This is a genomic window from Methylobacterium sp. J-092, from assembly GCF_022829325.1.
GTDB lineage: Bacteria > Pseudomonadota > Alphaproteobacteria > Rhizobiales > Beijerinckiaceae > Methylobacterium.
Map to the genome: position 1 here is coordinate 1 of NZ_JAKSXU010000115.1, position 55,226 is coordinate 55,226.

Consider the following 55,226-nt stretch of genomic DNA (forward strand, 5'->3'; position numbering starts at 1 on the left):
GGCATCGAGCAGGTGATGGGCGCCCTGCAGAACATCCGCCAGGCGAGCCAGCAGACCGCCGCCGGCACCCGCGAGGTCGAGGCGGCCTCGGCCAACCTCACCGAGCTCGCAGGAGCCCTCATGGCCCTCGCCGAACGCTACCGGCACTAGGCGTCGTCCGGCGCAGGCTCCGGTGGCCGGGCTGAGCCATCGGCTCGCCCCGACGCCATCTCGTCCCGCCGTCGCCGCCGGGGGGCATCGGGGTCTGCTCGAGTCCCGGGCGACGGGCCCTGCCGCGTCGACGACCGGTAGCGGAGCAAAGGTCGGCGCTTTCGCCGCCCCCGGCCCTCGGGAACCTCGCGTCGCCGCGACCGGTTTTTCGCCTGGATCCGGCACGCAGCGAGATCGGGAGGCGACGATGGCAGTCAAGACGACGACGCGGAAGACGGTTCGGGCCGTGCTGGCGGCAGGCCTCATAATCGGCTCGACCGGCGCCGTGCTCGCGCGCGGCGGCGGTGGAGGCGGTGGCAGCGACAGCGGCAGCGGCCTCTCGCCCTACGCGGCACTGAACGGCAACGACCGCTCGGCCGGCGTCAACAACGGCAACTACCGCGATCCGCGGCTCGATCCCTATCTCGGGGCGTACGGCGACGGCTATGGCCGTCCCGTCCTGGACCGCTACCGCCCGGTCCGCCGGCCGTATTACGGGACGCCCTACTGATCGGGCGGCGCAACCGTCTCACCCTAAGGTCGCCGTGACCTCGATCTCGAGCTTCATCTCGGGGCGCAGCAGGCCGGCGACGACGAGGAGCGTCGCGGCCGGCCGGACCTGGGCCAGCACGCGGCCGCAGACCGCGAGCACCGCCTCGGCATCCGCCCGATCGGTGACGTAGTAGGTCGCTCGCACGATGCGCTCCAGGCCGGATCCGGCCTCGGCGAGCACCGATGCGATGGTGCGCCAGCACGCCTCGGCCTGCGCCGCGGCCTCCTCCGGCATCGTCATCGTCGCGTCATCGTAGCCGGTGGTGCCGGCGACGAACACGAAGCCGCCCGTCACGACCGCGCGCGAATAGCCGTAGGCGGCCTCGAACGGCGAGCCCGAGCCGATCAGGCGCCGGCTCACCGGCGCAACGCTTCCAGCACCTTCGCGCCCGGACGGCCGGTCTGCGGCATGCCGAGGCTGCGCTCGATCTCCTTGATCGCGTCGCGGGTCTTGGCGCCGACCTTGCCGTCCGGCTCGCCGACGTCGTAGCCGCGCGCCGTCAGCCGGGCCTGGAGGTCGCGGCGCTCGGCCCGCGACAGCGGCGGGTCGTCGGTCGGCCACTCCGCCTGGATGCCGGGCCGGCCGCGCAGGCGGTCGGAGAGCACGGCGATGGCGAGCCCGTAGGATTCGGCGGCGTTGTAGGAGTAGATCGCGTCGAAGTTCCTGGTGACGAGGAAGGCGGGCCCCTCGATCCCGGCCGGGATCATGATGCCGACGGGACCCTCGGCCGAGAGCGGGCGCCCGTCGATGCGCTTGACGCCGAGCGCGGCCCAGTGGCCGACCGTCTTCTTGTTCTTCCGCCCCGCGGCACCGGCGTTGAAGCCGGCCGGCAGCTTGACCTCGTAGCCCCAGCCCTGGCCGTTCGACCACTTCGCGACGTGCAGGAAGTTCGCGGTCGAGCCGACGGCATCGGGCACCGAGTCGACCACGTCGCGGCGGCCGTCGCCGTCGAGGTCGACGGCGAGGCGCTGGTAGGTCGTCGGCATGAACTGGGTCTGGCCGAAGGCGCCGGCCCAGGAGCCGGTAAGGCGGCCGGGCTCGATGTCGCCGCGGTCGATGATCTTCAGCGTCGCCATCAGCTCGCCGCGGAAGAAGTCGCGGCGGCGGTTGCCGGAGCAGGCCAGCGTCGCCAGCGACTGCACCAGCGGCATCTTGCCGAGGTTCTTGCCGAAGTTCGATTCCACGCCCCAGACCGCGGCGATGGTGAAGCGGTCGACGCCGTAGCGGGCCTCGGCCTGCGCCAGGGCCTGCCCGTACTGGCGCATCGCCGCCTTGCCGTCGTCGACGCGCTCGTCGTCGACCAGGGCCGCCATGTAGTCCCAGATCGGCGTCTTGAACTCGGGCTGCGCCTGGGAGAGCTCGATCACCTTGTCGTCGAAGCTGATCCCGTCGGTGGCGCTGCGGAACGCCTGCGCCGACACGCCCTGCGCCGCCGCCTGCTGCTGCAGGCCGGCGAGGCAGGACTGGAAGTCGGCCCGCGCGCCGGTCGCCGTGAGGCAGGCGAGGGCGAGCCACGGCAGGATCGGCCTGCGGGAGGATCGCTGCCAGGAGTCTCGCCGCATCGTCGTAGCTCGCATGGTGTCCGGGGCGCCGGAGCCTGATGAGGGAACGGTTAACGCAGGCTTAAGGCCGGATCGCGGTGCGGACGCTCCCCCGCGGTCCGGCCGCGCTCACGCCCAGCCGCGCGCGGCCAGCTTGTCCTCGTAGGCGTCGATCTTCGGGGCGCGCTTGAGGGTCAGGCCGATCTCGTCGAGGCCGTTGAGCAGGCTCTCCTTGCGGCCGGGATCGATGTCGAAGTGCAGCGTGCCGCCGTCCGGGCCCCGGATGGTCTGCGCTTCGAGGTCGACCGAGAGGGTGGCGTTGGCGCCGCGCTCGGCATCCTCGAACAGCTTCTCGAGGTCTTCCGGAGAGACCACGATCGCCAGGATGCCGTTCTTGGCGCAGTTGTTGAAGAAGATGTCGGCGAAGCTCGTCGAGATCACGCAGCGGATGCCGAAATCGGTCAGCGCCCAGGGCGCGTGCTCGCGCGACGAGCCGCAGCCGAAATTGTCGCCCGCCACCAGGATCCTGGCGTTGCGGTAGGCCGGCTGGTTGAGCACGAAGTCCGGGTTCTCCGAGCCGTCGTCCCGGTAGCGCATCTCGGCGAACAGCCCCTTGCCGAGGCCGGTGCGCTTGATCGTCTTGAGGTACTGCTTCGGGATGATCCGGTCGGTGTCGACGTTGATGATCCGCATGGGCGCCGCGACGCCCTCCAGGGTGGTGAATTTTTCCATTGGTCTTGCCGTCTGTCGCGTTTCGCTCGGTGCCTGCCGACACCCTAGCAGCGGCGTGCCACGGCCGGAAGGTTCAGGGCAGGTCCCCGGCGCGGAGGGTGCCGTCATGGATCGCCGACGCGACCAGGGCGCCCGCGACCCCGGCGCGACGGAGCGCGACGAGGTCGTCCGGGCCGCGCACGCCGCCGGCGGCGTAGATCCGGCGGCCGGGGGCCAGGCGCGCGGCAGCTTCCAGCCCGGCGAGGTCCGGCCCCGATCCGACGCCGATGCGGGCAAGCGTCATCACGATCACCTCCGGCGGCCAGTGGCGGGCATCCGCATGCAGGCCGGGCGGCCCGAGCCGGCTCGCGCCGCGGCTGTCGAGCGAGAGCACGGCCCGGTCGCCGAGGCGGACGACGAGGCCCTCGTCGGCCTGGCTCTCGCTGCCGATCACGGGGCGGCCGAGCCCGGCGGCGAGGAAGGCCTCGACCGTCGCCGCCTCTGCGAAGCCCGCATCGACCCAGAGGCCGATGCCGGGGCAGGCCCGCGCGATCGCCGCCAGCGCCCCGAGGTCGGGCGGGGCACGATCGACGATCGCGTCGAGGTCGGCGACGTAGAGCGTCCGCGCCGGGACCGCGGCGAGGAGGCCGCGGGCGATGTCGGCCGGCGCCGAGCCCTTTGCCAACGGGGTCTCGATCGGGGCATAGCTCTGTCGCTCGCCGGCGCGTGCCCGCACCACCCGCCCGTGGCGCAGGTCGATCACCGGAATCACCGCGAACGGCGTCGTCGCGCCCTCGCCCTCTGCGTCGCCCATCAGTGAGATCGCCCTTGCCCGCCGCGCATCCGCTTCCCCGCCCTGCCAGGACGATCGGATGGGATCTCGGCGGGGTGCACGTCAAGGCGGCGCTGGTCGAGGGCGGCATCGTCCGCGCGGTGGTGCAGGCGCCGTGCCCGCTCTGGCGCGGGCTGCCCGCCCTCGACGCCACCTTCGCCGGGCTGCCCGACTGGGCGCGGGGGGAGGCGGCGCACGCCGTGACGATGACCGGCGAGCTCACCGACTGCTTCGCCGACCGGACGGACGGCGTCGCGCAGCTCGCGGGCTGGGCGGCGACGCACCTGGCCGGCGAGGTCGCAATCTATGCCGGGCGCGCCGGCTTCGTCGCGCCGCGGGATGCGGAGCCGAACGCCGCGGAGATCGCCTCGGCGAACTGGCACGCCACCGCGGCCCTGCTCGGGCGGCACGTGCCCGACGCGCTGCTCGTCGACGTCGGCTCGACCACCGCCGACCTGATCCCGATCGTCGGAGGCCGCGCCGCCGCCGCCGGCTACAGCGACGCCGAGCGGCTGGAGACGGGGGAGCTCGTCTATACCGGCGTCGTGCGCACGCCGCTGCTGGCGCTTTCCGACCATGCGCCGTTCCGGGGCCGCCGCACCCGGCTGATGTCCGAGACCTTCGCGCACGCGGCCGACGTCCACCGCATCACCGGCGACCTTCCCGAGGGCGCCGACCAGCAGGCGAGCGGCGACGGCAAGGGCAAGTCGGTGCCCGAAAGCGAGACGCGGCTCGCCCGGATGATCGGCCGCGACCGCGGGGAGGGGACGGACGAGGACTGGCGGGCGCTTGCCGGCCACTTCGCCGAGGCGCAGCTGCGCCTGCTCCACGACGCGGCCGCCACCCTGCTCTCGCGCCCCGACATCCCGGCCGCGGCCCCCGTGATCGCCTGCGGCGCGGGCGCCTTCCTGGCCGACGCCCTCGCCCGGCGCCTCGGCCGGCGCTGCCTGCCCTTCACCGAGGTGCTGGCGGATCGCATCGCCGGCCGGCCAGACTGGGCCTCCACCTGCGGCCCGGCGCTCGCCGTCGCGCTGCTCTCCGCCGACACGCTGGTTTCGAAGGAAGACCGATGAGCGCCCTGAAAATCCTCGCCCGCGTCCTCACCGCCCGGGTCGGCCCGCATATCGAGCTCGCGCTCGCCACCGAGGACGGCGAGACCGTCAAGGTGCTGGCGACGCCCGACCAGATCGACCGGCTGATCGACGAGCTGGAGGACATGCTGCACGCGCCGGAGGGCCCGGAGGACGGCGAGCCGCCCGAGGCGGCGTGATCGACCGCGGGACCACGCCCTCTTCCATGGGGAGAGGGTTGGGGTGAGGGGCGTGACCGCTTCGGAAAACGCACGCCCCTCATCCTGTCCTCCCCCTGGGGGAAGGGACCCGCGCCACGTCAGGCTTCCGCCCGGCGCGACGTCAGCGCAGAAAATCCCCGAACGCCCGCGGGCTGTCGTCGGTCTTGATCTCGCGGGTCACCGTCAGCGTCCGCGCGTCGATGACCGAGAGCGTGTTCGAGCCCCAGTTGGCGACGATCACCGAGCGCCCGTCAGCGGTGGCGGCGATGCCCTCGGGGTGGTCGCCGACTTCGATCCGGGCCACGGGGGCGAGGGTGGCAGGATCGAACACCGTGACGGTGCCGGAATACTGGTCGGTGACGAAGCCGCGCTCCCCCGTCAGGGCGATCACGTAGGGGCGCTGGCCGGTCTTCACTCGGCCGACCTCGCGCGCCGCGGCGAGGTCGATCACCGACACGTCGTCGCCGGTGACGTTGGCGGTGTAGGCGCGCTTGGCTTGCGCATCGAGGGTGATGCCGAAGGGATGATGGCCGACGGCGATCGTCCCGGTCTCGCGGCGGGTCGCGGCGTCGACCACCGAGACCGTGTCCGCCTCGCGGTTGGCCACCAGCAGCGTCGCGCCGTCCGGCGTCACCGCGATGCCCGACGGCGAGGCCCCGACCGCGATCTCGCCGTCGAGCCTGAGGCCCGCCTCACCCGGCACCAGCACGAACACCCGCTTGGCGTACCAGTCGGCGACGTAGACGGCGCCGCTCCTCGGATTCGCCGCGATGCCGAGCGGGCCGCCCGGAAGGGCCAGCACCTGCGCGACCTTGCGCGCGGTCAGGTCGACGACGGCGATGCCCGGCGCGTCGGGGCAGGTCACGTAGGCGGTCCTGCGATCGGGGGAGAGCGCGATGCCGGCGGGCGAGCCGGCGACGGGGATGCGCTGCAGGATCGTGCCGGCCTCGAGATCGATCACGTCGACGGCGTTGTCGCCCTGCACCGTGACCACCGCCTCGGCGGCGCGCGCGGCGAGCGGCACGAGCCACAGGGCGAGGGCGAGCGAGAGGCCGGCGCGCAGCCGGCCTCCGCGTCGCGATGTGATCGAACGGCTCAAGAGCCCTTCTCGACCTGCGCCTTCAGCGCGTCGAGACCGGTGCGGTAGAGGCCGCGCACGGCCTTCTGCGAGGCCTCGTCGTTCAGCTCGGGCGGCGGATCGTTGTTCATGTAGCCGCGGTAGAACGCGCCGTCCCACGACACCTTCGACTTGCCGTCGCCGTCCGCCTCTACCTTGAGCGTGGACGAGTAATCGTTCACCGGCAGGGTCTTCACGTCGACCTTGGTGATCCGGTACGAGTAGCTCATCTTTTCGGCGGAGTACTTGTACAGGCTCTCCTCGACGGTGGCGCCGCCCTTGAGCGTGAGGACGCGGGTGGCCTTGTCGGGGGTGTTGCCCTCCTTGCCCTCGGTCTTCTCGACCAGCGGCAGCCAGCTCATGTCCTGGAAGTTGCCGATCACCTTCCAGACCTTGTCCGGGCTGGCGTTGATCTCGACGGTCTCCTCGACCTTCTTGCGGGTCGGGCCGTGGGCCTGGGCCGTGGTCGCCGCCACCGCGGCGATCACCACGGCGCTCGTGAGGGCCAGTCTTCTCATCATGGGCAGCTCGATCCTCATGGGGGTGTCACTCCTGATCCGCCGTCTCGTGCGGCGGCGGTGTCGGCGAGGATGCGGCCGTCCGTCCCGAGATGGGCGGCGACCTTGTCCTCGATCCAGTCCCAGGCCTCCCGCTCGCGCGGGCCGGCCGTCTTGGATATCGCGATGGCGAGATAGCGCATCTCGGCCATGACCTTGTCGGGCGTCAGCATGTGGAGCCGCGTCGAGAGGATCGCCGCCTCCAGCACCGCGGCCTGCGCCCGGTTGTAGCCGATGAACGGGGCGTGCGCCGCCGCGTGGACCTGGCGCCCGCGGTAGCGCGGCCGAGTCGGGTCGGCCTCGACCGCCGCGACCTCGAACTCGGCGTGGCCGAAGCTGTCGGCGAGGCGCCGGCCCGGGATGCGGTCGCACGCCACCGTCGGCCAGTCCCGGCGCCCGGTGACCGCGCCGGCGATCACCCGCACGTCGCGCGGGCTCGAGGCGCAGAAGCAGGGGTTGGCCTCGAGGTTGAGGATCGTCGGCGAGGGCCGGAACGGCGCCAGCACGTAGTCGTCGCCCTCCGCGATCAGGCCGAAGGGCACGAGGTGCAGGGCGCCCTCTCGCGAGAGCGTCGTGACGATCGTCTCGAGGATCAGCGGCACCGGCTCAGGCCTCCCCGGCCGGCACGAGCTTGCCGCAGACGAGCTTTTGCGCGGGCGCCCGGGGCGTTTCCGACACCGACGCCTCGGCCGCGGCCGCGTCCGGCGCGATGGTGCGGGGCGCCGAGGCGCCGGCCTCGGCCGGAACCTGCGCGTCGCGCGCGCCCTGCGGCGCGTCCGGGCCGGAATGCTTGGTATGGCCGGCCTTCTTGAAGGCGGTGGTGTCCTCGACCTCGGCGTCGGCGGCGCAGGCCCAGTCGAGCGGCTCGTCCTGCACGTAGCGCTTGCCTAAGCGCCACGCGGTCTCGGCCTTGGTCAGCTCGCCCCCGAGGTAGAACGCGTGGGCGCCGTCGCTGGCGACGTCGAGGTCGGTGAAGAAGGCCATCGCGTCGGTGCCGACCTTGTGGACGTCGCGGTTGTAGAGGTGGATCCCGTCCTCGGCGACCGCGATCCGGTAGTTCGGGTCGCGGACCTGCGCCGCCAGGGCCGCGATCTCGTCGGGCGTTTGCACGAAGGGACGCTTGTCGTGAAGTGCCAGAAGTGCCCGGCCGTAGCCCTTCGGCAGCGCGGCGTCGGCCTTGGCCGCGAACATCACCCGCCTCGCGGCATCGTGTTCCTCGACCGTGCGGCGGGTGTGGTTCGAGACCTGCACGATCAGGACATTGCCGATCGACAGCTCCGAGCACATCCCGACGAGGAGCGCGGTGATCCCAAGGCTGTCGGCCTCCGTCAGCTCCGTGAGGTTGCCGGTGCCCATCATTATCGCGATGTCGGGCCAGCGCGCGCGGGTGGCGCGGTAGCGCGCGATCGAGTCGACGAAGCCGAAATGGATCGGCTCGAGGATCGGGTCGGCGATGAACGGGCGCCCCGCCTCCACCATCCGCGCGATCGCGCGGTCGAGGGAGGGCAGGTCGTCGGGCCGCATCGGCACCAGGATCGGCACCGCATCCGTCTCGAAGGCGAGGTCCAGCGTCTCCTCGTTGAGGCTGAGCAGGAAGTCGGCCCCGGCGGCCGCCCCCCGGCGCAGCTCGTCGATCGAGAAGGAATCGACGCTGACCTTGAGGCCCTGCGCCTTCAGCCCGCGCACGCAATCCTCGAGATGCGGGAAATCGGTGTCCGGCAGGCCGCCGAGGTCGATCACGTCGGCGCCCCGGCGCGCCAGGTCCAGGCCCTTGGCCACCACCTCGGCGGCCGTCATCTTCGAGGCGTCGACGATCTCGGAGAAGATGCGCAGGTCGTGGCGCGACAGGTCGACCTTGCGGCCGGCGAGCCCGAGATGGGCCGGCAGGTCGACGATCTCGTCGGGGCCGCGCTCGACCGGCAGGCCGAAATGCGCGGCCAAGGCCTCCGGGTTCGCCCGGCAGCGCCCGGGCAGGATGATGCGGGTGGCGCCCTCGGGCAGGGTGACGCGGCGCTTGATGATCTCCTCGGTCATCAGCGCGGCGACCTTCACCCCGGAATCGGCGATGCTCCAGGCGAACCGCTCCGGGGGCAGGGCGCTCGCGACCTTCTCCAGCCGCGCGCGGGCGAGCTTGCCGGTGACGAAGACCAGGTGCTCGGGCGCGGCGCTCATGCGGCGGCCCGCGCGTGGACCGGCCGCGCGCCGGCGGGGCCGAGGATCGAGACCGCGCCGCGGTAGCGGCCGGCGAAGGCCGGGAACGCGGCATCCACGAGGCCGATCCGGGCGAGGTCGCACGCGTCGGCGCCCGCCGGGGCGTCGGCGGACTTCACCAGGATGCAGCGGGCGGCCTCGATCCGCGTCGCCGCCCAGAGCGCGAGGCTGTCGGAGGTCACGTCCCAGGATTCCGGGATGTCCGGATGGCCGGCGCGGAGGGCGATGGGGTCCCAGATAGCCGATACGGCACTCTCCCTCCCCCCCTTGCGGGGGAGGGGGAAGGGAAGGAGGCGCGGCTCGATGGCGTGGAAATACCCCGCCATCCGGCTCATCGCATCGAGCGCGCGGCGATGCGCCTCCGCGTCGTCGAAGCCGAGACGCGCCTGGTCGAGCCGCACCGCGTCGGCGAAGGCGCCGCCGCCCGGCACGACGAGGCACGGGCCGAACGCGCCGTCGGCGAGTGCGGCGAGCAGCGCTTGCAGGCGCGCCGGGTCGGCGCGGAGGCTGCCGCCGACCTTGACGATGGTGTGCACGCTCACGCCGCGTCTCGCGCGGCCGGCCGGCGGAGCGCCCGCACGGCCTCGGCGATCCGCTGCGCGTCGAGGGCGTTGCGGCGGTCGCCGTCGCGGCAGAGGCCGCCGCGGAAGCCGAGATAGTCCGGGCGGTGGGCGGCGAGGCCGAGGATGTCGTCGACGCGCAGCGACCCGGCGAGCCCCGACAGCAGCCCGGCGGCACGGGCCGCGGCGGTGAAAGCGGCCAGGCGCGCCCCGTCGATCAGGCCGGGCAGGCGGCGCCCGTCCTTGACCGCCGTGTCGATCATCGCGCCGATGAAGCCCGCCGCCGCGAGCCGCGGCGCGCAGTCCGGCGCGGGGTCGTCCTCGGCGAACAGCACGGCGACGAGTCGGCCGGGCGCGGCCGCGCCGGCTGCGCGAAGGGAGGCGGGATCAGCGAGCCAGTCGGGGCGGACCGCGACCTTGACCCAGCCGACCCCGGTCTCCGCCATGGCGCGGATCGCGGCCTGCCGCTCCGCCGCCGCCGGCTCGCCGGCGACCGCGCTCGTGGCGGCGCGGCCGGCGGTGCGCGCGACGATGGCGCGGACGGTCTCCGGGGGGAGGGCGCCGAGCGCCCCGTTCTCCGGGTCCTTGGCGTCGATCAGGTCGGCCCCGGCGCGGATCGCGGCCTCGGCCTCGGCGGCGTCGCGGACGCTGACGAGGAGGCGGGGGAGGGGATTTGTCGGAAACGGAGGTGCGGACTCGGACACGGGCGACCTGAACGGGGACGGCTCGGGGGCGGCGCGGGCGCCGGACGACATCACGACTTGCCGGGCAGGGGCTCGGCGAGCAGGCGGTTCTTGACGATCCAGCGCATGGCATGCGTCCAGGTGTCGTCGGTGTCGGCCCGGATCACCACCTGCCCGCCGCGCACCACCTTGCCGGTGGCGGCGTCGGCGATGACGACGTTGAGGTTGAAGATCTGGCCCGACCCCTTCTCCACATAACCGGTCACGGCGAGATCCGCACCCAGGGCCTTGGCGATCGGGGCGGCGCAGCCGTCGCACTTGTAGAGCGGCCCCTGCTTGCTCACCTCGGCCGCCTGCGGCGCGGTGTCGACGGGCTCCAGGCCACCCTTGTCCTTGAGCGCGCCGCGCAGCTCGTCGGTGACCAGCGCGAGCTTGCGCGCCTCGTCGGGCCGGGCCTTGCGGCCGCCGACGACGCCCGGATCGAACAGCTCGACCGGGAAGACCGCGGCCTTCGACGGCTCGGCCGCCGCCGCGCCCGGAGGGCAGGCGGCGAGCGCGAGGGGAACCGCGAGGCGGCAGGCGCGAAGGGCGCCGTCGCGAAAGATCGTGCCGCGAAGGATCATGACGGAACTCCGGTCGGAGGCATCGGCGCCGGCCGCAACGCCGGCCGCATCCCGGCATAAGGTCGCGCGGCGGGGAATTTTGGCAATGATCGGCGCGCGCTTAACGTTTGAGTCCGCGCCCGGAATGCTGTTACGTCCCGCCCCCATGCACGCCTCCCTGCACGCCATCCTGCACGATCCTGCACGATCCCTCGGTGCTGCGGCGCTGCTCGCCCTGGCGCTGGCCGGCCCGGCGGCAGCCCAGGAGCCCGCCGCCGCGCCGGCCGCGCCCGCGGAACCGGCCGCCACCCATGTCGGCCTGATCTACCGGCCGCAGCCCGCGCCGTCCTCCTACGACGCGGAGGCCGCGCCCGAGGACGAGGGCCTGGCCGGCGCGAAGATGGCCATCGCCGACAACAACACCACCGGCCGCTTCATCAAGCAGAGCTACGCCCTCGACGAGATCGCGCTCACCGAGGGGGGCCCGAGCGCGGTCGACGCGGCGAAGGCGCTGCTCGGCAAGGGCATCCGCTTCCTCGTCCTGGCGCTGCCGGCCGACGAGGTGCTCGCCGTCTCGGAGGCGGCACGCGCCGACGGCAAGGGCGCCGTGGTGCTGAACGCGGCGGCCCCCGACGACCGCCTGCGCGGTGCCGATTGCCGCAGGAACGTGTTCCACGTCGCCCCGAGCCGGGCGATGCAGACCGACGCGCTGGCGCAGTACCTCACCGTGATGCGCTGGCGGAAGCTGTTCCTGATCGTCGGCCCGACCGACGCGGACAAGCTCTATGCCGACGCGATGCGCAACTCGGCCAGGAAGTTCGCTCTCAAGATCACGGCGGAGAAGCCCTGGACCTTCGGGCCGCTGGCCAAAGCGCGCGGCGACACGCCGACCCGCGCCGAGGCGATGGTCTTCACCCGCGGGCTCGACTACGACATGGCGATCGTGGCCGACGAGGAGGCCGACTGGGGCGACTACGTCCCCTATCGCACCGTCGACCCGCGGCCCGTCGGCGGCACGCAGGGGCTCGTCGCCACCACCTGGTCGCCGGTGCTGGAGACCTGGGGCGCCGCCCAGGCGCAGAACCGCTTCCGCCGCCTCTCCGGCCGGCTGATGCGTCCGCTGGACTACCAGGTCTGGGCCGCGATCCGCGTCGTCAGCAATGCCGAGACCGACCGCAAGACCGCCGACCCGGCGGTGCTGGCCGCCTACCTGAGCGACCCGGCCTTCGCCCTCTCCGCCTACAAGGGCGTGTCGCTGAGCTTCCGCCCCTGGGACCACCAGCTGCGCCAGCCGCTGATCGTGGTGCAGCCGAAGGCCCTGGTCTCGGTGGCGCCCGAGCAGGGCTTCCTGCACCAGCGCACGCCGCTCGACACCCTCGGGACCGACCTGCCCGAGACGACCTGCAAGTTCCAGTGAGCGCGCCGGGACGCACGAGGACGGCGTTCCGCCGCGTGAAGTCCGCAGCGCGGTTCCGTCGCCCTCGCCGCGGGCACGAAACGCACTACACTGTCGTCCGTCGGGATTTCGGCACCGCCAGAGTGCCAAGCTTGCCGCCAGGCCAGGGGGAGGATCGCGAATGGACCGCTGCGTGAGAGCAGGGTTGGGGCTCGCCGCGCTCGGCGCGGCGCTGCTCGGGTCGGTGCCGGCGCAGGCCTACACGGTCTACGTCTCCAACGAGAAGGGCAACTCGGTCAGCGTGATCGACACCGCGACGATGGCGGTGACGGCGACCTGGAAGGTCGGGCGCCGCCCCCGCGGCATCACCGTGAGCAAGGACGGCAAGGAGGTCTTCGTCTGCGCCAGCGACGACGACCGCATCGACGTGCTCGACACCGCCACCGGCAAGGTGGTGCGCTCGCTGCGCTCCGGCCCCGACCCCGAGCAGTTCATCCTCGATCGCAGCGGCAACCCGCTCTACGTCGCCAACGAGGACGACAGCCAGGTCACGATCATCGACATCGAGAAGAACAAGGTGCTCGCGGAGGTCCCCGTCGGCGTCGAGCCGGAGGGCATGGGCCTGTCGCCGGACGGCAAGATCCTGGTGAACACCTCCGAAACCACCAACATGGCCCACTTCATCGACACCAAGACCTTCCAGGTGATCGACAACGTGCTGGTCGACGCGCGCCCGCGCTTCGCCGAGTTCACGGCGGACGGCAAGTTCCTCTGGGTCTCGGCCGAGGTCGGCGGCACGGTCAGCGTGATCGACGTGGCGGCGCGGCGCGTGGTGAAGAAGATCACCTTCAAGATCCCGAGCGTGAACGACGAGGCGATCCAGCCGGTGGGCATCCGCATTACCCAGGACGGGACCAAGGCCTTCGTCGCCCTCGGGCCCGCCAACCGCATCGCGGTGATCGATGCCAAGACCTACGACGTGCAGAAGTACCTGCCGGTGGGCCAGCGGGTGTGGCAGCTCGCCTTCACGCCGGACCAGTCGCTGCTGTTCTCCACCAACGGCACCTCCAACGACGTCTCGGTGGTCGACGTCGCGGCCGAGAAGGTGGTCAAGAGCATCCCGGTCGGCCTGCTGCCCTGGGGCGTGGCGATCTCGCCGAACTGAGTTTTCGCAAGCACGACTGCCGCGAACGGCAGCGCGGGGGGGGGGAAACAGGATGACACGAGGTCTTCGATGGGCGGCGCTGGGGCTGGCGGCGATCCTGGCGGCCGGCCCGGCCGTCGCGCTCGATCTCACCAAGAAGCGCGAGCCCCTGCCCGACCTGGTCCTCGGCAACGAGGAGGGCAACGACTTCGTCGTCGAGAACAAGGACATCGAGCTCGAATCCGGCAAGGCCTACCGGCTGCGGATCATCGCCAAGGGCCATCAGGAGTACAAGGTCTACGCGACCGAGTTCTTCCGCTACATCTGGTGGAACCAGATCGTCATCGAGCACAAGGAGATCCACGGCGGCGGCCCGCCGGATCACCTCGAGTTCGACGATCCGGGCGAGATCGCGATCGAGTTCGTGGCGATCAAGCCGGGCAAGTACACCTGGGAGGCCCGCGGCCTGGAGTCGAAGGGCGTCGCCGGCACGATCACTGTGAAATGACGCACGGTGGAATGATGCGGACGCTTCTTCTCGCCAGCCTCCTCTTGAGCACGCCGGCGCTGGCCGACGACAAGGCCGCCTGCGCGGACGGCATCGCCATGATCAGGGATGCGCTCGCGCAGAACCCGCCCGAGGCGGCGCTGCCGAAGCTGAAAAAGGCCTTGCGCGTGGCCGAGCGCGAGCAGGGCGAGGGCGAGTTCGACGAGTGCCTCGACGCGGTCGGCGATGCCAGAAGGGTCCTCGGGCGATGAGCGAAGGCGCTCGGGCGATGGGTGCGGGCGGGCGTCCGGCGGGCGAGGCCCCGGCGCTGGAGGTGGCCGACGTCAGCCACAGCTTCGGCGCGCGCCGGGCGCTGTCGGACGTGTCGATCACCGTCGAGCGCGGGCGCTTCATGGCGCTGCTCGGGCCCAACGGCGCCGGCAAGACCACGCTGTTCTCCCTGATCACCCGGCTCTACAACAACCGCCACGGCCGGGTCGCGATCTTCGGCCACGCCCTCGATCGCGAGCCGTCGCGCGCGCTCGCCCGCCTCGGCGTGGTGTTCCAGGCACGGACCTTGGACACCGACCTCACCGTCGAGCAGAACCTGCTCTATCACGCGGCGCTTCACGGCATCGCGCGCAAGGCCGCCAAGGCGCGGATCGCGGTGCTGCTCGACCGGGTCGAGCTGGCGGACCGGCGCGCCGACAAGGTGCGGACGCTCTCCGGTGGCCAGTCGCGCCGCATCGAGATCGCGCGCTCGCTGGTCCACCATCCAAGCCTGCTGCTGCTCGACGAGCCCACCGTCGGCCTCGACCTCGAATCGCGGGCCGACATCGTCGCGATCGTCCGCGCGCTCGTGCGCGAGGAGGGGCTCTCGGTGCTGTGGGCGACCCACATCTTCGAGGAGATCGCGGCGGAGGACGACGCGGTGGTGCTGCACCGGGGCCGCATCGTCGCGCGCGGACGGGCCGGCACCATCGGCGGGGCCGACGAAACCCTCGAGGAGGCGTTCCGCCGGCTCGTGGCCGAGCCGGCCAAGCCGGCGAGGGAGGCTGCATGAGCACGCCCATCGGCACGCCGACGGCGGTCGACGCCCGCACCGTGGCGGCGGACGCGACGCGCCCGCCCGCCCATCTCGGCCGGCTCGACGGGGTCGGCTACCTGATCTGCCTCGGCGGCATCGTCCGGCGCGAGCTGTTGCGCTTCTTCAACCAGAAGGAGCGGTTCTTCTCGGCGCTGGTGCGGCCGCTGGTATGGCTGTTCATCTTCGCGGCGGGCTTCCGCAACACCCTCGGCGTGTCGATCGAGCCGCCGTACCAGACCTACGTGCTCTACGAGGTCTACGTGGTGCCGGGGCTGGCGGTGATGATCCAGCTGTTCAACGGCATGCAATCCTCGCTCTCGATGGTCTACGACCGCGAGGTCGGCTCGATGAAGGTGCTGCTGACGAGCCCGTATCCGCGCTGGCTGCTGCTGCTCGCCAAGCTGATCGCGGGCGTCACCGTCTCGGTGGTGCAGGCCTACGCCTTCCTGGCCATCGCCTGGTTCTGGGACCTCGACATCCCGGCCGTCGGCTACCTCGCGGCCCTGCCGGCCTTCATCGCCGCCGGGCTGATGCTCGGCTCGATCGGCCTGCTGCTGTCGTCGATGGTCAAGCAGCTCGAGAACTTCGCCAGCGTGATGAACTTCGTGATCTTCCCGATGTTCTTCGCCTCGTCGGCGCTCTACCCGCTCTGGCGCCTCCGCGAATCCTCGGAGACGCTGTACTGGATCTGCCAGTGCAATCCCTTCACCCACGCCGTCCAGCTCGTGCGCTTCGCCCTCTACGGGCAGTTCGAGCCGGTCTCGTGCGCGGTCGTGCTCGGCGTGACCCTCGCCTTCTTCACCCTCGCCGTCGTCGCCTACGATCCCGGCCGCGGCATCATGGCCCGGCGCGGCGGCCCGGCCGGAGACCCGTCATGATCGCTTCCCGCTTCTGCTCCCTCGCCGCCCTCGGCGTCGCCCTGGCCGGCCTCGCCGCGCCCGCGCTGGCGCAGCCCAGGACCGACCCGGACTGGCCCTGCGTCCAGCGCAAGGTCGCGACCCTGAGCCCCGGCCAGTTCTGGACCGGGTCAGACATCGCCGCCGCCGGCGCCTGGGGCGACGACAACGACGCCGCGGTGCTGGCGCAGAAGCTCGCCTCCCGCCGGACCGAGCTCACCGAGGTCGATCCGCTGATCGACGCCTACGTCGCCAAGGTGCCGGCGGCCGACAAGGCCAAGGGCCTCGCCCACGTCTATGCGGGCGTGTTCGAGGTCATCAACGGCGAGCGCGACAAGGTGATGGGCGGGATCGCGCGCTACGCGCAGGGACAGCGCCGCATGGCCGAGCGCATCCGCGACGAGGCCGACACCATCAGCCAGACCAAGGACGGCCCGAGCGCGGCCGACGCCCGCGAGGTCTCGAAGGAGCAATCCGACATCGAGACCAAGTTCGCCTGGGATCGCCGCATCTTCCAGGAGCGCAGCCAGTCGCTGACCTACGTCTGCGAGGTGCCGCAGCTCCTGGAGCAGCGCCTCGGCGAGATCGCCAAGAAGATCCAGGCCAGGCTCTGACGCCGCCCGGCGACCCGGAGCCGGGTTGCCGAATCGTCCCGGGCAGCATTGCCGAACACTCCCTAAGCCTTTGATGAGACATAGAAAATCTGTTGCACGCGGACCACGGGTCATCCGTTTCCGCGCGTAACGGCCCCGTGAGCGGCGTTTTCCGCCGGATCACGGTCGTCCCGCGATTGTCCGATCTCGACGCGCCTTGCATGAGTGCTGGGCAAGCCCGCCGCAGAGGGGGCACGCTGTTCGACGGTTCGGGGTTGGGGAATGACAATGCGGGCGCTTCGCGGAAGCCTGATCGCCTCGGTGGCATTGCTGCCGGGTGCAGCCTACGCACAGAGTTCGGTGACGCTGTCGGAGATCAGCGTCGTGGCGACGACCCCGGTCGGCGGGTCGGGCTCGGGCAGCACGCTGGCCGCCCCGCCGCTCGGCGCGACCCCGGTCGTGTCGCCGAGCGCGGCGCCGCTCTCCTCCGCCGGCCTGCCGCGCCTGCGCGGCGGCGAGCAGCCGCTCTACAAGATCCCGAGCACGGTCGAGACCGTCACGGCGGCCGACCTCGACATCGATCGCGGCACCTTCAACGCGGTGGCCACGCTGGCGCGGCGCACGCCCGGCCTCAACCTGTCGGATTCGCAGGGCAACTCCAACCGCACCGACGTGAACTACCGCGGCTTCACCGCCTCGCCGGTGCAGGGCGTGCCGCAGGGCCTGGCCGTCTACCAGAACGGCGTGCGCATCAACGAGGCCTTCGGCGACACCGTCCAGTTCGACCTGATCCCGCCGACGGCGATCCAGCGCATCGACATCGTCACCGGCAACCCGGTGTTCGGCCTCAACGCCATCGGCGGCGCGGTCAACATCCAGATGAAGAACGGCTTCACCTGGCAGGGCACGGAGGTCACCGCGCTCGGCGGCTCGGACGGCCGCATCGCCGGCTCGCTCGAGTACGGCAAGGTGATCGGGCCGTGGAGCTTCTACTTCAACGGCGACGGCCTCAACGACCGCGGATGGCGCTACGAGAGCCCGTCGACGATCGGGCGCCTCTACACCGACCTCGGCTACCGCACCCTCGATTCCGAGTTCCACCTGATCGGCAACTTCGCGCGGACCTTCTTCGGCGCGGCCGCCGCGACCCCGGTGGACTTCACCCATGTCGACCCGCGGGCGATCTTCACCTTCCCGCAGACCACCACGACCGAGATGGGCACCATGCAGGTGACCGGCCGCGTCGACATCTCGCCGACCTGGGATCTCGCCGGAAACGCCTATTTCCGCCGCTTCAGCAACACCTACGTCGACGGCAACGACGGCAACTTCGAGAACTGCAGCCGCCAGTCGAGCAACCGCGGCTTCCTCTGCTTCGAGGATGACGGCTTCGCCCAGGCGCCGGGACAGTCCAATCTCGCCTTCCGCAACCAGTTCACCATCCTCGGCGCCAACAACCGGCGCATCCCCTTCACCCCGAACGTGCCCTACGGCACGCTGGACGTGACCAAGACCGAGGCGACGAGCTACGGCGGCTCGCTCCAGGCGGCCAACCGCGACAAGATCTTCGGCTTCGGCAACAGCTTCGTCGTCGGCGGCAGCATCGACGTCGCCGACTTCAGCTTCAAGTCGTCGAGCACGCTGGGCGTCATCAACCCGGATCTGCGGGTGACCACCGATCCGAACAACCCGTACTACGGCACCATCCCCGGCCTCGGCACGACGCAGCTGCGGACCGCGGCCGCGCTCGGCATCGCGCCCTCGAACGTCATCGGCTCGAACCTCTACATGGGCCTCTATGCGACGGACACGTTCGACGTGACCGACGCGCTGTCGCTCACCGCCGGGGCGCGCCTGAACTTCGCCCGCCTCACGACGACCGACCAGACCGGCTTCTCGCCGGACGTGAACGGGACCTACTACTACAACAAGATCAACCCGGTGGCGGGCCTGACCTACCGCTTCACCCCGGGCCTGTCGCTCTACGGCGGCTACTCGGAATCGAACCGCGCGCCGACGCCGCTCGAGACCGCCTGCTCCAACCCGGACCGGCCCTGCCTGCTGCCGAACTCGCTCGTCGCCGACCCGCCGCTCAAGCAGGTCACCGCACAGACCTACGAGGTCGGCATCCGCGGCCAGATCCCGAACGTCTACGAGGGCGGCCTCGTGACCTACAAGGTCGGCGCCTTCCGCACCGATCTCGCCAACGACATCATCCAGCTCGCGACCCCCGGCAACGCGGCGCGCGGCTACTTCGTCAACGTGCCGGCGACCCAGCGGCAGGGCATCGAGGTCGCGGCCGACTACACCCGCGGCGACCTCTCGGTCTACGCCAACTACGCCCTGATCGACGCCACCTTCCAGTTCAACGGAACCCTGTCCTCGCCCAACAACCCCCTGGCCGACGACGGCGCCATCGCCGTGACCCGCGGCAACCAGGTGCCGCTGATCCCCAACCACCAGTTCAAGGTCGGCTTCGACTACCTCGTCCTACCGGGCTGGCGCTTCGGCATGAACCTCCAGGCCTTCTCCTCCGCCTATTATCGCGGCGACGAGTCGAACCTGAACCCGAAGCTGCCGGCCTACCTCGTGCTCGGCCTCAACACCACCTACCAAGTCACGCCGAACCTTCAGGTTTTCGGCCTGATCACCAACCTGACCAACAACCGCTACGCCAACTTCGGCACCTTCGCCGAGCGTGGGCCCGTCGCCGGCAACCTCACCATCAACGATCCGCGCACGACGACGCTGGCGCAGCCGCTCTCGATCTACGGCGGCATCCGCTACGCCTTCGGCCCCGATCCGGTCCCGATGGCGGAGCCGATCATCCGCAAGTACTGACCGCGCGGATCGATTGCCCCGCGGGCCCGGGAGGAGGGGGCGTGGACCGGGAGGTCCGCGCCCCCTTCGCGTTCGGCGGGGCGCGTGCGGGCCTGCGGCCTCACGCCACCGGAACACGGTCGCGCTTCGTCGCTTGCCCCCTGCAACCGAAACGACGCGGGCCACTCGCCCGCGCGAAAAGCTTCAGGGAGTTCTCATGCGATTGGTCCACGCGGTCTCGGCCGCCCTCCTCCTCGTCTCCGCGGCGCCCGCCTTCGCGAGCTCCTGCTCCGAGGAGATCGCGACGCTGGAGCGGCGCCTCGACAGCGCCGGCGCGGAAAAGGTGACCGGCAAGGAGCCGGTGGGCGGCACGACCTCGTCGAATTCCGACAAGGCGCTGTCCGCGCCGCCCGGGGGCAAGCCCAGCGACCCGTCGACGACCTCCACCGCCGGCGGCGTTAAGGAGGCTCGCGACCTCGTCGAGAAGGCGCGCGGCGAGGACAAGGCTGGCAAGGCCGATGCCTGCCGCGACACCATCATGAAGGCCAAGGAGAAGGCCGGCGCGCTGCCGTAGCCGCTTCGCCGCGTCCGCAACGAACGGTCAGGGCGGCTCTCGCGAGCCGCCCTGTCTTCGTTTTCCGGGTCCCGCCTGCCCCGGCCCGGTCAGTACGCGTTCTCGGTCCTGAAGAGGGCGAACGGCGTGGTCAGCAGGATCTGGAGATCGAACAGCACCGACCAGTTCTCGATGTAGTACAGGTCGTGCTCGACCCGGCGCTGGAGCTTCTCGCTGGTGTCGGTCTCGCCGCGCCAGCCGTTGACCTGGGCCCAGCCGGTGATGCCGGGCTTGACCTTGTGGCGGGCGAAGTAGCCGTCGACGACCTGGTCGTAGAGCGTGTTGGCGGCCTTCGCCTGCAGCGCGTGCGGACGGGGGCCGACGAGGGAGAGGTCGCCCTTGATCACGTTGAAGAGCTGCGGCAGCTCGTCGAGCGAGGTCTTGCGGATGAACCGGCCGACCGGGGTCACGCGCGCATCGCCCTTGGTCACCATCCTCGCCGCGGTGGCGTCGCAGGCGTCGACGTACATCGAGCGGAACTTGAACACGTCGATCAGCTCGTTGTTGAAGCCGTGGCGCTTCTGCCGGAAGAACACCGGGCCGCGCGAGGTCAGCTTCACCGCGAGCGCGACGCCGATCATCACCGGGGCGAGCGCGGCCAGCATCAGCAGGCCGACCGCGCGGTCGAACACCGTCTTCATCACCACGTCCCAGTCGGCGATCGGGCGGTCGAACACGTCGAGCACCGGCACCGAGCCGAGATAGGAGTAGCTGCGCGGGCGCAGGCGCAGCTTCGTCGCGTGCGCCGAGAGGCGGATGTCGATCGGCAGGACCCAGAGCTTCGAGAGCATCTGCAGGATGCGCCCCTCGGCCGAGATCGGGATCGTGAACACGATCAGGTCGAGGCGCGTGGCGCGGGCGTAGGCGACGAGGTCGCTGACGGTGCCGAGCTTTGGGTATCCCGCGACCACGTCGGTGGAGCGGTCGTCGTTGCGGTCGTCGAACACGCCGACGATGCGGATGCCGCCCTCGCTCTGCGTCTCGAGGGCGGCGATGAGCTCCTCGGCGGCCTTGCCGCCGCCGACGATCGCGGTGCGCCGGTCGAAACGGCCATTCCGGGTCTGCGCCACGATCACGCGCGACAGGACGAACCGGCCGGTCAGCAGCAGGCCGAGGCCGCCGGCGAAGTAGGCGGCCAGCCACAGGCGGGAGTAATGGTCGGCGACCTTGGCCAGCACGAGGCCGGTCGCCACCAGGAGGAAGGCGAGCATCCAGCCGGCCGAGATCTTGATCGCGGTCTTGAAGAAGGTGCGGAACGCGCCGATCCGGTAGGTGCCGGCGGCCTGGAAGGCGGCGATCGCCAGGGCGGCCACCGCGACGACCGCCCCGGCATAGGTCAGCCCGAACGGAACCACGCCGCGCAGCAGCGTCAGGTGCAGACCCGCGCCGAGGCAGCCGATCAGGACGAACTCCGCCGCCCGCACCAGCCCTGCGATCACCACCGGCGAGATCGCCTGGGCCGGGAGGACGGAGACCGTCTCGGCCAGCGGCGCCGCCTGCGGCGCGGGCTCGGCGAAGCGGGCCGCCGCGGTCTCGCCGTGTCCGGCGACCTTCAGAAGATCACGGACGTCGAAGGCACTCATCGGTCGCTTCCCAGCAGTCCAGCGGGCTAGTTCCTGCCGGGAAGTGTCTCAAACCGACCTATCGGATTACTTAAAGCTGCAGGCGCCGCCGCCGTCCTTCTGCGCGCCCGCGACGGACGGGAATCACGTTCGTGCGAGGGTCCGGGGCTCAGGCGGCCCCGACGCGGGCCGGCTCGGCGGATGCCGCGGGGCGGCGGGCCCGGAAGGCGGCGGCGTAGCCCGAGAGCACGTCGGCGCCCATCCGCTCCATCGAGAAGCGCTGGCGCACCGAGTCGCTCAAGGTCCGGAACCGGGCGACGCGGCTCTCGGGCGCCTCGTCGAGGACGCGGGCGATCGCCCGCTGCAGCGCGACCGGATCGCGGGCCGGGACGAGATCGCCCGCGGCCGAGCCGAAGATCTCGGGGATGCCGCCGACATCGGTGGCGACCAGCGGCTGGGCGGCCGCGGCGGCCTCGAGCACCACGTAGGGGAGGGACTCGGCAAAGGACGGCACCACCATGATCCGTCCGCGGGCGAGGACGGAGCGGATCGCCTGGGCCGGCTCGAAGGCGATGGCGCCGGCGAGGCCGAGGGCTTCGGCCTTGGCCTGGAGCTGCCCGGCATCCGGGCCCGAGCCGACCATCAACAGCCGGACCCGGCGGCCCTCGGCGCGCAGAAGCGCCAGGGCCTGAAGCAGGATCGGCAGCCCCTTGGCGTCGCGCAGCTCGCCCACGTAGAGCAGGTCGAACGGGTCGGCCGCCGGCGTCACGGGCGCGAACTCGGCCTCGCTCAGGCCGTTGTGGACGATGCGGCTGACGCGGCCGTGGGTGCCGACATAGGCGCGGTGGCGCCCGGCGACGTACTCGCTCTCGAACAGGAACACGTCGGTCCGGCGGGCGAGGAGACCCTCGGCGCCCATGTAGACCCGGTGCAGCAGGCTGCCGGGCCGGTAATTGTAGCTGCCGCCATGCGGGGTGTAGGCGCGGATCACGGGCCGACCGCGGGGAACGTGGGCGAGGCGGGCGTAGACGCCGCCCTTGGCGCCGTGCCCGTGCAGCACGTCGGCGGCTGCGGCGTCGGCGCGGGCCGCCACCGCGCGCAGGCAGGCGAGGTCGGACGGGTGCGGGTTGCGCCGCATCGGGATCCGGGTGACGCCGAGGGCGAGGCAGGGCGCGAGATCGGCCAGCGCCCGGACGGCGCGCTCGCCGCCGGTGGTCGCGTCGCACACGATCCCGACGCGGTGGCCGGCCGCGGCCTGGAGCCGTGCGAGGTCGACCACGTGGCGGAACAGGCCGCCGACGGGCGCGCGGAACACGTGCAGGATGCGGCGGGGCTCGGCATCCGAAGGGCTGACGGACGGGGTCACGGCGGACGTCTCCAGGCCGGCGCGTTCGGCCGGCCTCGCCTGCGTGCCATGCCGGCCCTGTCCAGCCGGTTAAGCGCGGGTGCCGGCCCGAATCGGCCGGGCCGCAGCGCCGCCTTTTCCCGATGCGAGGGTCAACGGTCGCCTAACGCGCCGGCTTCCATCCCCTTCGCACGAGCGGGCGCCTCAGAAGAACCGCTCCTTGATGACGATCGTGTCGCCGGGGCGCACGGGATAGGTCATCGGCACGATGCCCGAGACCAGTCCCTCGCGGCCGGCCTCGTTGGTCGGCTCGAGGCCGGGGCCGGAGGCGGCGCCGCCCTTGCCCTCGCGGGTGAGCACGGCGTAGTCGCGCGCCGCCCGCGGGCCGAACCCGGCGGCGATCGCCACCGCGGTCTCGACGGTCATGCCGTTGACGAAGGGATACTGCCCCGAGGTGGTGACCTCGCCCAGGATGTAGAACGGGCGGTAGGCGTCGACCTCGACGGTGACGTGCGGCTCGCGCACGAAGCCGGCGGCGAGCTTGGCCTCGATGGTGCGCGCGGCCTGCCCCGTGGTCTGCCCGCCGATCTGGACGACGCCGATCAGCGGCATCGCGATGCGGCCGCCGCCGTCGACCGCGTAGATGTTGGACAGGTTGTCCTGCCCGAACACGATGACGCGGAGCTTGTCGCCGGCCGCGAGCGGGTAGCGCGCGCCGATCGAGCCGGTGCCGGTGGCGTCGAGCTGGGCGGTCCGGTAGTCCGGCCGCAGGCAGCCGCCGAGCCCGAGGCTGGCGGCGAGGACGAGGAGGAGTACGCGTCGGTTCATCACCACAGCCGTCGTGATTGCCTGATCGGTCGTGGCGTAATCCGTTAAGGTTAAGAAATGCTGTCGCCCCGCGTCGGAGCAGTCCGCATCGGGCCGGCCTTAACTCTCAGGCAACCTTAACAGGTTCTATTGATCTCACGTGTTGATGCGCGGGCACAGTCGCGGCCCGGCATCGCCAAGAGATCGTGCCATGTCCCGAATCGCCCCGCGCGCGGCCGCCTTCAGCGAGAGGCCGGCCTTCGCCGAAAGGCCGGCCCCGGCCGACGGCATCAGCCTGGCCCAGGTTCCCGCGCTGCTGCGCCGGTCCTGGCACTGGATCGCGGTGCCGACGCTGGTCGTCGCGGGGCTGTCGACGGTGTTCGTCCAGGTGGTCTCGCCGCGCTACACCGGCGAGGCCAAGCTGCTGCTGGAGAGCCGCGAGGCCGCCTTCGCCCGCACCGCCACCGAGCGCGCCGAGCAGGTCCCGCCGATCGACGAGCAGGCGGTGGCGAGCCAGGTCCAGGTGATGATGTCGCGCGACCTCGCCCGCGAGGCGATCCGCCGGCTGAACCTCGTCGGCAACCCGGAATTCGATCCGAGCGCCGGCACCATCGGCCCGGTCCAGCGCACCCTGATGATGCTCGGGCTCGCCAAGAACCCCCTCGACCGTCCGGCCGAGGACCGGGTGCTGGAAGCCTATTTCGAGCGGCTGCTGGTCTTCCCGGCGGGCAAGTCGCGCATCCTCTCGGTCGAGTTCCGCGCGAAGGACGCGGAGCTGGCGGCCAAGGGCGCCAACACCGTCGCCGAGCTCTACATCGCGGCCCTGGAGGCGGCCAAGGTCGACACCGCGCGCTACGCCTCGACCTGGCTCGGCGGCAACATCGACAGCCTGCGCAAGCGCGTCGCCGAGGCCGAGGCGCGGGTCGAGGCCTACCGCGCAGGCAACGGCCTCGTCGGCTCCACCGGCGCCACCGGCCAGCCGCTCAACGCCCAGCAGCTCGGCGAGCTCTCGAGCCAGCTGTCGCAGGCCCGCATCCTGAAGGCGGATCTCGCCGGCCGGGCGAAGGCCGTCAAGGAGATGATCAAGGACGGGCGCGCCTTCGAGATCCCGGACGTCGCCAACAACGAGGTGATCCGGCGCACCGTCGAGAACCGCATCACGATCCGCGGGCAGCTCGCCCTGGAATCGCGCACGCTGCTGCCGGCGCATCCGCGCATCAAGGAGCTGACCGCGCAGCTCCAGGATCTCGACGCCCAGATCAAGGCCTCGGCCGAGCGCGTCGGGCGCACCCTGGAGAACGACGCCAAGATCGCGGCCTCCCGCGTCGAGAGCCTGCAGGCGGCGGTCGACGGCCAGCGCGACGTGGTGGTCAAGGGCAACACCAGCGAGATCCAGCTGCGCGCCCTCGAGCGCGAGGCCAAGGTCCAGCGCGAGCAGCTCGAATCCTACCTGTCGCGCTACCGCGAGGCCGCCGCCCGCGACGGCGAGAGCGCGACGCCGGCCGACGCGCGCATCATCTCGCGGGCGGTGACGCCGGAGATCCCGTCCTTCCCCAAGAAGCTGCCGATCGTCGCCTTCGCCACCCTGCTGACGCTGATGCTCGCCGCCGGCGCGGTCATCGCCCGCCACCTCCTGTCCGATCCGACCGGCGGCGGGCGGCGCGAGCGCGAGGCGGTGGCGGCCGATGCGCACGCCACGGCCGAGCGGCCCGAGCGCTTCGCCTTCCCCGAGGCCGTCCCCCCCGCCCACTGGGCCGCGGCCGAGATCGCGCCGCGCGCCGCGGCGCCGCGCTTTGCCGACCCTGCCTTTCCCGAGCCGGCATCGGCCGGGCGCGCGTCGGCCCATTCCGCGTCGGCCGAAGCGCCGGCCGAGGAGGCCGAAGCCGCGCCCGAACCCGTCCTGCCCGTCGCCGCGACGCCCGAGCCGGCGCCGCCCCGCGCCGCGGCGTTCGATCTCGCGCCGCTGATCGCCCGCCTCGAAGCCGGTCCGCGTGCCGGCAGCGGGCGCACCCTCCTCGTCGTCGAGACCGCGGGCCCCGGCCGGCCTGCAGCAGGCCCGAGCCTCGTCGAGGCGATCGAGGCGGCGCTCTCGGGCCGGGCCTCCGCGCTCTCGGTCGACCTGAACGGACCGGCCTCCGACGCCGACGCGCCGGGCCTGACGGATCTCGTCGCCGGGGAGGCCGCCTTCCTCGACGTGATCCAGGCCGAACGCGGCTCCGGGCTGCACCGGATCGCCGCCGGCTCGCTGGAGACCGAGGTGCTGCTCGAGGAGCCAGACGCGGTGGCGATCACCGTCGAGGCGATGGCCGAGGCCTACGACTGGGTGGTCTGCCGCCTGCGGGCGGAGCCGGGCGCGCACGCCCTGCTCCCCGCCCTCGGCGGCCTGATGGACAGCGTGATCATCGCCTCGAACGCGGCCCTCGACGATCCCGATCTCGGCGACCTGTTCGCCAGCGCCGAGGATTCCGGCGCGGGCCAGGTCCTCGTCGCCCAGGACCGGCCGGCTCAGGCCCGCGCCGTCCGCACCGAGCCGATGGCGCTGCGCCTGTCGGCGGCGTGACCGGAGCCCCGCCGTCTCCGTGCGGAGACGGCGAGGCCTCGAGCCGCTTCAACCGCCCTTCATCCGCCGCAGGCGCCGGACGAGGGCGAACAGGCGCGGGTCGCGCTTGATCCGGCGCTTGAGCCGGGTGAGACGCGTCGCCACGAACCCGTAGGCGTGGCCGCGCAGCGTCACCGGCAGCGTCGCCTCCACCAGCGGGATGGTCTCGTCGCAGACGCTCGCCTTGTAGCGGGCCTCGCCGACGCCGAGGTCGAAGGCGCGGCGCCCCTGCGCGGCCTGGTCGCGCACGAGGTGGTGGAGCAGCAGGTCGCCGGGGCTGAAGCGGGCGATCTCGGGGTCGGCGTCGAACGCCGTCATCATGCCGCTGTAGCGCGCCCCGTCGACCGCCCCGCCGAAGGTCGCGAGCACGCGGCCGGTCGCCTCCAGCACCAGTGCGTGGATCTCGACCGCCGGGTTCTCGCCCGCGGTGGCCGCCGTGAGGAAGGCGCGGATCGCGGGGTCGGCATAAGGGTCGGCGATGCCCATCGCGGCGAAGCGTGCCGCCTTCTGAGCGTAGAAGGCCGACAGGAACCGCGCGGCCTCGGCGCCGTCGGCGGCCTTGCGGTAGGCGAGGGCGCCGTGCGCCTCGACGAGGCGCTTCTCCTTGGAGCGCAGCTTCTTGCGCGCGTCGGCGCTGAAGGCGCGCTTGAGCGTCGATTCGGGATCGGGCCCGAGCATCATTCCGTAGCCGTCGCTCGGCGCCGCCTCGCCGCGGATCGCCAGCGGGTTGACCGCCCCGTCCCAGGTGCGGGGCTGGTGCCCGAGCGCGTAGACGTCGATGCCGGCGGCGCGCCCGACCAGGCCGAGCGCCGCGATCACGTCCTCGGCCGGCACCGCGGCGGCGTCGCGGGCGGCGAAGAGCGGCAGGTGGTAGTTGGCGTGGTCGCCGCCGAGCGTCCGGGCGATCGCGATCCCGCGGTGGCGCTCGACCGCCAGCGGCAGCAGGATGCGCGGCCGGCCGGCGGCATCGCGCAGGACGACGATCCGCAGCGCGCCGGGGGCGACGGCTGCGCCGGCATAGGCGCGGACCCAGGCGAAGCGCTGGTAGGGCGTGGCGAGGCAGGCGGGGTCGGCCTCGAGCCCGCGCCACAGCGCCTCGACGGCATCGAGATCGGTGAAGACCTCGGCGGTGAGGCCGGATCGGGCGCCCGCGCGGGCCATGATCGCTCCTGCGAGATCCCGGTTCATCGGACCGCGTGCCAGAACCGTCATCGCCCATCCCTCGCGCCGGCCTCTCGCGGAGGCGGCAAACCATCGGTCTCGGGCGCCAGTTCTCGTGCGCACGCTCCTAAGCCGGGGTGTACGGCGCGGTGCGATCGAAGCATCGGCGCCGCCCAAGCGACGACGTGGCTAACGCATGGTTGCGACGCGCCTCGGGTCCCGGGATCGCCGGCGAAACCTCAGCCTTTGTTTACATCGAGGCGGGACAAGGAACGGGCGACGCGGCGCGCGGCATCGCCTGCGACGTCCCGCTTCTGCTTCATCGATCTTGCCCCATCGAGGCGGTGCCATGCTGTCGTCCCGAAACCGCCACCGGCTGTTCGAGGCCGGGTTCCGGGCCGTCTCGGCGACGGGGGCCGACCGCTGGCTCGCGCCGGCCGCCTGCGGCCTCGGGGTGATCCTCACCTTCCACCATGTCAGCCCGGAGGCGCCGGGTCCCTACGCGCCGAACCGCCTGCTCTCGATCACGCCGGACTTCCTCGACGCGACGCTGCGCGAGCTCGACGCCCGCGGCTTCGAGGTCGTCGGCCTCGACGAGGTGCCCGAGCGCCTCGCCGCCGCGCGCTACCGGCCGCCCTTCGCGGTGCTGACCTTCGACGACGGCTACCGCGACAACGTCGAGCACGCCCTGCCGGTGCTGCGCCGCCACGGCGTGCCGTGGACGCTGTTCGTCACCAGCGACTTCGCCGACCAGACCGGGCGGCTGTGGTGGATCGAGCTGGAGCGGGCGATCGGCCGGCTGGAGCGGGTCCGCGTCGCGATCGGCACGCGGACGGTCGACCTGCCGGCGCGCAGCCCGCAGGAGAAGGCGCTCGCCTTCGAGGCGGTCTACCGCGACCTGCGCAGCGGCTCGGAAGCGCGGCTGCTCGACGGGATCGCGGCTTTGTGCCGGGAGGCGGGCATCGCCCCCGGCGCGGTCGCCGCCGAGCTCTGCCTGCCGTGGGACGACCTCAGGGCGCTGGGCCGGGACCCGGCGGTGACCTTCGGCGCGCACACGCGCAGCCATCCGATGCTGGCCAAGCACGCGGCCGAGGCGGCGCTCCGCGAGATCGGCGAGGGTCGCGACCGGCTGGCGGCGGAGCTGACGCGGCCGGTGCGGCACCTGTCCTATCCGGTCGGTGATCCGACGTCGGCCGGCGCGCGGGAATTCGCGCTCGCCCGCGACCTCGGCTTCGAGACCGCGGTGACGACGCGGCCGGGCCACCTCTTCCCCGACCATGCCGGCCACCTGCACGCCCTGCCGCGGGTCTCGGTCAACGGCTGCCACCAGTCGCGGGCGGCGCTGGCCGGCCTGCTCTCGGGCGTGCCCTTCCTCGCCTGGAACCGCGGCCGACGCCTCAACGTGGCGTGAGCCCGGCGGACGCGGTCACCGCCGCCGGCGGCGGTGCCGGTAGGACCGGCCCTCGCTGCTGCCCGCGGTGAACACCGCGCTCTGGCGGCCGCGGCGGACGCGGTAGCGCCCGCGCCGGCTGCCGCGGGCCTCCTCGGCCGGCTCGTCGGCCTGGGTCGCGACCGCCGCCGTCGCGGGCAGGGCGGGCGCGGGCGGGGTCTCGCCCGCCGCGTAGCCGCCGGCGACGTTCTTGGCCGCCGGCCCGAACATCGCCAGGCACTGGTTGTAGGCGAGGTCGTTCTTCAGGCGCTCGCACTCGCCGACCGAACGCGGTGTCCCCTGGGCCAGGGCGGTGCCGCCGAGCCACAGGAGGAGCAACCCGGCGAGGGCAGGGGACGGTTTCGGGAGGGGCATGAAGGACATCTGCGAGCGAAGCGGCGCGGTTCGGCCGCTTCTCGCCCCCGAGTGCGGCGAAAACGCGGGCGCCGTCAGCGGTCCGGTCGTTCCATCCACTTGATCAGCGGCATCAGCGGGAAGATCCAGGCGATGCCGAGGATGCTGTAGAGCACGGTCTGGAGCAGGGCCGGCGCCTCGGCGATGCGGCTGTCGGCCAGCGCCATCGCCAGCGGCGCGTAGACGATGACGAAGGCCAGGATCCCGATCGTCCCGATCAGGGTGCGGGTGCGGCGGCGCATGCGATTCCCTTGATGCTCGCCCCGGGGGGTAGCGCCGGCGGCCGGCGATGGCAACGCGTCGGATCGGCGCCGTCAGGGCGATTGCTGAAAGCGATCGCCCTTGTTTTCAGCTGGCCTCAATCGCCGGCGCCCGCCTCCGCGGGCTTGGGCTTTCGCTTCGCTCGACGGTCTCCAGGACATTCGTCCTGAAGACCCCGCTCCGCGCGGCGCCCTTCGCGCCGTGAAGCCGCCCCGGGCGGCTTCACGCGATCGCCCTGTCGACGCCGTCCCGCCGCGGTCCGCGCGCGTGCGGCAACGCCGGACGTTGCCGCGGGCGCCGGCTTTGCCTAACCCGGTGGCGCCCTGTCACCGATCCGAGCGACGACGCCCCGATGAGGCCTGCCGAATCCCCGCGCCGCGAAGGCGCCGTCCGCACGTGGCTCTACCTGCTCGCCGCCCTCGTCGTCGCGATGGTGGCGGTCGGCGGCGCGACGCGCCTGACCGGGTCCGGCCTGTCGATCACCGAGTGGCGCCCCGTGACCGGCGTGGTGCCGCCGCTCTCGGCCGCCGACTGGGCGACCGAGTTCGAGAAGTACCGCGACACGCCGCAATACCGCATCCTCAACCAGGGCCTGGGCCTGTCCGACTTCAAGGTGCTGTATTTCTGGGAATGGGGGCACCGCCTGCTCGGTCGGATCGTCGGCCTGGTGTTCTTCCTGCCGCTGATCGCGTTCTGGTGGCGCGGCATGCTGAGCCGGCGCCTCGGCCTCGGCCTGCTGACGCTCGGCATCCTCGGGGGCGCGCAGGGCGCGATCGGCTGGATCATGGTGGCCTCGGGGCTGCAACCCGGCATGACCGCCGTGGCGCCGATCAAGCTCGCCCTGCACCTCACCATGGCCAGCCTGATCCTGGCGGGCCTCGTCTGGCTCGCCGCCGGCGAGCGCAGCGAAAGCGTCGCCCCGGCCCGACCCCGCCTGCGCGCGGTCGCGCTCGCCCTGCCGGCGCTGGTGCTGGCGCAGATCTTCCTCGGCGGCCTGGTCGCCGGCTCCCATGCCGGTCTCGTCCACAACACCTGGCCGACCATGGACGGCGCCCTGATCCCGCCGGCCGAGACGCTGTTCTCGGTCAGGCCCTGGATCGAGAACTTCGTCGACAACGTCACCCTGGTCCAGCTCAACCACCGGCTGACCGCCTACCTGCTCCTCGCCGTCGCCCTCGCGCACGCGGTCGACGCGCGGGTCGCCGCCCCGGGCAGCGCGGTCGCGCGGCGCGCCACCGGCGTCGCCGGGCTCGCCTTGGCCCAGGCCGGGCTCGGCATCGCGACGTTGCTGATGGCCGTGCCGCTCTGGGCGGCCCTGGCGCACCAGGTGCTGGCGATGGCCGTCCTGGTGATGGCGACCGTCCATGCGCGCCTGAGCCGCGGCCTCGTGCGCGCGACGCGCACGACCGGCCCGGCGATCGCCCCGTTCGGCTTCGAGGCGCTCGCCGGACGCGGCGCCTAACGGTGGCTCGGAGGCCCGCTTCCCCGATTCAGGATGAATGTTGAGCCTGATCGGTGGAAAAGTCGGGACGGCTCGGCGCTGCGTGGTCTGCCGGTGGAACGAGTGTCATCGAAACGGCTTAGCCTCGATGCGTTGCAGGAGGCTGTGATGTTCCTGGCCGAAGACGGACGACCGGTTGGTCTCACCTGGCACTATACGCCGCGCGAGATCGTCGCCGACGGGGTGGTCCACGGCCTCGGGGTGCTCCTCGGCCTCGCCGGGGCGGTGGCCCTGGTGTCGATGGCGCTGACGGAGCATCTCGGCACGTCCGAGCGGGTCGCGGTGGCGGTCTACGCCACCGCCCTGGTCTCGATGCTGGCGGTCTCGGCGACCTACAACCTCTACCCGGTCGGCCCGCGCAAATGGCTGCTGCGCCGCGCCGACCACGCGCTGATCTACCTGATGATCGCCGGCACCTACACGCCGCTCGTCGCCCTGGTCGGGACCGGGCCGACGGCGTGGGCGCTCCTCGCCTTCGTGTGGATCGTGGCCGGGATCGGCATCGCGGTGAAGCTGCTGCTGCCCGGCCGCTTCGACCGGCTGTCGATCGGCCTCTACCTGCTCCTCGGCTGGTGCGGCCTGTTCGCCTACGAATCGGTGATCGCGGCGCTGCAGCCGACCGCTTTGTGGATGCTCGCGATCGGCGGCCTGCTCTACTCGGTCGGGGTGATCTTCCACGTCTGGCGCAAGCTTCCGTTCCAGAACGCGATCTGGCACGCCTTCGTGCTCGCGGCCGCCGCCTGCCATTACGGCACGGTCTGGGCGAGCCTGACCGGCGCCGCGGTCAGCTGATCCTCCGCGAATGACAGGATCGGTCGGCGCCTCAGGGCGCCACCGTCCACGGGCTGATGACGCGCATCGAGGCCTGTTGCGGCATCAGGGTCGCGGGCGTGCGCGGCGTGGATTTCAGCCGCTCGACGAACTTGCGCGCCTGGTCGGCCGGCAGCGCCGAGGCGGGCGCCATCAGCGCCGCCAGCTGCTTGCGGGTGCCGCGGTCGACGTAGGCCGAACGCTCGACCGAGGCGAAGTCGCGCATCGTGTGGGCCGCATCGGGATCGCCGGTGAACACGCGGGCTCCGCTGCTCAGCACCACGATGTCGCCGGGCCGCAGCGTCTCGTCCTTCATCAGGGCGGCGGCGGCGCCGCCCGTCATGTCGATCGGCTTCTGGCGATCGGTGATCCGCACCTTCAGCGGCTCCGCGGCGGGCAGGGCGGCGTAGCGGGTCCGCGGCCGCAGCCGCGGCGACATCGCCCGGCGGATACGCGGACGGTACGCGCCGCCGGAATAGGCCGGCTGGCTCGGCTCGGGCGCCTGCGCCTGCGCCGCCGGGCGGGCCCCACCGAACAGCGCCTCGAAGAAGCCGAGCTCGGCCGCCTGCGCCTGGGCGACGCCGCCGGCGACGAGGCCACCGGCGAGCACGGTGGCGAGGACGCGACGGTTCAAGGACGACGTCATCGATCCCTCCAAGGATGCGCGGGCAGAGAAATGAGGTGAACCGCACGGCGCGTGCGATGCGACACCCCGTTAACGGCAACTTAAACGCGACAGTTCCGCGAAGTTTGCACGCGAATTCGCGGGCGGGCGCACCGGTCGAACGCATGGCGGAAGGCGCGGGCCCGATCGCATCGGGTCGCCCGAAACGTCCGGACGGATATCGGTGGTTGCTGCGTCGGGCGTCAGGCCGGCGCGGCCTGCTCGCCCTCGCCGATGCAGTCGAGCGCGCGCTCGACGGCGCTGACCGCGTCGAGCAGGTGCTGGACCGTGCGCTCGACCTCGAGCGCCGGGCGGCCCATGGCGGCGGCGCGGGCGCTGACGTCCTCGAGCTGCTCGAGCAGCGTGAGAAGGTCTCCGGCGACGGCGACGACCTCGCAACGGGCGAGCTGCTGCACGGGGGTGCGCGGGCGGAAGGGCAGGACGTTGCTCATGAAGGCTTTCGGCTCATCACGGTCGTTGTCGCCGGAACGCGCCCGCTTGGCCAGGGTCGCACCGCCGCTCCTCCACACGAATGCCCGGTTTCGCGGCCGCAAAGCCACGCCGTGGTGACTTTTCCGTGGCCGGGCGACATCACATCCCCGGCAACCGATTCACGCGATCGGCACCGCCTTGACGCGGACACACTGGCCCGACACCTCGGCCCGTCATTCCCGCGCCTTCCCTCCCGATCACGCCCCAGGACCCGCGATGCGCCTCGTCCCGACCGTTCAGACACTCGCTCCCTTCGCCCTCGCGGCCGCCCTGGTCGGCGGCCTCGGCGCCTGCAACAGCGTCGACGGCCCCGACAGCCGCAGCGGCCTGGCGGAGACCTTCAACACCGACAACTACCGGCGCTCGAACGACACCAACGGCACGCAGACCCGGCCCGACGTGAACCGCCTGTACACCCAGCCCTCGATCCCCTCGATCGCCAACCGCGGCTACTGATCCCCGGTTCGCTCCGCATCCGCGGCCCGGGGCGCCCTAGCGCTTGGCCAGGGCGTCGGCGAAGGCCGCGATGCGGTTGCGGGCGTAGGTCGGCAGGCCGGCGCTGATCGAGGTGCCGGTGTTGAAGCTCGAATTGCCCATCAGCACCTGCGCCGGCAGCAGGTTCCTGAGCACGGGGACGCGGGCGTATTCCGCCTTGCGGTCGAGGACGTCGCCCTTGATCGCCAACGCCATGTAGGTGGTCACGACGGTCTTGGTCGGGTCGCCCGGCATCGGCTGGAACACCGCCAGGAACTTGCCGAAGCGCAGGATCTGGTTGACCCAGAAGATCGTCTGCTCCAGCCCGCCCGTGACGGTGGTGTCGACCTTCGTCAGCGCCCCGAGGCCGGCCGCCCGATCGGGGGCGAGGGTGCGCAGCTCGCTCTGGAACGTCACGAACTCGGCGATCTTCTTCGCGCCGCCCTCCTCCAGCTTGTTGGCGAGCTTCACCCCGAGCGGCAGCTTGCCCTCGAGGTCGTAGCGCGACTCGATGCAGACCGTGCCCGGCTCGCACCACGGGCGGTCGGGACGGCGGGCGAAGGCCGCGGCGGGGTCCTTGGTCGGCGTCACGTCGGCGGGGTCGAGGGCCTTGTGCTTGATCGCCGGGTCCATCGCCTGCACGAAGCCGAGACGGGCCAGCGCCGCGAGGTCGATCGCCTCGGGGGGCCGCGCCACCACGAAGCGCCCCTCGGCGACGTAGACCTTCAGCGTCTCGTGCCGGGGCTTGGCCACGCCGTTCACGGTGGTGGTGTAGTCCGGCTCCTTGTAGCCGGGGAAGGGCGAGAGCGCGGCCGCCTCCGCAGGCTTGGTCCGGACCCAGTCGAGGTAGGGCGTCAAGCCGTTCTCCGGCGTCGACGGGTTGTCGCGGTGGTCGCTCACCAGGATCGCGCCGGGCTTGAGCGTCGTCGGATCGACGGCGGTGATCGAGGCGACCTCGCGGATCCGCCCGGCGGCGGCCGGCGTCGCCGCCATGCCCGGCTGCGCGGGCGACGGTGCCGGCGCCTGGGCCATCGCGCATGGGGCGCCCGAGAGCACGAGCCCCGGGAGCACGAGCAAGGGCAGGGCAAGGCGAGCCGGAAGCTGCATCCGCACGAAAGGAACCTCGATGGGAAAGGGGGAGGGGCGGCGGCGTCAGTAGCGCGGGTCGTCGCCGAACAGGTAATCGGGGTCGCGCCGCCGCGGCCGGGCATCGTCGTCGCCGAAGGGCGAGCGCGCCGTCTGGCCGGGCCAGAGCCGGGAGCCGCCGTCGAGGTCGCCCTGGGCCCGGCGGCTGCGCATCGCCGGGCGCCGGTCGCCGAACGGGTCGAGCAGGTCGGCATCGGGCGCGCGGTTGCCGTAGGCGTCGCCGGCGACGTCGGCGCCGTCCTCGAGGCCCGAGAGGTCGCCGTCCTCCGCGTCCGGCCGCATCGCGTAGGCGTTCTCGCGCGGCAGCAGCTTGTACTGCGTGTCGGCCATGCGGCCGTCGGCGGCCTTGCGGAAGTGCTCGGTGAACCCGCCGCCCGAGACGCGCTGCCCGCTGCGCGGGTCGATCGAGAGGTCGACGAGCATCTGCCGCGCCTCCGGGGAGGGCGGGGCCAGCGGGGTCTTGGCCACGCCGTTGGCCCAGGCGGCCTGGAAGATCGCGGAGGCGATCGGCACGGAGACGTGGCCGCCGGTCTGGCCGCGGCCCAACGTCTTGCGGGTGCCGTCGGCGTTGTCGTAGCCGACCCAGACCACCACCGTGACCTCGTTGGTGAAGCCGGCGAACCACGCGTCGTTCTCGTTCTCCGAGGTGCCGGTCTTGCCGGCCACGAACTGCGAGACCCGCGCCAGGGCCGCCGCGGTCCCGTGGTTGGTCACGCCCTGGAGCATGGTCTTGAGCTGGTAGAACGCGACCCGGTCGGCCGAGCCGATCCGCACCGGCTCGCGGGCCGCGTGGGCGTAGACCGTCCTGCCGTCGCGCTCGATCCCTTCGAGGGCGTAGGGCGCGGTGCGGGCGCCCTCGTTGGCCACCGCGGCGTAGAACCCGGCGAGGTCGATCATCCGCACCGGCTGGGCGCCCAGCACGAACGGGTAGTACGGCTCGCAGGCGGCGTAGATCTGCGCTTCGAGCGCGATGTCGCAGACCCGCTTGAGGCTGGCCGGCGCCTTGTCCGCGATCCCGCCCTGGAGGAGGCGGGCGGTGACGAGGTTCTTGGAGAATTCCAGGCCGCGCCGCAGGGTCGTCGGGCCGGAGCCGCCGCCCTCGTAGTTCTTCGGCGACCATGCGTCGCCGACCCCGCCGATCGGCGGCAGGGTCACGGGCGCGTCCATCACCAGGGTGTTGGGCTGCAGGCCGGCGTTCAGCGCGGCGAGGTAGGTCAGCGGCTTCAGGGTCGAGCCGGGCTGGCGCACCGCCTGCGTCACGCGGTTGAGCTGGCTCGCCGGGTAGGAGAACCCGCCGGCCATCGCCAGGATGCGGCCGGTGCGGTTCTCCAGCACCAGGGCCGCGCCCTGCACCGACGGCTTCACGCGGATCTCGGCGCGCAGACCTTTGCCGTCCCGCAGCTTCACCCGGACGACGTCGTACGGCTGCAGCCTGCCGCGGGCGATGCCGGGGTCGAGCAGGGCGACGCGGCCGTCGCCGAGCCCGACCTTCACGCCGTTGCGGCCGGTCTCCAGCACCACGGCGAGCGGCCAGCGCACGTCGTAGAGCACCGGCCGGGCGCTCTCGAGCGCCCGCAGCCACACCGGCTTTTCGGCGGGCGCCGCCGCGGCGACCGGCTTTCCGCGCGCCGGCCTGCCGACGGCCGCCTTCGCCGCCTCGGGTTTCGCCTCCGCCCCGGTCACGCCCGGCAGCGATTGCGGTGCCGCCTCGGGGGCGGGCGTCGCCGCCCCGAGCTTGCGCACGCTGTCGGCGAGGTTGAACTCCGGCCCGGAGAAGGTCTGGCGCCCGGTGCCGCGCTCGTAATTCGCCAGCCCGTCCTGCAGCGCGCCCTCGACCGCCCGCTGCAGCCCGGCATTGATGGTCGAGCGCACGGTGAAGGACGAAGCGGTGAGCGAATCGAGGCCGGCGAAGGTGCGGGCCTCGCGGGTGAGATGATCGACCACGTAGAACCCTGAATCCCGCCGCGCGGTCTCGATCGGCTTCAGCCCGAGGTCGGAGGCGACGGCCGCCGCCATCTCGGCCTCGGTGATCGCCCCCTCCTCCTTGAGGCGGGCGAGCACGTAGGCGCGGCGCTCGCGGGCGCGCTCGGGGTACTTGTCGGGGCTGTAGAAGTTGGGGCCCTTCGGCATGCCGGCGAGAAGCGCCGCCTCGGGCAGGGTGAGCTCGCCCACCGACTTCCCGAAATAGCTCCTGGCGGCCATCTCGATGCCGTAGGCGCCGCGGCCGAGATAGATCCCGTTGAGGTAGAGCCCGAGGATCTGCGGCTTGCCGAGGATGCGCTCCAGGCGGGAGGCGACGATCATCTCGCGGATCTTGCGCTCGTAGGTGACGTCGTCGCCCACCGAGAGGTTCTTCACCACCTGCTGCGTGATGGTCGAGCCGCCGGCCGGGCGGCCCGGGGCGGCGAGGTTTCCGATGAAGGCGCGGATCACCCCGCGCTCGTCGATGCCGTGGTGGCTCTCGAAGCGCTTGTCCTCGGCGGCGATGAAAGCTTGTCGGACCAGTTGCGGCACGTCGCCGATCGGCACGACGAGGCGGCGGCCGTTCGGCTCGAAGGTCTCGGCGAAGGGCTTTCCCGAGGCGTCGAGGATGCGGGTCATGCCCGGCAGCGCCTTGTCGCGCAGGGCCTCGGCGGTCGGCAGGTCGGTGGTCGCCTTGTTGTAGAATTCGATCACCTCGCGGGCGTCGAACGGCGAGGTCTTGGGGTTCTCGCCCTTGCAGAACTGCTTGTAGCTCGTGTTCAGCTCGCCGATGTCGAGCCCGTGCAGGATCTTCGGCGCCGCCGGCCCCGCCACCGCGCTCGGGTCCTCCATCGCGGTGGAGATCAGCTCGTCGAGGTTGATGTCCTCGATGTCGAAGGCTTTTCGCATGTGCGCGCAGCCGTCGCGCAGGATCTGCACGACCTGCGGACCGTCGACGGCAGGGTCGAACCGGGTCCTTACCGCATCGGGCTTGGTCGTGACCTGGCTCAGCGTCAGGGCGGTCGCGAACAGCTTGATCAGGATGGTGTTCATGAAATCCGGGGCACCGGGCTCTTCCACGTGCGCCCCGAACCTGCGGGCGTCGCCCTGAACAGGGCGTGCACAACGCGGCTGTTTTAAGGAGCGTGCCTCGCCCCGGGCTTGTGCGCGGCTGCGTATTGACGCTTCGTATGGACACGTTACGGTGCGCTGCGATGTTCGAGTGGGATGAGGCCAAGCGGCTCGGCAACCTTGCCAAGCACCGGCTCGATTTCGTCAGGGCGGACCTCCTGTTCGACGGTCGCGCCCGGCTCGACCTGCCGTCGACGCATGCGCCCGAGCCGCGCATGATCACCGTCGCCCGCCGAACTCGACGGGGTGTTCGTCGCCCTGGTCTGGACATGGCGCGGCGATCGGCGTCGCGCGATCTCACTCCGGAGGGCACGTCATGAGGAACGAGCCGCATATCGTCAGCTATACGGCTGAGGAACTGACCGCGATGCGGAGGGACGGCGAGGACCGGACAGACTGGGAGGCCGTGAAGGCCATGACCGATGCCGAGGTCGAGGCCGCGGTCGCCTCCGACCCCGACGAGGCGGGGCTGGAGATCGACTGGAGCAAGGCGGTGTTCCACCCCGAGTCGCGCAAGAAGCCGATGACCATCCGGCTCGACGCCGACGTCCTGGCCTTCTTCCAGGGCCAGGGACGCGGATATCAGACCCGGATCAACGCCGTGCTGCGCGCCTACATGGAGCATGCGCGGAAGTAGCGGACTGGCCGGCTTCCTCCGTCCCGCCGCGCGCGTCGGGCCCCCTTCGACCTCGCGAGGCCCGATGATCACCGACCTCTGGTACAAGAACGCCGTCATCTACTGCCTGTCGGTCGCCACCTTCATGGATGCCGACGGCGACGGGATCGGCGATTTCGCCGGGCTGGAGCGGCGGCTCGACTACCTCCAGGGGCTCGGCGTCACGGCGGTGTGGCTGATGCCGTTCCAGCCCTCGCCGAAGCGCGACGGCGGCTACGACATCGCCGACCATTACGGGGTCGACCCGGATTACGGGTCGCTCGGGGACTTCGTGGCCTTCACCCACGCCGCCAAGCAGCGCGGCCTGCGGGTGCTGATCGACCTCGTGGTCAACCACACCTCGGACCAGCACCGCTGGTTCCAATCCGCCCGCTCCGACCCGGATTCGCCCTATCGCGACTGGTACGTCTGGTCGAAGGAGAAGCCGGCCAACGCCGACGAAGGCATGGTGTTTCCCGGCGTCCAGACGACGACCTGGACCTGGGACGAGGCGGCGGGCGCCTACTACTTCCACCGCTTCTTCGACTTCCAGCCCGACCTGAACACGGCCAACCCCGCCGTGCTGGCCGAGATCCTGAAGATCATGGGCTTCTGGATCGAGCTCGGGGTCTCGGGCTTCCGCATGGACGCGGTGCCCTTCGTCATCGCCGAGAAGGGCGCCGACGTGACGGGCGCGCCGCGCGAGCAGTTCGACATGCTGCGCGACTTCCGCGAGTTCCTGCAATGGCGCAAGGGCGACGCGATCATCCTGGCCGAGGCCAACATCCTGCCCCGCCAGGACCTCGACTATTTCGGCGACGACGCCGACCGCGCGCACATGATGTTCAACTTCCAGGTCAACCAGGCGACCTTCTACGCGCTGGCGGCCCACGACGCGCGGCCGCTCGTCAAGGCGATCGAGCGGACCAAGCCCCGGCCGCTCTCCTGCCAGTGGGGCATCTTCCTGAGGAACCACGACGAGCTCGACCTCGGTCGCCTGACCGAGAAGCAGCGCCAGACCGTCTTCGAGAGGTTCGGCCCCGACAAGGGCATGCAGCTCTACGACCGCGGCATCCGGCGCCGCTTCGCGCCGATGCTCGACGGCGACCCGCGCCGCATCCGGCTGGCCTACTCGCTGATGTTCACGCTGCCCGGCACCCCGGTGCTGCGCTACGGCGACGAGATCGGCATGGGCGACGACCTGACCCTGAAGGAGCGCGACTGCGCCCGCACGCCGATGCAGTGGACGCCCGAGGCGCAGGGCGGCTTCACCCGGTCGGCGACGCCGACCATGCCGCCGATCGACCACGGCGCCTACGGCTACGCGCACGTCAACGTCGCGGACCAGCGCCACGAGACCGGCTCGCTCCTCAACTGGATGCAGAGCATCATCCGCCTGCGCAAGGAGGCGCCGGAGATCGGCTGGGGCGATGTCACCGCGCTCGAGACCGGCCAGCCGGCCGTGCTGGCGCTCCGCTACGACTGGCGCGGCAACGCGGTGCTGTGCCTCCACAACCTCGGGCCCGGCCCGACCGAGGTCGCGCTCGACACCGGCGTCCCCGCGCCGGACGGCCTGCTGCTGATCGACCTGCTCACGGGCGAGCGCAGCGAGGCGGACGATGCCGGGCGCCACGGCCTCTACCTGGAGGGCTACGGCTATCACTGGTTCCGGGTCGGCGGGCTCGACGCGCTACTGAAGCGCAAGCCGACCTGACCGGCGCCTCGCGCTTGCCGCCGCGGCAGGGTAGGGGAGACCGGGAAGCGAGAACCCGATGCCCCGACGCCCCCCACTTTCGCCCGACGCGACCATCGCCGACGTGCTGCCCGACCTCGAGGACGGCGAGGCCTATCTCCGCGCGGTGCTCGCCACCATGCGGATGTGCCAGAAGCATTTCGGCGACGCCGTGGTGCGGATCGGGGTGACCGCGAAGGGCGGCCCGCCCTCCTACCGGATCGACCGCCCGGCGCCCGACGGCGCGGAGGCGCTGGTGCTGTTCGGCGCCTATGGCGGCCGCTCGCACGACCGCTTCACCCAGGTGAACACCGCCGAGACCCGCTGGAGCAGCCGGGCGCTGGGCATGGCGGAGATGCTGGCGCTCCACGACGGCTTCCGCCGGCCGAAGGGCGGGGCGGCCGACTGAGCGAGACCCCGAGAGCATCGTCCTCCCGCGCGCCCCATCGACCGCGCGCGACGAGGCTCAGAATCGCAGCCGCATCCCGGTCATGAAGGTCCGCGGCGGGCCGGCGAAGATCGTGCCGCTCGTGTTCGCGAGCACGGCGCGGCCGTTCTGCAGGCCGCTGACGGGGCTCAGCGTGTTCGCCAGCGGGTTGGCGGCGCCGACATAGGCGGTGTCGAGGACGTTGCGGACCTCGCCGTAGAGGTCGAGGCGCCGGACGTCGCCGACGAGCGCCGTCGCGTAGTGGACGTTGAGGTTCAGGACCGCGAAGCCCGGCACCCGCAGCAGGTTGGCGTTGTCGAGGAAGGATCCGTCCTGCGCCACCGCCTCGGCGTAGGCGCCGAGGCCGGCGAGCGGCCCGGCCGGCACGTCGTATCCGATCCGGGCGAGGAGCTGGTGCTCCGGCACGCCGACGATGCGGTTGCCGGCCCGGTCGAACGCGGCGGTGAGCGGGCCGGCCGCGAGGCGCTCGACGAACCGCGTGTAGACCTGGGCGTCGAAGGTGTAGGCCAGCGTGCCGCGCCAGCCCGAGCCGAGCGCCGCCTCCGCCCCGAGCTCGATGCCGCGGTGCTCCGAGGCCGGCACGTTGAAGGTGTAGGACAGGAGCCCCGCCCCCGGCGACTGGCCGACCAGCTCGTTGCGGAAGAGCTCGTAGAAGCCGGTGAGGCTGACGCGCACGCCCGCCGTCGGGGACCAGTCCGCGCCGAGGTCGAATCCGAGGTTCTCCTGCGACCGGAGCCCGGTGTTGTCGCCGGGGATGCCGGCCGGCGTGACGAACAGGTTGCCGACCGACGGCGTCGCGTAGCCGGCGGCGACCCGGCCGCGCAGGGCCCAGTCCGCATCCGGCCGGTAGACGAGGATCAGCTCGGGCGCGACGTTGACGTAGGTCGGGTCGACCCCGGTGACGGCGGAGGCGGCGCCGGCGGCCGTGTAGGCGAAGGTGGTGTTGCGCCCGGCGATCGCGGTCCGCGTCGCGCCGATCCCGAGCACGGCGGTCCAGCGGTCGGACACGGCGATCTCGGCCCGCGCCCGGCCGCCGAGGTTGTCCTGTATCGCCTCCTGCAGGCCGATCGGCGCGCCGATCCGCGGCCCTCCGTAGGCCGCCCGGTTGAAGGTGGGCGCGCGGATGTCGATGGTGTCGTAGCTGAGCGCGAGGTAGCCGGTGGCGGCCAGCCCGAACAGCTCGCCGCGCCGGGTCAGGTCGGCGGCGAGGTTGACCGAGGGCAGGCTGGCGCGGCCCGCCAGGGTGTAGAACGGCTGGTCGTAGCGGCGCTCGTCGTAGCCGGCCTGGACGCGCCAGGTCGTCTGCGCGTCGACGTCGTGCTCCCAGCGGCCGGCGACGACGGTGCGGCGGTCGTCGCGCCCGAAGCCGCCCTCGTCGGCGGTCACCGCCACGGTCCGTCCGAAGATGCCGTTGCGCAGGATCGCGACCGTCGCGCAGCCGGGCGCCGCCGTCGCGGCGGTCTCGCAGCCGCGCTGGTACGGGTTGAGGGTGAACTGGTTCAGCGACGTGCGCGCCGGCAGCCCGGTGGAGACCACGTTGTCGATCACCTTGAGGGTGAAGCGGTCGTCCGGGCTCGGGGTGTAGCTCGCCAGCAGGTTGACGGTCTGGGTGTCGAAGCTCGCATGGCCCTGGTAGCCGTTGCCGCGCGCGTCGCTGGAAAACAGGCTGATCTCGAACGGGCCGCTCGCCTGGCCGACGGCGAAGGACGTGTTCAGGACGCCGAAGCTGCCGGCGTCGACCGCGACCTCGGCGCCGTCGATCTCGCGGCCGGTGCGGGTGCGGAAGGCCAGCGCGCCGCCGCTGGCATAGTTGCCGAACAGGGCCGATTGCGGCCCGCGGAACACGTCGATCCGCGAATAGGCGCGGGGATCCGACAGGTCGAAGCGCGAGGCGCCGTCGGCCTGCGTCACCAGGAACCCATCCTCCAGCACCACCATGTTGCGGGTGATGCCGGTGGAGCGGGCGTTGTTGCCGCGGATCGAGATCACCACGTCGCGGCCGCCGAGCCCCTGGCGGACGGTGACGCCGGGGCTGTTGGCGAGCACGGCGCCGATCCCCGTCGGCGGCCGGTCGTCGATCGCGCCCGCGCGCCCGATCGACGTCACCACCTGGCCGACGGGGTTCTCGATCGGGCTCGGGGCCGATCCGGGCGGAGCGGACACGCCGAAGCCGCGGGGCTCGTCGGGGCGGGCCTCGCCGACGACGGAGAGCGTGTCGAGGGTGACGCCGTCGTCCGATCCGGATCGGACCTCCGCCTCCGGCCTTGCCGCGGCCTCCGCCCCAGCCGCCGCGGATACGAGCTGGGCCAGCATCAGGGCGGGCACGATCCGGCGGAGGCGGACGCGCCCCCGCAAGCGCCGGAACGCCATCGCGGTCACCCGGTGCGGTCGACGCGCGGCGCGACCGGCAACCGCGCGGCGATGTCGACGATGGCGGGTGGCACGGGCACGGCGCAGATCCGCGAGACGGACGAAGGCGAGTTGGAGGAAGGCGAGACGGACGAAGGATTGCGCACAAAGTTGTATCGGTTGCACCGTCAACCAACCAGCCGGCGGCGGCGCACGCGCGATGAATCGGCCGAGCCGTCGCATTTCGGATACAAGCGCTCCTGCGGTGCGGCCGCCCCCCGGGGTGCGGCTCGACCCGATCGGGGTTAGAACGGGCGGCGCTTCCACCCTCCACTCGGTGAACGGACCACCATGCCAGGCACGCCCCGCGTCGGGATCATCCCGGTCACGCCCTTCCAGCAGAACTGCACCCTGATCTGGGATGCCGCGACCAAGGTCGGCGCCGTGGTCGATCCCGGCGGCGACCTCGACCGGATCGAGGCGGCGATCGCCGAGCAGGGCGTGAGCGTGGAGAAGATCCTGCTGACGCACGGGCATATCGACCATGCCGGCGGCGCGGCCGAGCTGCGCGAGCGCCTCGGCGTGCCGATCGAGGGCCCGCACGAGGCCGACCGCTACCTCCTCGACTCGCTGCCCGAGACCGGCGCCAACTACGGCATCGACGGCGCCCGCGCGGTCGTGCCCGACCGCTGGCTCGACGAGGGCGACGCGGTGACCGTCGGGCCGCTGGCCTTCGACATTCTGCATGCCCCCGGCCATTCGCCCGGCAGCGTGGTGTTCGTCAGCCGCGACGCGCGCTTCGCCCTGGTCGGCGACGTGGTGTTCAAGGGCTCGGTCGGGCGCACCGACCTGCCGGGCGGCAACCACGACCAGCTCATCCGCGCGATCCGCGAGAAGGTGCTGCCGCTCGGCGACGACCTCGCCTTCATCCCCGGCCACGGACCCACCGGGACGCTCGGCGAGGAGCGGGTCTCGAACCCGTTCCTGCAGGGTTGAGCGCCATGGAAACGCGCCCCGTCGGCCGCTCCGGCCTGTCCGTCGCCCCCTTGTGCCTCGGCGCCAACGTCTTCGGCTGGACGGCCGACGAGACCACGTCCTTCGCGATCCTCGACCGCTTCGTCGACGCGGGCCTGAACTTCGTCGACACGGCCGACGTCTACTCGCGCTGGGCCCCCGGGCATGCGGGCGGCGAGTCGGAGGCGGTGATCGGCCGCTGGTTCGCCGCGCGCGGCACGCGGGACAAGGTCGTGCTGGCGACCAAGGTCGGCATGGACATGGGCGAGGGCAGGACCGGCCTCGCGCCCGCGCGCATCGCCGAGGCCTGCGAGGCCTCGCTCCGCCGGCTCCGGACCGACCGGATCGACCTGTACCAGTCGCATGCCGACGACGCGGCGACCTCGCAGGAGGAGACGCTGCGCGCCTACGAGCGCCTGATCCAGGCGGGCAAGGTGCGGGCGATCGGCGCCTCGAATTTTTCCGCCGCGCGCCTGCGCGAGGCGCTGGCCGTCGCGGAACGCGCGGGCCTGCCGCGCTACGAATGCCTGCAGCCCGACTACAGCCTGGCCGAGCGCGGCTACGAGGCCGAGCTCGAGCCGGTCTGCCGCGAGGCCGGGCTCGGCGTGATCGGCTACTTCTCGCTCGCGGCCGGCTTCCTCACCGGCAAGTACCGCTCGGCGGAGTCCGCTGCCGGCCGCGCCCGCGAGAACCGGGTGTCGAAGTACCTGACGCCGAAGGGCTTCGCGCTGCTCGGCGTGCTCGATGCGGTCGCCGCCGAGCACGGCGCCAGCCCGGCGCAGGTGGCGCTCGCCTGGATCATGGCGCGCCCCGGCATCACCGCGCCGATCGCCAGCGCGACCTCGGTGGCGCAGCTCGACGAGCTGATCGGGGCCGCCACGCTGCGCCTCCCGCCCGATGCGATCGCACGCCTCGACGCGGCGACGGCCGGCGGGATTCAGGCCTAACCCGACGTTAAGGCGGCCGCGTCAGAACACGGGACCGAGCCAGGCCGTGCAAGCCTGGAAACGATGCAATTTCAAGGCGGAACGCCTATATGAGGCGGACTGATCGAATCGCAGGCGGGGCTGCTCCCAAGCGGGCGCCGGACCCTCGCGCTCGGACCCGCCTGCCCGAGGACCTTGATGTCTGACCAGAACCCGAACGACCTGTCCCAGGGCGCCGTGCCCCCCGCCGAATTCGTCGACGCCTACGGCGCGGAGTCGATCCGCGTGCTCAAGGGCCTGGATGCCGTGCGCAAGCGCCCCGGCATGTATATCGGCGACACCGACGACGGCTCGGGCCTGCACCACATGGTCTACGAGGTGGTGGACAACGCCATCGACGAGGCCCTGGGGGGCCATGCTGACCTCGTGACCGTGACGCTGAACGCCGACGGCTCCTGCACGGTCTCGGACAACGGCCGCGGCATCCCGGTGGACATCCACAAGGAGGAGGGCGTCTCGGCGGCCGAGGTCATCATGACCCAGCTCCACGCCGGCGGGAAGTTCGACCAGAATTCCTACAAGGTCTCGGGCGGCCTGCACGGCGTCGGCGTCTCGGTCGTCAACGCCCTGTCGCAGTGGCTGCGCCTGCGCATCTGGCGCAACGACAAGGAGCACACGATGGAGTTCCGCCACGGCGACGCCGTGGCCCCGCTCAAGGTCCTCGGCCCCGGCAACGGGCGGAAGGGGACGGAGGTCAGCTTCCTGCCCTCCACCGACACCTTCACGATGATCGAGTTCGACTTCGCGACGCTGGAGAAGCGCCTGCGCGAGCTCGCCTTCCTCAATTCCGGCGTCCGGATCGTGCTGACCGACGCGCGCCACCCCGAGCACCGGCGCGAGGAGCTGTACTACGAGGGCGGGATCGAGGCGTTCGTGCGCTACCTCGACCGCTCGCGCAAGCCGATCGAGGGCGTGTCCAAGCCCGTCATGGTGCGCTCGGAGCGCGACGGCATCCGCGTCGAGGTGGCGTTCTGGTGGAACGACTCGTTCAACGAGACGGTGCTGCCCTTCACCAACAACATCCCGCAGCGCGACGGCGGCACCCACATGGCGGGGTTCCGCGCCGCGCTGACCCGCCAGATCACCGGCTACGCGGAATCGTCGGGCATCGCCAAGCGCGAGAAGATCACCCTCACCGGCGAGGATTGCCGCGAGGGCCTGACCGCGGTGATCTCGGTGCAGGTGCCGGACCCGAAGTTCTCGTCGCAGACCAAGGACAAGCTCGTCTCCTCCGAGGTGCGCCCGGCGGTGGAGAACGTGCTGAACGAGGGCCTGTCGAACTGGCTGGAGGAGAACCCATCCCAGGCCCGGTCGGTGATGGGCAAGGTGATCCTGGCGGCCTCGGCCCGCGAGGCCGCGCGCAAGGCGCGCGAGACCGTGACCCGCAAGGGCGCGCTCGACATCGCCTCGCTGCCGGGCAAGCTCGCCGACTGCCAGGAGCGCGACCCAAGCAAGTGCGAGATCCTGCTGGTCGAGGGCGACTCGGCCGGCGGCTCGGCCAAGCAGGGCCGCGACCGCACCTTCCAGGCGGTGCTGCCGCTGCGGGGCAAGATCCTCAACGTCGAGCGCGTGCGCGCCGACCGGATGCTCGGCTCGGCCGAGATCGGCACGCTGATCACCGCGCTCGGGGCCGGGATCGGGCGGTCCTCGACCGACCGCGAGGGCTTCAACCCGGACAAGCTGCGCTACCACCGCATCATCATCATGACCGACGCGGACGTGGACGGCTCGCACATCCGCACCCTGCTCCTGACCTTCTTCTTCCGGCAGATGCCGGAGCTGATCGAGCGCGGCCACCTCTACATCGCCCAGCCGCCGCTCTACAAAGCCGAGCGCGGGCGCAAGGCGCTCTACCTCAAGGACGAGCGCGCCCTCGAGGACTACCTGATCGACCAGGGCGTCGAGGGCGCGACCCTGACGCTGGCCTCGGGCGCGGCCTTCGGCGGCCCGCAGCTCAAGACGCTGGTCGAGGAGGCCCGCACCTTCCGCGGCATCCTGCTCGGCCTGCACACCCGCTACGACCGCTCGGTGGTCGAGCAGGCGGTGCTGGCCGGCGCCTTCCGGCCGGAGGCGGCCGAGCACGCAGGCGAGGCCGAGGTCCTGGCCGACGTCACGGCCAGGCGCCTCGACGCCATCGCCGACGACATCGAGCAGGGCTGGCAGGGCGAGGCGTCGGAGGGCGGCTACGTCTTCGGGCGCACGCTGCGCGGCGTGCGCCAGGTCGCGACGCTCGATGCCGGCCTCATCGCCTCGCAGGAGGCGCGCCGCCTCGCCGACCGCGCCGACGCGCTCCGCGAGATCTACGGCGAGCCGGTCACCTTCTCGCGCAAGGGCGAATCGACGGTCCTGCACGGGCCGGTTGCGCTGTTCGAGGCGGTGATGGCGTTCGGCCGGAAGGGGCTCCAGCTCCAGCGCTACAAGGGCCTGGGCGAGATGACCGCGCAGCAGCTGTGGGAGACGACGCTCGACCGCGACATCCGCTCGCTGCTCCAGGTCAAGGTCAAGGACACCACCGACGCCGACGACCTGTTCGTCAAGCTGATGGGCGACGTGGTCGAGCCCCGGCGCGAGTTCATCCAGGAGAACGCGCTCAGCGTGGCCAACCTCGACGTGTGATCCGTCGGTGCGAGACGCGTCCGGCCGACGGCCGGACGACGCTCCCACGGACCTCGGTGTCCGCCGTATCGGATGTCAGGACAGCCCGTTCGCGCCGAGAGCCCGGCGCATGTCGAGCTTGTCGCGGATCCCGTACTTCGCGAGGGCGGCGAGCCGGTCGCGCTCGGACAGCGCGGCGGGCGCCGCCGGATCCTGCGTCATCGGCCGTGCTCCGGGGGTTCGGGGGCCGGGGGCGCGGTGCCGATGATCCGGCGCAGGACCCGGCCGACCTGCGCGGCCGAGTAGGGCTTGTGCAGCAGCTCGAAGCCGTGGCTGTCCTCGCGGGCGAGCACGTGGCTGTAGCCCGAGGCCAGCACCACCGGCAGGGCCGGGATGCGGAGGCGCAACGCCTTGGCGAGCTCGATGCCGCCCATGCCGGGCATGACGACGTCGGAGAAGACGGCCCGGAAGCCGGCCCCGTCCGTCCCGAGGCGCGCGAGCGCCTCCTCCGCGTTGACCACCCATTCGGGCGCGTAACCGAGGTCCTCGAGGATCTGCGAGCAGAAGGCGCCGACCTCGAGGTTGTCCTCCACGAGCAGGATGCGCTGGCCCAGCCCCGCCGGCGACAGGGCGGCGTCGGGGTCGGCGACGGCGGCCTCGACCGCCTCCGACGAGACCTCGGGCAGGTAGAGGGTGAAGGTCGTGCCCCGGCCGATCTCGCTCGTCACGTCGACGTCGCCGCCGGACTGCTTGGCGAAGCCGAACACCTGGGAGAGCCCGAGCCCCGTGCCGCGCCCGATGTCCTTGGTGGTGAAGAACGGCTCGAAGATGCGCCCGAGCACGTCGAGGGGAATGCCCGAGCCGGTGTCGGCGAGCGAGACCGCTGCGAACGGCCCGCGCGAGCCGGCATGGCCCCGGATCGTCGGCATGGCCTGCCCGGCCGCCACCCGCATCGTCAGCGTCCCGCTGCCGTCCATCGCGTCGCGGGCGTTGACGGCGATGTTCACCAGGGCCGTCTCGAACTGGTTGAGGTCGGCGCGCACCAGGGCCGGCCTGTCCGACGCCTCGACCCGGACGCGGATGCGCGCGCCGGTGATGGTGTCGAGCATCTCGGCCACGCCGTTCAGGCACGCCCCAACCTCGAACACCTCCGGCTTGAGGGATTGCCGGCGCGCGAAGGCCAGGAGCTGCCCGGTGAGCTTGGCGGCGCGGTCGACCGTGTCGGAGACGGCGTCCATGTAGCGCTTGCGCCGGTCCTCCGGCAGGTCCGGCCGGCGCAGGAAGTCGACGGACGAGCGGATGATGGTCAGCAGGTTGTTGAAGTCGTGCGCCACGCCGCCGGTCAGCTGGCCGACCGCCTCGAGCTTCTGCGATTGCCGGAGGTCCTGCTCCATCCGCTCGCGCTCGGCCGCCTCGGCGAGGAGCCGGGCGTTCGCCGCGGCGAGCTCGGCAGTGCGGGCCGCCACCTGGCTCTCGAGGAGGGCCCCCGCCTCGCGGAGGAGGGCGGCCTGCGCCTCCAGCTCCGCGTGGAGCGCCACCACGCCCCGGTTGGTGTCGGACAGCTCCCGGTTCAGGCGCTGGGCTTCCTCCTCGCGTTCGGCGAGCTCGGCGAGGCTGCGCAGGAGCTCGCGGTTCTGCTCGCGCATGGCGGTCGCCGGCTCGTCCGTCCGGGCCCGGGCGACGTCGTCGGCCAGGGTGGTCAGCCGGCGCCCCGTGAAGGTCTCGGAGCCGAACGGCAGCCGCATCCCGAACGTCACCATCGTGCCGTGGTCGACGACGGATTCGATCTCGAAGCGGTTCATCAGCCGGCGCGACCCGGTGATGCCGATGCCGAGCCCGGTGGTCGAGCGGTAGCGCCCCTCCAGGATGGCATCGAGATGCGGGATGCCGGGCCCCGCGTCGCGGACGCGGATCAGCAGGATCTGGCCGCCCTCCACCGCGTCGAGGCCGTACTCGACCCGCCCGCCGCCGGCGTAGCCGTAGGCGTTGCGCGCGATCTCGGACAGGGCCGTGGCGATCCGGGTCTGGTCCTGGACGCCGAAGCCGAGGCGCTCGGCCAGCCCGCGCACCCGCTGGCGCACCGCGATGATGTCGTCCTCGTGCTCGACCAGGCTCGAGAGCAGCGGCCACCTCATGCCGGGTCCCCCCGCACGACGAGCACGGTGGCGTCGTCGCGGGCGCGGGCGAAGTCGCGCAGGATGACCCCGGCCACGAGGGTCGGGTGGGCGCCGGCGAGGCCCGGATGGGCGTCGAGGGACCAGCCCGTCGCGATGCCGTCGGAGCAGAGCACGAACAGGTCCCGCGCCTGCATCGGGTACTCGAACTCCTGGATCCGCCGGGCCGCGTGGCCGGCCGTCCCGGCCAGGCTGACCGTCCGCTTCATCGCCGCGCCGGAGACCACCGCCCCGGCGACGTTGCCGATGCCGGCCAGCGCGAGGGTGGCGCGATCCCGGGCGTAGCGCGCGACGGAGATCGCGCCGCCCCGGGTGTGGGAGAGGCCCGCGTGGATGGCGGCGAGGATCGCGGCGGGCGGCTCGTCGCGATGGCGCCGGAACAGCTTGAGGGCCTCCTCGGACGCCTTGGCGGCCTCCGGCCCGTGGCCGAGGCCATCCGACACGATGGCGGTCCAGCCGTCGTCGCGCTCGCGCACGGCGTAGGCGTCGCCGTTGGCGGTCTCGCCCTTCAGCGGCACCGTCACCGCGCCGAAGCCGGGCACGCCGTCCGGGGTGCGCGTCCTGTCGATCGACAGGCGCGCCAGCACCGCGGTGCCGAGGCCGGGCCGGGAGACGATGTCGAAGGCGTCGGAGAGGCGACGCACCGCGCCGAGCCCTTCGCCGGCGCTGCCGCCGGTGGAATGGCCGTCGCGCAGAGCGAGGCCGAGATCCTGGAAACCGTTGCCCTTGTCGAGGGCGAGGATCTCGACCCCCGAGCCGGTCCCGTCCTCGTAGGTGCCCACCAGGACCTCGCCCGGCACGCCGTACTTGACGACGTTGGTGGCGAGCTCGGTGACGACCAGGGCCACGCGTCCGGCCGCGGTCTCGTCAAAGCCGATGCCCTGCGCCACGGCGACGGCGCGCCGCCGCGCCTCGGCCACCTGGCTCGCTTCCGTCACGGTGATCCGGTGCATGCTCACTTCCACCGCGCGATCGTCACGCGGGTGCCGGCTCCGGGGGTCGACGCGATGTGGAACTCGTTCGAGAGCCGCTTGGCGCCGCCCAGACCGAGGCCGAGCCCGCCGCCGGAAGTGTAGTGGTCGGTCATCGCCTGATCGATGTCGGCGATGCCGGGGCCCTGATCCTCGAAGGTCAGGCGCAGGCCCCGGCGCGTCCCGGCCTGGACGATCTCCGCGTGGACGTGGCCGCCCCCGCCGTAGTCGAGGGTGTTGCGCGCGAGCTCGCTCGCGGCGGTGACGATCTTGGTCTGGTCGACGAGCCCGAGGCCGATCTCGATGGCGAGCGCGCGGACCCGCTGGCGCACCCGCACGACGTCGTCGCCCGAGCGGATCGCGAGGGTCTCGGCCTTGGGGGGCTCAGCCTTCGTGGCCTTCACGGTCGCCCCCGCAGCCGTCCTCCTCCTCGGCGAGCCGCGCCTGGATCAGCGCCATGCCGCGCTCGACGTTGAGGGCGGTCTTGATGCCGGTCAGCTCCAGGCCGAGCTCGACCAGGGTGATGGCGACCGCCGGCCGCATGCCGGCCACGACCGTCTCCGCGTCGAGGACGCGCGAGACGGCGGCGATGCTCACCAGCATGCGCCCGATGAAGGAATCGACGATCTCCAGCGCCGAGATCTCGAGCAGGACGCCGCGTGCGCCGGTGCGCGCGATCATCGCGGTGAGGTCCTCCTCCAGCGCGAGGGCGAGGCGGTCGTGCATGTCGACCTGGATGGTGACGATGAGGGCGCCACCCAGCTTGAGGATCGGGATGCGGTCCATGGCGTCAGCCGCGTCCCTCGATGGAGGCCTGCTGGCGCACCACCTTGCGGCCGGTCCGCCTCAGGGCGACGGCGAAGGCGTCGGCCAGGGTCGCCTTCGAGACGACGTTCAGCTCGACGCCGAGATGGACCATGGTCTGGGCGATCTGGGGCCGGATGCCGGAGACGATGCAGTCGGCGCCCATCAGCCGCGCCGCCGCGACGGTCTTCAGCAGGTGCTGCGCCACCAGGGTGTCGACGGTCGGCACGCCGGTGATGTCGATGATGGCGATCTCGGCCTCCTCGTCGACGATCGCCTGGAGCAGGTTCTCCATCACGACGCCGGTCCGGGCGCTGTCGAGGGTGCCGATGAGCGGCAGCGCGAGGATGCCGTCCCAGAGCCGGACCACCGGGGTCGAGAGCTCGGCGATCTCCTGGCCCTGGCGCCCGATCACCTCCTCGCGGCTGGCCAGGAACACCTCCATGGTGTGCAGGCCGAGCCGATCGAGCACCCTGCTCGCGGCCCGAGTCCCCGCCGCCAGCGTCGCCGCGTCCGTCGCGTGGGCCTTCTCGAGGGCCTCGAAGACCGGCGGCTTGAGGGAATACACGAAGTTGGCCGTGTCGGTCGGCGTGAAGCCCTGGATCGCCCGCGAGCGCGAGATGTCGGCGAGGGTGTCGCGGAGCTGGGCGAAGCCCTCCGCGTCGGCGTCGAGCCCGCCCGCGGCGAAAGCGTCCCGAAGCTGGCGATAGACCGCCCTGGCCTGGGTCTGGAGCTCGGCCTCGCGGATGCGGCCGCTCTGCAGGGATGTCCCCTCCCGAAGGGACACGGTCCAGGCATCGAGGATGGCGGCCTCGTCGTCCGCGAGCGTCCGCTTCAGGACCTCGGCGCCATCGATACGCGTCATGTCTTCCCCCTGTCGTGATCCAGCATCTACCTGGGTCGTGGCCATTTCGATAGGCTGCATCGCCGCCAAGTCCGGTCTCTCTCGCGGCAATGCTTGCATTCGGATCAGTGAAAAGAAAGATTTCCCACGCCCGGAACCATCATCGGCCCGGACCGTCCTCGCGCGCCGCGAGACGGATGCGGCGAGGCGCCGCCTGGATTTGAGGTGCTGCGTGACTTTGAAGAGCTTGGCCAAGCTCTTGGCCAAGCGCTTGGCAGAGCCGGAGAAATCGCGTCGGCGACGACGTCCGGCCGGCGTGGAGGAGACGGCTCTCATGGTCGGGCGCCAGCGTCCGGGCGGACGGCGGCTTGCCCGTGGAACCCGGTGACGCCTCGGACGAAGCGGAGACCGACGGCGCGCTGCGCGGCCCGCCGGTCGAGGGCGGCCTCCGACCCGTCAGGGCGTCGGATCGGCCGCCGCGACGGCGTCGTCGAGCTTCCGCAACAGCGTGCAGAGCTGCTCGGAGGGCGGCGGCGTCGGCAGGGCCTCGTACATCGCGCGCAACGTGCGACCGAGATGCCGCTCGGTCGCGTTCACGGGCGAGGCGTAGAGCCAACGACTCTCGAAGAAGGGCACGGTCGTCTCGCTTTCGGCGTCGGGCAGGGCTGCGTCCCGGCGACCCTGCCCGATCGACGGATTCGATCCGGCGTCGCGGCAGCCCCCGACATCAGACTTAGCCAAGCGTGCTCATCGCCCGGAGTTCCCGTCACAGGTTCGATGACAGGCATGCGTCCGATCGATGCTTGCGCCATCTTGATGAGCCGAGCCTTCAGGCTCGACCCGACTTGGCCGAGACGCGCAGGATCCAGGCGCCGACGCTCGCGTCCCGGCGTCCGGCCGGACCTCCGATCACTCGGCCGCGCGGAGCGGGCGCTCGCCGACATCGGCCTGCGCGGCCTCGCGCTCGGCGGCTTCGAGGAAGGCGTGCGCCTCCGAGCGGCGCTCGAAGACGTGCGGGGCGAGGCCGCGGCGGCTCAGGGCCTCCTGCATCTTCAGGCGCAGGAAGGCGCTCGTCGCGTAGCGCGTCGTCGTGAGGTAGTGGTACTTCGACAGGTACTCGATCATCTCGGCGTAGTCGTCGTAGAGGTTCTCGCCGATGCGGAACCCGTCGTGGTTGACCACCGAGTTCACCCGCTGCCCGGCCTTCAGGCAGGCGGTCTCGAGCACCTGACGCAGCGCGTCGATGTCGCCCTTCGAGCGGACCTGCCAGCCTTCGAGGTTGACGAACAGCAGGTTGCGCGCCGGGTCGTAGCTCACCCGGTCGGGCAGGTTAAGGTTCAGGAGGTCGGCGAGCAACTCCATCGGCTCGTCGCGGAAGATGCGCGGGTCCATCGGGATCGGGTTCTCGATCACCGGCGTGAAGTCCATGTGGGCGAGGATGTCGCGGCCGATGTCGATGCCCGGCGCCACCTCGATCAGTTCCAGCCCGGCCTGGGTCAGGTTGAAGACGCAGCGTTCCGTCACGTAGAGCACCGGCTGCCGCCGCTCCTGCGCGAACGGCCCGCTGAAGGTGTTCTGCTCGACGGATCCGACGAACTTGCGCGAGCGGCCCTCCTGCACGATCCGCAGGCGTCCCTCGTCGATCTCGGTGACGAGGCCGCCGGAGGTGAAGGTGCCGGCGAACACCACCTTGCGCGCGTTCTGCGAGATGTTGATGAAGCCGCCGCAGCCGTTGAGCCGCCCGCCGAAGCGGCTGGTGTTGACGTTGCCGGCGCCGTCGCACTCGGCCATGCCGAGGCAGGTCATGTCGAGGCCGCCGCCGTCGTAGAAGTCGAACATCTGGTTCTGGTCGATGATCGAGTCGGCGTTGGTGGCCGCGCCGAAGCTCGAGCCGGAGGCGAGCACGCCGCCCACGGCGCCGGCTTCCGTCGTCAGGGTGATGTAGGGGGTGACCTTCTCCTCGTTGGCGATCGAGGAGATGCCTTCGGGCGCGCCGACGCCGAGGTTGACCACGCCGTTCGGCGGCAGCTCGAACGCGGCGCGGCGGGCGATGATCTTGCGCGCGTCGAGCGTCATCCGCTTCAGGCCGGTGACCGGCACGCGGATCTCGCCGGCGAGCGCCGCGTCGTGCTGCACGCCGTAGTTCATGCGGTGCTGCTCGGGCGGCGCCACCACGACGCAATCGACCAGGATGCCCGGCACGCGCACGTCCTTGGGCTTGATCGAGCCCTGCTCGACGATGCGCTCGACCTGCGCGATGACGATGCCGCCGTTGTTGCGGGCGGCCATCGCCTGGGCGAGGTTGTCCAGCGTCAGCGCCTCCTTGGAGACGCAGAGGTTGCCCGACGGGTCGGCGCTGGTGGCGCGGATGAAGGCGACGTCGATCTTGGTGGCCCGGTAGAACAGCCACTCCTCGCCCTCGACCTCCACGACCTTGACGATCTCGTCGGTCGTCAGGGTGTTCACGCGGCCGCCGCCGTGGCGCGGGTCGACGTAGGTGTGGAGGCCGACCTTCGAGAACAGGCCGGGCTGGCCGGCGGCGCAGGCCCGGTAGAGCTGCGAGATCACCCCTTGCGGCAGGTTGTAGCCGCGGATGCGGTTGTCCTGCGCGGCCTGCGCCACCTTGGGCATCCGCCCGAAGTTCGCCGCGATCACCCGCCCGAGCAGGCCCTCGTGGTGGAGGCGCCCGGTGCCGAGGCCTTTGCTGTCGCCGGCGCCGGCGGTCATGATCAGGGTGAGGTTGCCGGGCGCGCCGGTCTCGACGAAGCGCTTCTCCAGGGCCGCGTGCAGCGCCTCGGGGATGCAGCTCTGCACGAAGCCCGTCGTCGTGACGACGTCGTCGGTGCGGATGAGGGCGATCGCCTCGTCGGCGCTGACGATCTTGTTCTTCTTCACGCGACTCTCCCTGCCGACGACCGTTCCGGTCTTGCGGCCACTGCCTTGCGGCACCTGTTGGCTCAGGCTCTATTCTTGACGGACCGCGACGGCATGGCTGCGCGGGACCGCTCGGGGG

General features: G+C 71.9%; 54 protein-coding genes. 24 read left to right on the forward strand and 30 right to left on the reverse strand.

Annotated elements, in window-relative coordinates; all coding sequences use genetic code 11:
• Positions 1-397 precede the first annotated feature (397 nt).
• Entirely contained in the window at positions 398-700 is a 303-nt protein-coding gene (locus MKK60_RS13140) for a hypothetical protein (protein WP_243986399.1), read from the forward strand.
• Positions 701-718: 18 nt separating this feature from the next.
• On the opposite strand, the gene MKK60_RS13145 is transcribed toward MKK60_RS13140, so the two are convergent.
• The 4 genes from MKK60_RS13145 to MKK60_RS13160 all read right to left on the reverse strand — a co-directional run bounded on the left by MKK60_RS13145 (position 719) and on the right by MKK60_RS13160 (position 3,808).
• A complete protein-coding gene (locus MKK60_RS13145) occupies positions 719-1,102 on the reverse strand; it encodes a RidA family protein (RefSeq protein WP_147729233.1) in 384 nt (127 codons plus the stop codon).
• Positions 1,099-2,304 (reverse strand): lytic murein transglycosylase, encoded by a 1,206-nt coding sequence (locus MKK60_RS13150; RefSeq protein WP_243986400.1) that lies wholly within the window; start codon positions 2,302-2,304, stop codon positions 1,099-1,101. The genes MKK60_RS13145 and MKK60_RS13150 overlap by 4 nt, the downstream gene beginning before the upstream one ends.
• 108 nt (positions 2,305-2,412) lie before the next feature.
• The gene (gene leuD, locus MKK60_RS13155; RefSeq protein WP_147729235.1) at positions 2,413-3,015 is read right to left on the reverse strand and encodes a 3-isopropylmalate dehydratase small subunit; all 603 of its coding nucleotides are present in this window, start codon (positions 3,013-3,015) and stop codon (positions 2,413-2,415) included.
• Positions 3,016-3,088: 73 nt separating this feature from the next.
• Positions 3,089-3,808, reverse strand: coding sequence for a HisA/HisF-related TIM barrel protein (locus MKK60_RS13160; protein ID WP_243986408.1), 720 nt, complete (start codon positions 3,806-3,808; stop codon positions 3,089-3,091).
• Positions 3,809-3,822: 14 nt separating this feature from the next.
• Here MKK60_RS13160 and MKK60_RS13165 point away from each other — a divergent pair, with 14 nt between their 5' ends.
• Both MKK60_RS13165 and MKK60_RS13170 read left to right on the forward strand, forming a co-directional pair.
• Positions 3,823-4,899, forward strand: a complete 1,077-nt coding sequence (locus tag MKK60_RS13165) for a hydantoinase/oxoprolinase family protein (RefSeq protein ID WP_279603646.1) — start codon at positions 3,823-3,825, stop codon at positions 4,897-4,899.
• Positions 4,896-5,096 carry a hypothetical protein gene (locus MKK60_RS13170; RefSeq protein WP_147729338.1) on the forward strand — a complete coding sequence of 67 codons (201 nt, stop codon included), beginning with the start codon at positions 4,896-4,898 and terminating at the stop codon, positions 5,094-5,096. The genes MKK60_RS13165 and MKK60_RS13170 overlap by 4 nt, the downstream gene beginning before the upstream one ends.
• A 142-nt stretch (positions 5,097-5,238) precedes the next feature.
• On the opposite strand, the gene MKK60_RS13175 is transcribed toward MKK60_RS13170, so the two are convergent.
• The 7 genes from MKK60_RS13175 to MKK60_RS13205 are packed head-to-tail and all read right to left on the reverse strand — an operon-like array spanning position 5,239 to position 10,868.
• On the reverse strand, positions 5,239-6,180 hold the full coding sequence (locus tag MKK60_RS13175; RefSeq protein WP_243986471.1) for a YncE family protein: 942 nt from the start codon (positions 6,178-6,180) through the stop codon (positions 5,239-5,241).
• A 32-nt stretch (positions 6,181-6,212) separates the two neighbouring features.
• Positions 6,213-6,752: an SRPBCC family protein gene (locus tag MKK60_RS13180; protein WP_243938988.1), complete on the reverse strand. Its 540-nt coding sequence runs from the start codon at positions 6,750-6,752 to the stop codon at positions 6,213-6,215.
• Positions 6,753-6,769: 17 nt separating this feature from the next.
• A complete protein-coding gene (locus MKK60_RS13185) occupies positions 6,770-7,393 on the reverse strand; it encodes a DUF447 domain-containing protein (RefSeq protein ID WP_147729340.1) in 624 nt (207 codons plus the stop codon).
• A gap of 4 nt (positions 7,394-7,397) precedes the next feature.
• Entirely contained in the window at positions 7,398-8,963 is a 1,566-nt protein-coding gene (locus MKK60_RS13190) for a DUF6513 domain-containing protein (RefSeq protein ID WP_243938927.1), read from the reverse strand.
• Positions 8,960-9,538, reverse strand: a complete 579-nt coding sequence (locus tag MKK60_RS13195; protein ID WP_243986473.1) for a uridylate kinase — start codon at positions 9,536-9,538, stop codon at positions 8,960-8,962. The genes MKK60_RS13190 and MKK60_RS13195 overlap by 4 nt, the downstream gene beginning before the upstream one ends.
• 2 nt (positions 9,539-9,540) lie before the next feature.
• On the reverse strand, positions 9,541-10,266 hold the full coding sequence (locus MKK60_RS13200) for a (5-formylfuran-3-yl)methyl phosphate synthase (RefSeq protein WP_243986411.1): 726 nt from the start codon (positions 10,264-10,266) through the stop codon (positions 9,541-9,543).
• A gap of 50 nt (positions 10,267-10,316) precedes the next feature.
• Entirely contained in the window at positions 10,317-10,868 is a 552-nt protein-coding gene (locus MKK60_RS13205; protein ID WP_243986413.1) for a DUF3280 domain-containing protein, read from the reverse strand.
• Between the two features lie 145 nt (positions 10,869-11,013).
• On the opposite strand from MKK60_RS13205, the gene MKK60_RS13210 reads away from it, so the two are divergent.
• The 9 genes from MKK60_RS13210 (at position 11,014) to MKK60_RS13250 (ending at position 19,844) form a co-directional block, all read left to right on the forward strand.
• The gene (locus MKK60_RS13210) at positions 11,014-12,264 is read left to right on the forward strand and encodes an ABC transporter substrate-binding protein (RefSeq protein WP_243938933.1); all 1,251 of its coding nucleotides are present in this window, start codon (positions 11,014-11,016) and stop codon (positions 12,262-12,264) included.
• A 160-nt stretch (positions 12,265-12,424) separates the two neighbouring features.
• On the forward strand, positions 12,425-13,408 hold the full coding sequence (locus MKK60_RS13215; RefSeq protein WP_147728361.1) for a YVTN family beta-propeller repeat protein: 984 nt from the start codon (positions 12,425-12,427) through the stop codon (positions 13,406-13,408).
• 52 nt (positions 13,409-13,460) lie between these two features.
• The gene (locus MKK60_RS13220; RefSeq protein WP_243986415.1) at positions 13,461-13,895 is read left to right on the forward strand and encodes a hypothetical protein; all 435 of its coding nucleotides are present in this window, start codon (positions 13,461-13,463) and stop codon (positions 13,893-13,895) included.
• Positions 13,896-13,909: 14 nt separating this feature from the next.
• Positions 13,910-14,146, forward strand: coding sequence for a hypothetical protein (locus MKK60_RS13225; protein WP_147728365.1), 237 nt, complete (start codon positions 13,910-13,912; stop codon positions 14,144-14,146).
• A 17-nt stretch (positions 14,147-14,163) separates the two neighbouring features.
• A complete protein-coding gene (locus tag MKK60_RS13230) occupies positions 14,164-14,937 on the forward strand; it encodes an ABC transporter ATP-binding protein (RefSeq protein WP_409566140.1) in 774 nt (257 codons plus the stop codon).
• Positions 14,934-15,839, forward strand: a complete 906-nt coding sequence (locus MKK60_RS13235) for an ABC transporter permease (protein WP_243938967.1) — start codon at positions 14,934-14,936, stop codon at positions 15,837-15,839. The genes MKK60_RS13230 and MKK60_RS13235 overlap by 4 nt, the downstream gene beginning before the upstream one ends.
• The gene (locus MKK60_RS13240) at positions 15,836-16,471 is read left to right on the forward strand and encodes a hypothetical protein (RefSeq protein WP_243938969.1); all 636 of its coding nucleotides are present in this window, start codon (positions 15,836-15,838) and stop codon (positions 16,469-16,471) included. Before MKK60_RS13235 ends, MKK60_RS13240 begins: the two co-directional genes overlap by 4 nt.
• Before the next feature lie 267 nt (positions 16,472-16,738).
• Positions 16,739-19,291, forward strand: coding sequence for a TonB-dependent receptor domain-containing protein (locus MKK60_RS13245; protein WP_405042853.1), 2,553 nt, complete (start codon positions 16,739-16,741; stop codon positions 19,289-19,291).
• A 196-nt stretch (positions 19,292-19,487) separates the two neighbouring features.
• Positions 19,488-19,844, forward strand: a complete 357-nt coding sequence (locus MKK60_RS13250; RefSeq protein WP_147728714.1) for a hypothetical protein — start codon at positions 19,488-19,490, stop codon at positions 19,842-19,844.
• A gap of 89 nt (positions 19,845-19,933) precedes the next feature.
• On the opposite strand, the gene MKK60_RS13255 is transcribed toward MKK60_RS13250, so the two are convergent.
• The 3 genes from MKK60_RS13255 to MKK60_RS13265 form a co-directional block, all read right to left on the reverse strand.
• Positions 19,934-21,466 (reverse strand): undecaprenyl-phosphate glucose phosphotransferase, encoded by a 1,533-nt coding sequence (locus MKK60_RS13255; RefSeq protein ID WP_147728715.1) that lies wholly within the window; start codon positions 21,464-21,466, stop codon positions 19,934-19,936.
• A gap of 148 nt (positions 21,467-21,614) precedes the next feature.
• Positions 21,615-22,811: a glycosyltransferase family 4 protein gene (locus tag MKK60_RS13260; protein ID WP_243986418.1), complete on the reverse strand. Its 1,197-nt coding sequence runs from the start codon at positions 22,809-22,811 to the stop codon at positions 21,615-21,617.
• Between the two features lie 183 nt (positions 22,812-22,994).
• Positions 22,995-23,618: a polysaccharide biosynthesis/export family protein gene (locus tag MKK60_RS13265; RefSeq protein WP_147729466.1), complete on the reverse strand. Its 624-nt coding sequence runs from the start codon at positions 23,616-23,618 to the stop codon at positions 22,995-22,997.
• A 190-nt stretch (positions 23,619-23,808) separates the two neighbouring features.
• Here MKK60_RS13265 and MKK60_RS13270 point away from each other — a divergent pair, with 190 nt between their 5' ends.
• Positions 23,809-26,157, forward strand: coding sequence for a GumC family protein (locus tag MKK60_RS13270; protein ID WP_243986420.1), 2,349 nt, complete (start codon positions 23,809-23,811; stop codon positions 26,155-26,157).
• A gap of 48 nt (positions 26,158-26,205) precedes the next feature.
• Here MKK60_RS13270 and MKK60_RS13275 read toward each other — a convergent pair whose 3' ends face one another.
• On the reverse strand, positions 26,206-27,357 hold the full coding sequence (locus tag MKK60_RS13275) for a GNAT family N-acetyltransferase (RefSeq protein WP_243986422.1): 1,152 nt from the start codon (positions 27,355-27,357) through the stop codon (positions 26,206-26,208).
• 349 nt (positions 27,358-27,706) lie between these two features.
• Between MKK60_RS13275 and MKK60_RS13280 the strand changes: the two genes are divergently transcribed.
• Entirely contained in the window at positions 27,707-28,768 is a 1,062-nt protein-coding gene (locus MKK60_RS13280) for a polysaccharide deacetylase family protein (RefSeq protein ID WP_243986432.1), read from the forward strand.
• Positions 28,769-28,783: 15 nt separating this feature from the next.
• On the opposite strand, the gene MKK60_RS13285 is transcribed toward MKK60_RS13280, so the two are convergent.
• On the reverse strand, positions 28,784-29,161 hold the full coding sequence (locus MKK60_RS13285; RefSeq protein ID WP_147858710.1) for a hypothetical protein: 378 nt from the start codon (positions 29,159-29,161) through the stop codon (positions 28,784-28,786).
• Positions 29,162-29,235: 74 nt separating this feature from the next.
• A complete protein-coding gene (locus MKK60_RS13290; protein WP_147729767.1) occupies positions 29,236-29,442 on the reverse strand; it encodes a DUF2842 domain-containing protein in 207 nt (68 codons plus the stop codon).
• 371 nt (positions 29,443-29,813) lie between these two features.
• Between MKK60_RS13290 and MKK60_RS13295 the strand changes: the two genes are divergently transcribed.
• Positions 29,814-30,923, forward strand: a complete 1,110-nt coding sequence (locus MKK60_RS13295; RefSeq protein ID WP_243986434.1) for a COX15/CtaA family protein — start codon at positions 29,814-29,816, stop codon at positions 30,921-30,923.
• Positions 30,924-31,070: 147 nt separating this feature from the next.
• Positions 31,071-31,754, forward strand: a complete 684-nt coding sequence (trhA, locus tag MKK60_RS13300) for a PAQR family membrane homeostasis protein TrhA (RefSeq protein ID WP_243986443.1) — start codon at positions 31,071-31,073, stop codon at positions 31,752-31,754.
• A gap of 31 nt (positions 31,755-31,785) precedes the next feature.
• Here trhA and MKK60_RS13305 read toward each other — a convergent pair whose 3' ends face one another.
• Together MKK60_RS13305 and MKK60_RS13310 are read right to left on the reverse strand one after the other, a co-directional pair.
• Positions 31,786-32,418: a hypothetical protein gene (locus MKK60_RS13305; RefSeq protein ID WP_243986445.1), complete on the reverse strand. Its 633-nt coding sequence runs from the start codon at positions 32,416-32,418 to the stop codon at positions 31,786-31,788.
• Positions 32,419-32,639: 221 nt separating this feature from the next.
• Positions 32,640-32,888, reverse strand: coding sequence for a hypothetical protein (locus MKK60_RS13310; RefSeq protein ID WP_147844166.1), 249 nt, complete (start codon positions 32,886-32,888; stop codon positions 32,640-32,642).
• Between the two features lie 256 nt (positions 32,889-33,144).
• On the opposite strand from MKK60_RS13310, the gene MKK60_RS13315 reads away from it, so the two are divergent.
• Positions 33,145-33,384: a hypothetical protein gene (locus tag MKK60_RS13315; protein ID WP_147729075.1), complete on the forward strand. Its 240-nt coding sequence runs from the start codon at positions 33,145-33,147 to the stop codon at positions 33,382-33,384.
• A 36-nt stretch (positions 33,385-33,420) separates the two neighbouring features.
• Here MKK60_RS13315 and MKK60_RS13320 read toward each other — a convergent pair whose 3' ends face one another.
• Together MKK60_RS13320 and MKK60_RS13325 are read right to left on the reverse strand one after the other, a co-directional pair.
• The gene (locus MKK60_RS13320) at positions 33,421-34,515 is read right to left on the reverse strand and encodes a hypothetical protein (RefSeq protein ID WP_147858713.1); all 1,095 of its coding nucleotides are present in this window, start codon (positions 34,513-34,515) and stop codon (positions 33,421-33,423) included.
• Between the two features lie 39 nt (positions 34,516-34,554).
• A complete protein-coding gene (locus MKK60_RS13325) occupies positions 34,555-37,563 on the reverse strand; it encodes a penicillin-binding protein 1A (RefSeq protein WP_243986447.1) in 3,009 nt (1,002 codons plus the stop codon).
• A gap of 161 nt (positions 37,564-37,724) precedes the next feature.
• Here MKK60_RS13325 and MKK60_RS13330 point away from each other — a divergent pair, with 161 nt between their 5' ends.
• From MKK60_RS13330 to MKK60_RS13345, 4 genes are all read left to right on the forward strand, one after another.
• Positions 37,725-37,961, forward strand: coding sequence for a BrnT family toxin (locus MKK60_RS13330; protein WP_243986449.1), 237 nt, complete (start codon positions 37,725-37,727; stop codon positions 37,959-37,961).
• Entirely contained in the window at positions 37,958-38,278 is a 321-nt protein-coding gene (locus tag MKK60_RS13335; protein ID WP_147725686.1) for a BrnA antitoxin family protein, read from the forward strand. The genes MKK60_RS13330 and MKK60_RS13335 overlap by 4 nt, the downstream gene beginning before the upstream one ends.
• A 64-nt stretch (positions 38,279-38,342) precedes the next feature.
• Positions 38,343-40,010: an alpha-amylase family protein gene (locus tag MKK60_RS13340; protein WP_147725687.1), complete on the forward strand. Its 1,668-nt coding sequence runs from the start codon at positions 38,343-38,345 to the stop codon at positions 40,008-40,010.
• A 58-nt stretch (positions 40,011-40,068) separates the two neighbouring features.
• A complete protein-coding gene (locus MKK60_RS13345) occupies positions 40,069-40,437 on the forward strand; it encodes a hypothetical protein (RefSeq protein ID WP_147725688.1) in 369 nt (122 codons plus the stop codon).
• 57 nt (positions 40,438-40,494) lie between these two features.
• Here MKK60_RS13345 and MKK60_RS13350 read toward each other — a convergent pair whose 3' ends face one another.
• Positions 40,495-42,846 (reverse strand): TonB-dependent receptor family protein, encoded by a 2,352-nt coding sequence (locus MKK60_RS13350; protein ID WP_243986457.1) that lies wholly within the window; start codon positions 42,844-42,846, stop codon positions 40,495-40,497.
• A 330-nt stretch (positions 42,847-43,176) separates the two neighbouring features.
• Here MKK60_RS13350 and MKK60_RS13355 point away from each other — a divergent pair, with 330 nt between their 5' ends.
• The 3 genes from MKK60_RS13355 to gyrB all read left to right on the forward strand — a co-directional run bounded on the left by MKK60_RS13355 (position 43,177) and on the right by gyrB (position 47,441).
• Positions 43,177-43,821 carry an MBL fold metallo-hydrolase gene (locus tag MKK60_RS13355; protein WP_147725689.1) on the forward strand — a complete coding sequence of 215 codons (645 nt, stop codon included), beginning with the start codon at positions 43,177-43,179 and terminating at the stop codon, positions 43,819-43,821.
• A gap of 5 nt (positions 43,822-43,826) precedes the next feature.
• Complete coding sequence (locus MKK60_RS13360; RefSeq protein WP_243986459.1) at positions 43,827-44,786, forward strand: aldo/keto reductase; 960 nt, start codon at positions 43,827-43,829, stop codon at positions 44,784-44,786.
• 177 nt (positions 44,787-44,963) lie between these two features.
• Positions 44,964-47,441, forward strand: a complete 2,478-nt coding sequence (gyrB, locus tag MKK60_RS13365) for a DNA topoisomerase (ATP-hydrolyzing) subunit B (protein ID WP_187274726.1) — start codon at positions 44,964-44,966, stop codon at positions 47,439-47,441.
• 75 nt (positions 47,442-47,516) lie between these two features.
• On the opposite strand, the gene MKK60_RS28465 is transcribed toward gyrB, so the two are convergent.
• The 8 genes from MKK60_RS28465 to MKK60_RS13400 all read right to left on the reverse strand — a co-directional run bounded on the left by MKK60_RS28465 (position 47,517) and on the right by MKK60_RS13400 (position 55,108).
• A complete protein-coding gene (locus MKK60_RS28465; RefSeq protein ID WP_279604088.1) occupies positions 47,517-47,642 on the reverse strand; it encodes a hypothetical protein in 126 nt (41 codons plus the stop codon).
• Entirely contained in the window at positions 47,639-49,555 is a 1,917-nt protein-coding gene (locus tag MKK60_RS13370) for an ATP-binding protein (protein WP_243986461.1), read from the reverse strand. The genes MKK60_RS28465 and MKK60_RS13370 overlap by 4 nt, the downstream gene beginning before the upstream one ends.
• Positions 49,552-50,547, reverse strand: a complete 996-nt coding sequence (locus MKK60_RS13375) for an ATP-binding protein (protein WP_243986463.1) — start codon at positions 50,545-50,547, stop codon at positions 49,552-49,554. The genes MKK60_RS13370 and MKK60_RS13375 overlap by 4 nt, the downstream gene beginning before the upstream one ends.
• Before the next feature lie 2 nt (positions 50,548-50,549).
• Positions 50,550-50,969, reverse strand: coding sequence for an anti-sigma regulatory factor (locus MKK60_RS13380; protein ID WP_147842251.1), 420 nt, complete (start codon positions 50,967-50,969; stop codon positions 50,550-50,552).
• Positions 50,950-51,351, reverse strand: coding sequence for an STAS domain-containing protein (locus MKK60_RS13385; protein ID WP_147725694.1), 402 nt, complete (start codon positions 51,349-51,351; stop codon positions 50,950-50,952). Before MKK60_RS13385 ends, MKK60_RS13380 begins: the two co-directional genes overlap by 20 nt.
• A 4-nt stretch (positions 51,352-51,355) precedes the next feature.
• On the reverse strand, positions 51,356-52,234 hold the full coding sequence (locus MKK60_RS13390; RefSeq protein ID WP_243938966.1) for an STAS domain-containing protein: 879 nt from the start codon (positions 52,232-52,234) through the stop codon (positions 51,356-51,358).
• A gap of 435 nt (positions 52,235-52,669) precedes the next feature.
• Positions 52,670-52,849, reverse strand: coding sequence for a hypothetical protein (locus tag MKK60_RS13395; RefSeq protein WP_147725696.1), 180 nt, complete (start codon positions 52,847-52,849; stop codon positions 52,670-52,672).
• A gap of 273 nt (positions 52,850-53,122) precedes the next feature.
• Positions 53,123-55,108 carry an acyl CoA:acetate/3-ketoacid CoA transferase gene (locus MKK60_RS13400; protein WP_243938968.1) on the reverse strand — a complete coding sequence of 662 codons (1,986 nt, stop codon included), beginning with the start codon at positions 55,106-55,108 and terminating at the stop codon, positions 53,123-53,125.
• Positions 55,109-55,226 lie beyond the last annotated feature (118 nt).

Excerpts from the sequence above, each read along its gene's own strand:
- MKK60_RS13305 (WP_243986445.1), bottom strand. The coding sequence starts at position 32,418 with ATGACGTCGTCCTTGAACCGTCGCGTCCTCGCCACCGTGCTCGCCGGT.
- MKK60_RS13370 (WP_243986461.1), bottom strand. The coding sequence starts at position 49,555 with ATGAGGTGGCCGCTGCTCTCGAGCCTGGTCGAGCACGAGGACGACATC.
- MKK60_RS13315 (WP_147729075.1), top strand. The coding sequence starts at position 33,145 with ATGCGCCTCGTCCCGACCGTTCAGACACTCGCTCCCTTCGCCCTCGCG.
- MKK60_RS13215 (WP_147728361.1), top strand. The coding sequence starts at position 12,425 with ATGGACCGCTGCGTGAGAGCAGGGTTGGGGCTCGCCGCGCTCGGCGCG.
- MKK60_RS13140 (WP_243986399.1), top strand. The coding sequence starts at position 398 with ATGGCAGTCAAGACGACGACGCGGAAGACGGTTCGGGCCGTGCTGGCG.
- MKK60_RS13240 (WP_243938969.1), top strand. The coding sequence starts at position 15,836 with ATGATCGCTTCCCGCTTCTGCTCCCTCGCCGCCCTCGGCGTCGCCCTG.
- MKK60_RS13225 (WP_147728365.1), top strand. The coding sequence starts at position 13,910 with ATGCGGACGCTTCTTCTCGCCAGCCTCCTCTTGAGCACGCCGGCGCTG.
- MKK60_RS13295 (WP_243986434.1), top strand. The coding sequence starts at position 29,814 with ATGAGGCCTGCCGAATCCCCGCGCCGCGAAGGCGCCGTCCGCACGTGG.
- leuD (WP_147729235.1), bottom strand. The coding sequence starts at position 3,015 with ATGGAAAAATTCACCACCCTGGAGGGCGTCGCGGCGCCCATGCGGATC.
- MKK60_RS13290 (WP_147729767.1), bottom strand. The coding sequence starts at position 29,442 with ATGCGCCGCCGCACCCGCACCCTGATCGGGACGATCGGGATCCTGGCC.
- MKK60_RS13250 (WP_147728714.1), top strand. The coding sequence starts at position 19,488 with ATGCGATTGGTCCACGCGGTCTCGGCCGCCCTCCTCCTCGTCTCCGCG.
- MKK60_RS13325 (WP_243986447.1), bottom strand. The coding sequence starts at position 37,563 with ATGAACACCATCCTGATCAAGCTGTTCGCGACCGCCCTGACGCTGAGC.
- MKK60_RS13170 (WP_147729338.1), top strand. The coding sequence starts at position 4,896 with ATGAGCGCCCTGAAAATCCTCGCCCGCGTCCTCACCGCCCGGGTCGGC.
- MKK60_RS13355 (WP_147725689.1), top strand. The coding sequence starts at position 43,177 with ATGCCAGGCACGCCCCGCGTCGGGATCATCCCGGTCACGCCCTTCCAG.
- gyrB (WP_187274726.1), top strand. The coding sequence starts at position 44,964 with ATGTCTGACCAGAACCCGAACGACCTGTCCCAGGGCGCCGTGCCCCCC.
- MKK60_RS13330 (WP_243986449.1), top strand. The coding sequence starts at position 37,725 with ATGTTCGAGTGGGATGAGGCCAAGCGGCTCGGCAACCTTGCCAAGCAC.
- MKK60_RS13235 (WP_243938967.1), top strand. The coding sequence starts at position 14,934 with ATGAGCACGCCCATCGGCACGCCGACGGCGGTCGACGCCCGCACCGTG.
- MKK60_RS13385 (WP_147725694.1), bottom strand. The coding sequence starts at position 51,351 with ATGGACCGCATCCCGATCCTCAAGCTGGGTGGCGCCCTCATCGTCACC.
- MKK60_RS13245 (WP_405042853.1), top strand. The coding sequence starts at position 16,739 with ATGCGGGCGCTTCGCGGAAGCCTGATCGCCTCGGTGGCATTGCTGCCG.
- MKK60_RS13270 (WP_243986420.1), top strand. The coding sequence starts at position 23,809 with ATGTCCCGAATCGCCCCGCGCGCGGCCGCCTTCAGCGAGAGGCCGGCC.
- MKK60_RS13265 (WP_147729466.1), bottom strand. The coding sequence starts at position 23,618 with ATGAACCGACGCGTACTCCTCCTCGTCCTCGCCGCCAGCCTCGGGCTC.
- MKK60_RS13160 (WP_243986408.1), bottom strand. The coding sequence starts at position 3,808 with ATGGGCGACGCAGAGGGCGAGGGCGCGACGACGCCGTTCGCGGTGATT.
- MKK60_RS13190 (WP_243938927.1), bottom strand. The coding sequence starts at position 8,963 with ATGAGCGCCGCGCCCGAGCACCTGGTCTTCGTCACCGGCAAGCTCGCC.
- MKK60_RS13335 (WP_147725686.1), top strand. The coding sequence starts at position 37,958 with ATGAGGAACGAGCCGCATATCGTCAGCTATACGGCTGAGGAACTGACC.
- MKK60_RS13285 (WP_147858710.1), bottom strand. The coding sequence starts at position 29,161 with ATGCCCCTCCCGAAACCGTCCCCTGCCCTCGCCGGGTTGCTCCTCCTG.
- trhA (WP_243986443.1), top strand. The coding sequence starts at position 31,071 with ATGTTCCTGGCCGAAGACGGACGACCGGTTGGTCTCACCTGGCACTAT.
- MKK60_RS13220 (WP_243986415.1), top strand. The coding sequence starts at position 13,461 with ATGACACGAGGTCTTCGATGGGCGGCGCTGGGGCTGGCGGCGATCCTG.
- MKK60_RS28465 (WP_279604088.1), bottom strand. The coding sequence starts at position 47,642 with ATGACGCAGGATCCGGCGGCGCCCGCCGCGCTGTCCGAGCGCGACCGG.
- MKK60_RS13205 (WP_243986413.1), bottom strand. The coding sequence starts at position 10,868 with ATGATCCTTCGCGGCACGATCTTTCGCGACGGCGCCCTTCGCGCCTGC.
- MKK60_RS13310 (WP_147844166.1), bottom strand. The coding sequence starts at position 32,888 with ATGAGCAACGTCCTGCCCTTCCGCCCGCGCACCCCCGTGCAGCAGCTC.
- MKK60_RS13255 (WP_147728715.1), bottom strand. The coding sequence starts at position 21,466 with ATGAGTGCCTTCGACGTCCGTGATCTTCTGAAGGTCGCCGGACACGGC.
- MKK60_RS13230 (WP_409566140.1), top strand. The coding sequence starts at position 14,164 with ATGGGTGCGGGCGGGCGTCCGGCGGGCGAGGCCCCGGCGCTGGAGGTG.
- MKK60_RS13210 (WP_243938933.1), top strand. The coding sequence starts at position 11,014 with ATGCACGCCTCCCTGCACGCCATCCTGCACGATCCTGCACGATCCCTC.
- MKK60_RS13350 (WP_243986457.1), bottom strand. The coding sequence starts at position 42,846 with ATGGCGTTCCGGCGCTTGCGGGGGCGCGTCCGCCTCCGCCGGATCGTG.
- MKK60_RS13150 (WP_243986400.1), bottom strand. The coding sequence starts at position 2,304 with ATGCGGCGAGACTCCTGGCAGCGATCCTCCCGCAGGCCGATCCTGCCG.
- MKK60_RS13345 (WP_147725688.1), top strand. The coding sequence starts at position 40,069 with ATGCCCCGACGCCCCCCACTTTCGCCCGACGCGACCATCGCCGACGTG.
- MKK60_RS13275 (WP_243986422.1), bottom strand. The coding sequence starts at position 27,357 with ATGGCCCGCGCGGGCGCCCGATCCGGCCTCACCGCCGAGGTCTTCACC.
- MKK60_RS13390 (WP_243938966.1), bottom strand. The coding sequence starts at position 52,234 with ATGACGCGTATCGATGGCGCCGAGGTCCTGAAGCGGACGCTCGCGGAC.
- MKK60_RS13340 (WP_147725687.1), top strand. The coding sequence starts at position 38,343 with ATGATCACCGACCTCTGGTACAAGAACGCCGTCATCTACTGCCTGTCG.
- MKK60_RS13360 (WP_243986459.1), top strand. The coding sequence starts at position 43,827 with ATGGAAACGCGCCCCGTCGGCCGCTCCGGCCTGTCCGTCGCCCCCTTG.
- MKK60_RS13180 (WP_243938988.1), bottom strand. The coding sequence starts at position 6,752 with ATGAGAAGACTGGCCCTCACGAGCGCCGTGGTGATCGCCGCGGTGGCG.
- MKK60_RS13280 (WP_243986432.1), top strand. The coding sequence starts at position 27,707 with ATGCTGTCGTCCCGAAACCGCCACCGGCTGTTCGAGGCCGGGTTCCGG.
- MKK60_RS13375 (WP_243986463.1), bottom strand. The coding sequence starts at position 50,547 with ATGCACCGGATCACCGTGACGGAAGCGAGCCAGGTGGCCGAGGCGCGG.